This window comes from Gordonia sp. (in: high G+C Gram-positive bacteria) (assembly GCF_047602025.1).
Lineage (GTDB): Bacteria > Actinomycetota > Actinomycetes > Mycobacteriales > Mycobacteriaceae > Gordonia.
This window is the reverse complement of record NZ_JASGII010000001.1, coordinates 1,301,626-1,358,723: the sequence shown is the minus strand read 5'-3', so window position 1 is coordinate 1,358,723 and position 57,098 is coordinate 1,301,626. Positions and strand designations below refer to the sequence as shown.

Below are 57,098 nucleotides of genomic sequence, written 5' to 3'. Positions count from 1 at the left end.
GACCGTGACCGACGACTCGACGACGGTGCGCGAGAGCGACCGCGGATTCCTGCTGTCCGGCGTGAAGTACTACTGCACCGGCGCACTGCACGCCGACATCCTCGCGGTCCGCGCGGTCGTGGCCGGTCCCGGCGACCGCGGCCTGTCGCGCAAGGTCATCGCGTACGTGCCCGCCGACGCGCCCGGGATCACGATCGTCGACGACTGGGAGGGGTTCGGCCAGCGCACCACCGGCAGCGGCACGGTGAGCTTCGACCGGGTGGCCGTGCGCGCCGAACAGGTTCTCGACTTCACCGCGCTGCTGGCCGAACCGGGGACCTACGGCGCCCGGGCACAGTTGGTCCATGCCGCCATCGACACCGGGATCGCCCGCGGCGCGCTCGACGCCATCCGCACCGCGGTCGCCGGTGCGCGGCCGTGGTTCGAAGCCGACGTGGAGCAGGCCGCCGACGACCCTTACCTGATCGCGCAGGCCGGCGACCTTGAGCTCACCGTCCGAGCCGCCGAATCACTGTTGCTGACCGCCGCCGAGCGCATCACCGCGGCCGACGACGCGGATGACGACGGCCGTCGGGAGCGGATCGCCGAGGCCTCGCTGGCCACCGCGGCCGCCAAAGTTGCCGCCGGACGCGCCGCACGCCGGGCCGGGGCCGAACTCTTCGACTTCGGCGGCACCCGCTCGGCGTCGGAGAAGGCCAACCTGTCCCGCTATTGGCGGGACGCTCGCACGCACACGCTGCACGATCCCGAGCGGTGGAAGCTCCACCACCTCGGCCGCTGGGCCCTGCGCCGCGACATCCCACCGACGCACACCTCCCTCTGACCCGACCGCGCCCGACCACACGAAAGCACCCCGATGACCGTCAAACTGCACTGGTTCCTCCCGACCTACGGCGACTCCCGCTTCATCGTCGGGGGCGGGCACGGCGTCGCCGCCGGATCCGCCGGCGGCGACCGTGACGCCAGCATCGGCTACCTCGCGTCGATCGCGCGGGCCGCCGAGGACTTCGGGTTCACCGCCGCCCTCACCCCGGCCGGACCGTGGTGCGAGGATGCCTGGATCACGACGGCGATGGTCGCGCGCGAGACCCGCCGGCTGGGGTTCCTGCTGGCGCTGCAGCCCGGATTGATCAGTCCGACGCTCGCCGCCCAGATGGCCGGAACGTTCGCCAAGCACGCGCCGGAGCGACTGCTGATCAACATCGTCACCGGCGGCGAGACGGCGACGCAGCTCGCCTACGGCGACACCCTGGACAAGGCGGCCCGCTACGCGCGCACCAACGAGTTCCTCGACATCGTCACCGCGCTGTGGCGGGGCGAGACGGTGTCGTATGCCGGTCAGCACCTGTCCGTCGAGCGGGCGAAGCTGCCCACCCTCCCGCTGCCGTCCCCGCCGATCTACTTCGGCGGGTCGTCGGCGCCGGCCGGGCCGGTCGCCGCCAAACACAGCGACGTCTACCTGACCTGGGGCGAGCCCGTCGACGCGGTCGCGGCGAAGATCGAGTGGATCCGCGGCTTGGCGCGGGAACGGGGCCGCGAGGTGCGCTTCGGCATCCGACTGCATGTGATCGCGCGCGATACCGCCGAACAGGCATGGGCCGAAGCGGGCCGGCTGCTCGACGGCCTCGACGACGATGTGGTCGCCGAGGCGCAGGCCGGTTTGGCGCGCAGCGAATCGACCGGCCAGGCGCGGATGCGCGAGTTGCACGCCGCACACCGCGCCGACGGGTCCTGGCGCGATCCCCATTCCCTCGAGGTCGCCCCCAACCTGTGGGCCGGGGTGGGCCTGGTGCGCGGCGGTGCGGGCACCGCTCTCGTCGGCAGCCACCGCGAGGTCGCCGAGGCCATCGGCGCGTACGCCGCGCTGGGCATTGACGAATTCGTCCTCTCCGGATACCCGCACCTCGAGGAGCTCTACTGGTTCGGCGAGGGCGTCATTCCGCAGCTCGCCCGCAACGGGCTCTTCGACGGCGGGCCGCTCGCCGCCGACGCACCGCGCTTCGCCGGCTCGGGCTTCGGATCCCCGTTCCTGCCGGCCACGCCCAACAACTGACCATCATCGACGAAAGGACCGCTCCGGTGTCCCTGACCACCATCGCCCCGACCGACCCCGCCGAGCTCCGGCGGGCGTTCGCCCACTTTCCCTCCGGCCTCGTCGCGGTCGCCGCGCTGACGCCCGACGGCCCGGTGGGCCTGTTGGTCTCGTCGTTCACCTCCGTGTCCCTGTCCCCGGCGCTGGTGTCGGTGAACCTCGCGCACTCGTCGACCACCCTGCCCAGGCTGCGGAACCAGTCGCACTGGGGAATCAGCATCCTGGGCGACGATCAGCATCACGTCGCCGACGCCTTCCGCCGCCCCGGCACCGAGCGCTTCGCCGATCTCGGCTGGAGTTCTACCCTCGACGGCGCGGTCCACCTCCATGGGGCCACGGCCGGCTTCACCACGCGCGTCGACCGCTTGATCCCCGCCGGCGACCACGACATCGCCCTGCTCGCGGTCGAGGACCACTTCGCCTCGCCGGAGACCGAGCCGCTGGTGTTCCACCGCAGCCGGCTGCGCCGGATCGACCGGGAGGACGAGCGATGACCACGCACCTGGGGCTGGCCGTCGAGACGGCCGACTCGTGGGTGCCGCTCACCCCGGCGACCGAGACCGAGGTCGAGCGACTGCGGGCGCCCACGTTGCGCGACGCGGCGCACCACACCGCGCGCAGCGACCGCCAGGTCTACATCGACGTCGATGTCTTCCTGTCGGACAGCGTCGGTGCCGCATTCTGCGGCCTTGCCCGCGTCCGACCGGGCTGGGCGCCGGGCCGCGCCGACGAGTCGCTGGTGCACGCGGGGACTCCGGCGACGCTCGCCGGCCTGCTGTGGGACATCGGCGCGGCGCGCGTCGCAGACGGCGTCACCCTTCGGTCGGCGGCGCCGGGAGTCGCCGTGGAGCGGATCCTGGCCGAGGTACTGCCACTCCTCGCGTCCCGCGGTATCGCGGTGGGCGTCACCGCCGTCGCCTGAGCGGCACCGGCCGCGTCCCGCTCCGCACTACTGTGGGTGGCAACCGCCCCCGTAGGAGTGTGCTCATGGTCGAGTTGGTCGTCTCCCCCGCGCATCAGCGCGTGCGGGACCGGGTTCGTCGGCTCACCCGCTTCGACCTGTTGCCCACACCGCAGATCCAGCGCACTTTCATTGACAACCACACCACCGGCGACCCGGTCGCCGAACGGTTCGTCGCCGAGACCTATCACGGCGAGTTAGGTCCGGAGCGCTCCCGCGAGCTGCTCGACGAGGCGCTGCGCGTGGGGATCGACAACCTGCCCGACGCGCCCGAGTCGATGCGCGCGCTGTTCGCCGAATTCGAGACCGTGCCCGACTGGGTCGATCCGGACCTGGTCGAACAGGGCGCCGCGGTCTGGCGACGGTGGGGTTACAGCCTGGGCGCCGTCGGCAACGCGGGCACGATGGACACCTACACGGAGGGATCACTGGCCGTCCCGTTGTCGCTCTCGGGCGGCTACGCGGGGGCGAGTGCGCTGCACCGCTACCTGGAGACCAGCCGCTGGTGGCTCGAGGTCTGCCGGCCCGGTGCCGCGCTGACCCCGGGGTCGACGGCGCGCGAGCTCTCCCTCAAGGTGCGCGTGATGCACGTGTCGGTCCGCGCGCGGGTGGCCGAGCACCCCGAGTGGAACGCGGTCGAGCACGGACTGCCGATCAGCCAGAGCGAGATGATGCTCACGCTCCTGGGTGGCAGCGTCGGCCCAGCCATGGGCCTGTTCGCCCTAGGGTTTCTCACGTCGCCGGCCGAGATCCGCGCGGTGTTGCACTTCAACCGCTATCTCGGGCACCTGGTCGGCTGCCAGGTGGACCAGATGTACCCCGAGACCGTCGCCGACGGCGTCCGCCTGCTCTACTACTTCGACGCGACGCGCAAGTACGACTCGGGGGCGCTCGGGCCCGAGCTCGTCGAAGGTTTTGTTCCGTCCTTCGAACCGGAACCCGACGTCCGCGGCCTGTCGCGGCTGCGGGCGCTGCTGCACCTCCAACTACAGGCCGGCTACACGCGCCTGTTCATGCTGCCGTGGAATCGCCGCAAGTACCGTCTGCCGTCGGGCGTGCCGGGTTTGGCGCTCTTGGTCGGGCGCGCACCGCTGGTCGCCCTCGTGGAGGTCGGCCGCCGGCTGTCGCCGGCCGTCGATCGGCGGTGGCAGGCGGGTCAGATGCGGCGATGGCGGCGATGGCACGCCTGGCACCTCGGGCAGCGCGAAGAGCGCTTCGATGCGGGACGGCAGCTGCGGCGCTAGCCGCTGGTGTTGGCCTGCCAGGCGCGCCGGACGAGCTCGCCCAGCACGTCGCGATCGACGTCGCCGAGACTCTTGATGTACACGCACCCCTTGCCGGTGGTGTGCGGGCCGAGACGCTCGAGCAGGTCCGCGTTGGACCCGTAGAAGGTGAGGCCGTAGAGCGTGAGCGCCTGCTTGCGCGGGGCCAGCCCGACGGCGAAGGTCTCGTGCGACTTGCCGTCGGAGTTGGTGTACGCCTGCGTGCCAAAGCCGATCATCGAACCCCACATCACCGGCGGCGCACCCGTGATCTCACCGATGAGAGCGACCGTGTCGCGGGTGTCGGCCTGCCGCCGCGCGTCGGCGATTCCGTCGAGGAAGGTGTCCACGCTGTCGGCAGTCGGCTTCATCGCACTCAGGCCTTGGTGTCGGTGGCCGGCGGATGGGCCTTGGCCGTGCGCTTCTTGGCCCCGGCCTTTTTCGCGGCCCGCTTCGTGCCGGCGGGCGCCTTGTGCGCCGCCCGCTTGCGGGTCGTCGTGTGGGACGCCTTCTGAGCGGTCGTCGGCGACGGGGCGCGACGGGCCTGGCGTCGCTCGCGCTCCTTGGTCACATTGCGGCCAAGGACCGATGCTCCCGACTCGGTGAGCGCCCGCTTCCACGGCAACGTCCCGTCGATCTCGATCTGGATCGACATGCTCAGGATGGTCCGCAGCAACACGATGATGGCGAGGACGGTGACGTTCTCCACCGACGGCTCCGACGTGACCGTGCGGATCAGGTCGGCGGCGACCAGGATTTCCAGCCCCAGCAGGATGGCGCCGCCGAGGGAGTTGCGGAGCAGGCCGAAGGAGCCGCCCTCCCCGTCGACAAACCGCTGGGCGGCCAGGTAGAACGCGATCAGGAAGCCGATGATCATCGCGAGGACCCCGAGCGCCTCGAAACCCGTGGCGACGTTGTCGAACACCTCGTGGATCTTCATGCTGCGATCCTATGGGCTAATCGAGCGTGACGACGACTTTGCCGGTCAGGTCCGGCGCGTCCAGCCGGTCCTGGATGCGGTCGGGGTCGGACCAGGGCGCGGTGCAGTCGATCACGGGGCGAACCTCGCCCCGTTCCGCGGCGGGCAGGGCCGCGGGCAGCAGGCCCGCGATCACCCCGGCCATGTGGTCGGGTCGGCTGAAGCCGAACGAGACGCCGTGGACCGTCAGGTTCCGATAGGACAGCGCGTACAGGTCCACGGTCGAGGGCGCGCCCGCGAGCCGGCCGATGTTGACGACGTGGCCGAACTGCTTGGTGGCCGGAAGGCAGGCGGCGAAGGTACTGCCGCCGAGGTGGTCCAGGACGACGTCGACGCCGTCTCCCCCGGTGGCGTCGAGCACCGCCCGCGTGAGATCGGTCTCGGGCACCAGCACCACCGTGTCGACGCCCGCCGCGCGCAGTGTCGCCGCCTTCGCTGGTGTGCGGGTGGTGCCGATGACCGCCGCGCCGCCCAGCGCCTTGACCAGTTGGCAGCCGATCAGCCCGATCCCCGTCGACGCACCGGTGATCAGCACGGTCTGCCCGGCGGTAAATCCGGCGGCGGCCAGGGCACCGTGCTCGGTGAGCAGGCCGGTGGGCAGCGCGCACGCCACCTCGGGAGCCAGGCCGTTGCGCGGCAGGACGAACCGGTGATCGGCCACGACGAACTCGGCGAACGATTCCGGCGTCGTGCCCATCACGGGATCGCCCACCTGCCACGAGTCCACGCCCGCTCCGACGGCGGCGACCTCGCCCGCGTACTCGTAGCCGGCGACGTAGCGCTCACCGGTGCCGCCGCTGGCGGGATCGGCGGCGCGCAGCACTCCCAGGTCGGCGTTGTTGGTGGCGGCGGCCCGGTTGCGAATCACCACCTGGCCGGGTCCCGGAGTCGGACGCGGCACCTCGCCGAGCACCCACGACGGTCCCACCCCACCGACTAGGGCGCGCATGGTGTCAGCCGGCATAGCGGCCGGCCGCGATCGCCCGCGCCCGTTTCTTCTCTGCCTCCGCCTCGCGGTTCTTCGGCGGAGCGGTGGTCACCAGGGCGTCCAGGAGGTGCTGGGTGCTGTGTGCGACTTCGGCAACCGCGCGATCAAACGCCTCTTGATTGGCCTTGGACGGCTTGGTCGTTCCGGCGATCTTCCGGACGTACTGGAGGGCCGCGGCGGTGACCTCGTCACTCGTCGCCGGCGGATCGAAGTTGTGGAGCGTGTGGATGTTCCGGCACATGCCGGCAACGCTACGCCCGACCACCGCCCGGGACAGCGGATCGGGTCGGGGTGCAGAATCGACTGCGTGCTGATTTCTCGCCCCATCGCCGACGGTATTCGTGCGGGCACCGTCGCCGCGCAGTACCGGAAGTGGGACTCACCGCGGGTCACCGTCGGCGGAACGCAGGTGACGTCGGCGGGGGTCGTCCGATTCGCCGGAGTGACGCGCGTCGACGACGTCGACGGGATCAGCGACGAGCAGGCGCGCGCTGCGGGAATGGCCGACGCCGACACGCTGCGCGCCGCGCTGGCGAAGAGCCGCCGGGGCGCCCACGTCTACCGCGTGGACCTCGTGTGGGTCAGCGAGGACCCGCGCGTCGAACTGCGCAACACCCTGCCGGACGACGCGGAGTGCGCGCAGATCGCCACCCGGCTCGGGCGGTTGGATCGCCGCGCGACCGGTCCGTGGACGCGCGACATCCTGGAGTGGATCCGGGACAACCCACGGGTGGTGTCCACCCGCCTGGCCGAACAGCGCGGCGTCGACCGAGCCGCCATGAAGGTCGACATCCGCAAGCTCAAGGCCCTCGGACTGACCATCAGCCACGACGTCGGCTACCAGGTCTCACCGCGCGGCGAGGCCTACTTGAGGTGGCTCGCCGCCCGGTGACGGCGCGTCGGCGCGCTACTTGCCGCAGCCGCAGCTGGCGCCCGAACCGCACTTGCAGTTCGGACCGCAGGTGCAGTTGCTACAGGTGCACTTCGGGTTGCCGCAGGCGTTCTTCTCGTTGCTCATGCCCTCATCATATGCCTCCGGGCGCATATATCCACCCGGTTCGGCGTTTTGCGGCCGAAGGTCCCGCACCGCGCTCGACCAAGACCGGCTCGAACAGCGCGCGCAACGGTTCGGCGGCCGGCCCGACGATCGTGGCGCGCTCGATCGACTCGCGCGATGCGCCGACCCACTCGTCGCGACTGATTCCGGACAGGTCCAACCACAGCCCGGCCCGCATGGCGATCAGCTGCAGTACGAGGGTCCCGGTGCGCCCGTTACCCTCCCGGAACGGGTGCACGTGGTTGTAGTCGGCGTAGATCTGCGCGAGGCGGTGCGCCATCGCCGTGCGGTCGTAGCCGGCCGCACACACCCAGGCCTCGGCGACGTCGCGGTGGACTCGGGCCAGGCCCGCGTCGAGTTCGTCCACGGCCCGGAATCGGACCCCGGGCTTGGCGATCTCGATGGTGCGCGGTTCCCCGGCCCATGGATAGACGTCGGCGAACAACGACCGGTGGACGTCGGTGACGTCGACCGTGCCCGGCGGAGCGGCCAGCAGTCGCACGGCGCGTCCGGCGCTGATGGCGTGTTCGGCGCTGGTGAGCACCCGTTGCGTGTGCAGACCGAGGTTGTTCTGCAGGACGTCGGTGCCGCGGATGAGGTAGGGCCGGCGGCGCGCGAGGACCGGTGACCGCGGCGGCTCGGCCTCGACGTAGCGGTGCCGGCACTGCGCGAGGTAGTCCTGGACGGTGATGTCCTCGGCCGCCAGGTCGACCAGCGCCGTCGTCTCATCCGGTGTCGGCGCCCACCCTTCCAGTCGCTGTGCCGCGGCGACCCAAGACGCGATCGCCCGCGCCGCGCCGGCGCTCATCGGATCTCCGTCGGCCCGACGTAGCGGAGCACGCGCTGGGCGCCGAGAACCTCGCGACCGGCACTGCGCAACAGGGCCCGGTCATGGGGGGCGAATTCGCGCAGCGGGATCACCTCGACCGAGCGGCTGCCGTCGGGCCACCCGCTGCGCCGCAATGCCCATCGGAGACCGGTGGCGGCCGCATAGGCCCGCCCCAGGGCGGCCCAGTCGATCTCGGGCAGCACGTCGTCGTCGACCGCGAGTCGCCCGAGGGTCGACCGCTCGGCGGAGCCGCCCAACACCGCCTTCAGGCGGGCCATCCGTGCGATGGGGTCCAAGATCGACCGTTTGACGTCGACGACGTCGCCGCGCCGGGTGAGCACGGCGAGGCGGGCCGGCACCGCCTCGCGGACGGCGGCGGCGTCCTGGGCCATCGCGCGGCGCAACTCCACGTGCCGCCCCGCGGCCGCGAGCATCTGCGCCGCGATGTCGAAGTCGCCGGCCGAGCCCGATTCCACTGGGCGCGAGTCGAGCGTGAGCCCGGCCATCACCACCCCGCGATCGACGGCGGGGTCGGCCGCCCATCCCTCGACCGCCGTCGTCCAGCCCGCCGCCGTCCGACAGCAGCGGGCGCGACTGGCTATGGCCCCGTTCCCGTCGGGCGGCAGACCGGCCCGTTCAAGCAGCTCGTGCACCCGGGCGGCGGCGCCCTGCACGTCGCGGCCCCGCGCCCCGCCGCCGCTGTACTCGATGAGGGTCTCGACGTCGGCGCCCGGCAGTCCCTCGCCGCGACCGCAGCTGCCGGTGATGTGCCACTGCCAGGTGGTGCCCGCCGGCGGCCCGATGAGCCGCACGGCCGCCGCGACTGTTTCGATCACCAGCGCGGACCACCAGCACGCCGCCTCCGCGGCCTCGGTGCGCTCGGCGGGCAGCGCCGCCAGGGCGGTTTGAACCGTGCCGACCAGGTCGTCCGGTCCCGCCGCTTCGCGGATCGCCGCAAGCGCGTCGTCGGGCACGGCACTGTTCATGGAGATGATTCTGTCCGTGCGGCGCGCACCGCGGCAAACCAGATCGGGTGGTTACACAGCTTCGTAATCACCAGTTTTCCTGGCCGAAACGCCGAGCCCGAACCGGGTGTTCGAGCAGCGTCGGACTACTCGGAACCCGTCGCGATGGCCAGGGCGCGACCAGTCAGCGAATCCCCGCGGGCGACCAGCTCGTCGGGCCGTCCCGCGAACAACAGGCGGCCGCCGTCCGTGCCCGCGCCGGGGCCGATGTCGATGACGTGATCGGCCCGCGCCACGACGCGCAGGTTGTGCTCGACGACGACCAGCGTCGCCCCGCCGTCGACGAGATCGTCGAACAGTGCGTTGATCCGGTCCACGTCGCCCGGGTGCAGGCCCGTCGTCGGCTCGTCCAGCACGATCCGCTCGTCGGCCAGCTCGGGCGAGCCGCTCAGGTGCCGGGCCAGCAGGAGTCGCTGCTTCTCCCCGCCGGAGAGCGTGTCGAGCGACTGCCCGACCGCGGTGTAGCCGAGGCCCACCCGCTCCAGCCACACCATCGCGGCGGCGATATCGGGTTGATCGGCGAACAGCTCGCCCACCTCCGGCGCCGCCATGTGCAGCACATCCGCGATCGAGCGCCCGTCGAGCTGCACGCCGAGGGCCGTCTCGTTGAACCGCGCGCCCCCACAGACGTCGCACGGCGTCGACACGTCGTCGAGGAAGGCGAGCTCGGTGGTGATGAAGCCCTTGCCCTTGCACGCCGGGCAGCCGCCCTTCGAGTTGAAGCTGAACCATGACGGCTCCAGCCCTGACGCCGACGCGAACACCGACCGCACCCGGTCGGCGACGCCGAGGATGCTGAGCGAGGTCGAGCGCACCCCGCCGTGCAGCGGGTCCTGCCCGACAACGGTGAACTCGGGGTGCTGGTGCGGCAGCTCCTCGGTGGCCAGCGACGACTTGCCCGAGCCGGCCACACCGGTGACGGCGGTCAGCACGCCGAGCGGCACGTCGACGTCGAACCCGGTCAGGTTGTTCGCCGAGGCGGCGCGGATCGTGACGCTGCCCGTCGGGGCGCGCACGTCGGACTTGAGGACCAACGGGCGCGACAGCAGTCGGCCGGTGAGCGTCGAGCTCGCCATCAGTTGTTTCGGGGTGCCCTCGAACTGGACCTCGCCGCCCGCCGCGCCGGCGCCGGGACCCATGTCGATGACGTGGTCGGCGGCGGCGATGACCTGGGGGTGGTGTTCGACGACGAGCACGGTGTTGCCCGCGTCGCGCAGGCGGGCGAGCAGCGCGTTGAGCCGCTGGACGTCGGCGGGGTGCAGGCCGGTGGACGGCTCGTCGAAGACGTAGGTGACGTCGGTGAGGGCACTGCCGAGGTGTCGGACAATCTTCACGCGCTGCGCCTCGCCGCCGGACAGAGTGCCTGACTGGCGGTCGAGGGAGAGGTAGCCCAGGCCCACCGACAGCAGCGCGTCGAGCGTCCGGCGGATGTTCTCCACGGCCGGCGCGACGCGCGGGTCGTCGAGCTCGCCCACCAGCTTGCGCAGCCCGGCCACCGACATCGCCGACCAGTCGACGATCGATCGCCCGTCGATCAGACTCGCCCGGGCCGCGGCGTTCACCCGTGCCCCGCCGCAGGCCGTGCACGGCCGACGGGTCATCAGCGGGTCGAGTTCCTCGCGCACGGCGGCCGAGGTCTTCGGATGGTTCTTCACGTACACGTCGCGCATGCGGGTGACCACGCCGTCGAAGCGGGCGGTCGCCGGGAACTCCGGGTCCGGGTTCGGCAGCTTGAGTTGATCGGCGTAGAGGAACAGGTCCATTTCCTCGTCGGTGTAGTCCTTGAGCGGTTTGCTGCGGTCGAACAGGCCGCAGTAGGCGAACCGCTTCCACCGGTAGACCCCGGGGCGGAACTGGCTGAAGCGCACCGGACCCTCGTCGATGTTCTTCTCCGGGTCGATCAGCTCGTCGACGTCGATGTCGACCACCGTGCCTAGGCCTTCACATTCGGGGCACATCCCGGCGGGGTCGTTGAACGAGTACGCCGGCGAATAGCCGGCCGACGGCTCCCCGATCCGCGAAAACACCAGGCGCAGGAGCGGGGCCACGTCGGCAGCGGTTGCGACGGTGGACCGCGCGTTTCCGGTGAAGCGCCGCTGGTCGATCAGCGCGGTGAAGGTGAGCCCCGACATGGACTGCACCTCCGGGGCCGGCATCTGTGGCAGTCGATTGCGGACGAAGACCGAATAGGAGTCGTTGACCAGCCGCTGCGCCTCCGCCGCGATCGTGTCCAGGACCAGCGACGACTTCCCCGATCCGGACAGGCCGGTGACCACCGTGAAGGCCTGTTTGGGTACGTCGACGCTGATGTTGCGGAGGTTGTTCGTCGTCGCGCCGACGACGGAGATGACCGGCTGATGCGCCATGGGCTATACGGTAACGCGGCTACGCGGGCTCGATCTCCAGCTCGGCGGCGATTCTGGAGATCGTCTCCGCGAGTGCGATGTCCGCATCGCTAAGGCCGTCGATCGCGTGGGTGATGAGGCTCAGCCCGACAGTGCCATAGCGGAAGTCAATGTCCGGGTGGTGGTCGGCAGCTTCGGCCTCGCCGACGATCCGGTTCACGAACTCGAGCCCGCGGACCATCGACGCGGTCCGGAACGATGCCGACAGACGCCCGTCGACGACACGCCACGGTTCCGGCGCCGAGGCTTCCGCCTCCGCCGCCGACATCGCGGAGTACCTCCGACCAGCCATACACCGGTTCTACCAGGGCCGTAGTCGAGACACACCCCCATCGATTAGCTCATTTGTTCTAATTGAGTGGGTAGTGTGCGGTACATGACCTCCGGGTTCCAGGACACGCTGTTCAGCACGGCCGATGCCGAGCCGAGCATCGTCGGCTTCGGCGGCGTCGCGCGGACCGCACTCGACGACGCCGCCTGGGTCGACGTCGTGCCGGGGTGGCTCACCGGCTCGGCCGGGCTGTACGACCACCTCCGCGCCGCCGTGCCCTGGCGCCACGAGCAGCGGAAGATGTACGACCGCGTGCTCGACGTTCCACGCCTGGTCTGCCACTACTACGAACGCGACGCGCTCCCCGATCCCCTGCTCGACGCGATGCGCGAGGAGCTGAGCGGGCACTACCGCGACGAGCTGCCCGCCGGTTTCGCCACCGCCGGACTGTGTTGCTACCGCGACGGGAACGACAGCGTCGCATGGCACGGCGACCGGATCGGCCGCGGGCGACATTCGGACACCCTGGTCGCGATCGTGTCCCTCGGCGCCCCTCGCTCGCTGTTGCTGCGCCCGCGCGACGGCGGCTCCTCCCGTCGGTTCCCACTCGGCTCCGGCGACCTGCTCGTGATGGGCGGCTCCTGCCAGCGGACCTGGGACCATGCCGTGCCGAAGGAACGGTGCGCCGGTGCGCGCATCAGCATCCAGTTCCGCCCCAGCGGCGTGTGGTGATGGTCAGTCGCGCTGTCCGGTGAGGAACCAGGTGCGCTGCTCGCCCTTCCCCTTCACCGCCACCGACCCGCGCTCGGCGAAGGTGAACCCGTCGGCCAGCCGTTCGCGCACGTCTTCGGTGACCTGGATGCGGCCCGGAACACCCGTCGACTCCATGCGCGAGGCGAGGTTCACCGCGTCGCCCCACACGTCGTAGAAGAACTTCTTCGCCCCGACGACCCCGGCGACGACGGGGCCACAGGCGAGGCCGACCCGCATCGGCAACACCTCATCGCCCGCCACCGCCACGTCGGTGACCACCCGCCGCATGTCGAGCGCGAACCGGGCCAGTGCGCCCAGGTGATCGACCCGGGGCTCTGGCACCCCGCTCACGACCATGTACGAGTCGCCGGTGGTCTTGATCTTCTCCAGGCCGTGGCTCTCGACCAGGTTGTCGAGCTCGGTGTAGAGCCGGTTGAGGAAGCGCACGACATCCGTCGGCGATGTTCGGCTCGACATCGCCGTGAACCCGGCGATATCGGCGAACAGGATGGACACGTCGTCGTAGGCGTCGGCGACGTCGTCGTGGGCCGGGTCCTTGAGCCGCTCGGCAATCGGGCGCGGCAAGATGTTGTCCAGGAGCGCCTCGGACCGGTCGTACTCCGCTTCCAGCGCGTCTTCGGCGCGCTGGATCTGCAGCAGTCCATAGCTGGCGATTCCGACGGCCAGCAGGCAGGCGGCCGCCGCGTTGACGGCGAACCCCGTGCGCATGAACCACTCGGGCACCCGATGCGTGTCGGCGGGAACAGTCAGGTGGAGCACGATGATGGCACCGATGGCCACCGCGAGTGCGGCAGCGGTGAAGGGCCATCGTCGGATGCCGACGACCATGGGCGCGGCGCCCGCCATGATCACGAAGTAGAGGAACATCCCCGCCCCGGTGCCGAGCAACACCGTGATGACCACCAGCACGACCGTGGCCACGACGATGAACCCGACGGCGGGCGCCAGCGGCGATACGTGGTTGAGCAGCGGGACCAGGGCGAAGCCCGCGGCGATGGCCAGGTTGACCAGGCCGATCCGCGCCTGCGATCCGCCGGCGACCAGCGAGGATGTCGCAAACCCGAGACTGATCAACGCAGCTGCGTACGACGCGAGGGCGATGAGGCGTTGGCCGCGTTGTTCGGCGGCAGTGGGCGGCCGGACCGGTGATCCGGCAACGCACCGGTCCCGGAACTCGTCCTCGGCCGTCATGCCGGAAGCCTAACGCGGCGCGACCCGCCGTCTCGGCGTAACGCGTCGGGGCACCGAGTCCCCCGGCGGTGCCTCGACTCGACCGTGGACTTAGGGCGCGGCCACCGCCACCGGCTGGTCTCCGGCTGACCCCACTCGGTAGCGCGTATACGCGCTGAGATGGATCGCGTGCTTGCCACGAACTACCGCTATTGGGATCACGTAGTAGTTCAACGCACCATCAACGACAAAGAAGTCGTCGACTTCTGAAGGTTCGTATAACCGCCGCTGGCGCCGCGTCACGGATAAGTACGCCTTCCAACTGTCCCCCGCACGAACCGTGGTTGTCTTCACCTGGACGCGGCGAGTGTCCCCGCCAAAGTGCACGACTAGGTCGTATCGACTCGGTTCCAGCGGCCATGCCACCTCTGCTCCGCAGAGGGTGTACCACGCAGCGGCCAGCAGCGATCCTCCTCGCGACAAGTGCGCGAGGCAGGGCTCGAACCGGCGAGGCGGCATCACCTGCGGTACCGGCGGAGTACTCGGCACCGACCGAAAGTGGTTGTACGGCAAGCCGATGGCGTCGGCTCGCGCACGGACCGAGGTGATCGCGCTGCCCGAGTGGGCCTTCAACCCAATGCTGCGGAGGACGCCCCGCCAACTAGTTGACGCGGCCACCGCAGCGGCGAGCTCGCGATCGGAATACGTCGCTGGCCTGGACATACTCCAGACCCTATGTTCGCCGTCTGACACAAAGAGGCCGCTCCCGAATCCGGGAACGACCTCTGACCTGTGTCGGGCTGACAGGATTTGAACCTGCGACCACCTGACCCCCAGTCAGGTGCGCTACCAAACTGCGCCACAGCCCGTTGCTCGTGAGAGCGAGGATCACTTTATCGCACGGGCGCCGCGCCGAACGAATCGCCTCGCGGCGGTGTCAATCGCGGTCGCGCCGCGGCAGCACGACGTGCTGTCCATCGATGTCGTGGGTGCGCATCGGCAGGCCGTAAACCTCGGTGACGCGCTCTGCGGTCAGCGTCTCCCGCGGTACGCCGACGGCGACGAGACGACCGGTGCCGTGGTCGTCGGGGGCCAGTACCGCGACGCGATCGCTGTACGCGGCGGCGAGATTGAGGTCGTGCACGACGACCAGGGCGGCGGCGCCCTCGTCGACCTGCCCGCGCACGATCGCCATGACCTGTTCCTGGTAGTGCGGGTCCATCGCGGCAGTCGGCTCGTCGAGGATGAGGATCGGCGTCCCCTGGGCGAGCACGCGGGCCAGCGCCACCCGGCCCCGCTCGCCGCCGGACAGGCTGGCGAAGCTGCGCCGGCGGAAGTCGGTGACGTCGCAGGCCGTCATCGCCGCTGCCACCGCCTCCTCGTCCTCGTGGCGCTTGTCCGTACGCGCCCACGCGTGGCGGGCCATCTCGACGACCTCGCCGCAGGTGAAGGTGAACCCGATCGTGTGCTCCTGCGGCAGGACGGCGCGCCGCTGCGCCTGCTGGATCGTGGACAGGCCCGCTATCGACTCGCCCGCCAATTCCACGCGGCCCGAGGCGACGGGCAGCGTGCCGGCGACCGCCGATACCAACGTCGACTTCCCCGCCCCGTTGGGTCCGACGAGGCAGACCAGTTCGCCCGCTTCCAGATCCAGCGAGACGTCGGCCACGACGGTGCGCTCACCGCGCGCGACCGTCAACCCCTCGATCCGCAGCGCGGTCACGACCAGCCCCCGCGCTTCATCTCGCGGCGCAGCAAGAGCAGGAAGACCGGTCCGCCGACGAGGCTGGTGATCATGCCCAGCGGGAGCTCCCCGTAGGGCACCAGCGTCCGCGATGCGAGATCGGCGGCGGTCAAGAAACCGGCGCCGGCGATGGCACTCGCCGGGATGAGCACCGCGTGCCGCGGCCCGACGATCAACCGCATGAAGTGCGGGACGACCAGCCCGACGAACAGGATGATCCCGCAGAAACTCACGGCGGCGGCGGTGAGCAGCGCGACGATCACGATCGATATCCGGCGCAGCTTCTCGACGTCGACGCCCAGGTGCCCGGCGGTGTACTCCCCCAGCGACAACAGGTCGATCCGGCGGGCCAGCAGCATCGACGCGGCTAGGCCGACGAGCACGAGGGCGGCCACGAGGAGGACCTGGTCCATCGTCGCGCGGTTGAGGCTGCCCATCTGCCAGAAGACGATCTGGTCGCGCGCCGCCGGTGTCGCCCGATAGGTGAAGAAGGCGATGAGCCCGCCGGCGAAGGCGTTCACCGCGATTCCGGTGAGGATCAGGCTGACGACCTGCGTGCGCCCGGCCGTCCGCGCCGCCAGGTACACCAGCAGGGTCGTCACCAGGCCCGCGGCAAACGCGCCGCCGGCCACGTAGTACCCGGCGGCGCCCAGCCCGCCGACGGCGATGACGGCTGCGGCGCCGGCCGCGGCACCCGAGGAGACGCCGATGACGCCCGGCTCGGCCAGCGGATTGGCGAACACGCCCTGCAGCACGGCCCCCGCGCAGCCCAGCGCCGCCCCGACGGCGAGCGCCAGGTAGACGCGCGGCACGCGCACCTGCCACAGCGTGTCCTCGTTCCCCTGTGACGGCAGCGGCCCCCACGGGAGCGACACGTGGTGCAGGAGCGAGCCGACGACCTCGCCCACCGGGATCGGGTTCTGGCCGATTGCCAGCGCGTAGACGGTGATGAGCAGCGTGAGGGCGATCAGCACGGCGAACGCCGCCCCGGCGCGCACGCGTCGGATCTCCCCCGTCGACTTCCCGGTTGCCACGGCTCTCACCCCCGATAGATCGCGGTCGCCAGGGCGAGTGCGACGTCGCCGGTCCGAGAGCCGAAGGTCAGCACCTGTCCGTCGGCCATGTCGATCACGGTGCGCGAGCTCCCGGCGGGGGTCTGTGCGACGCCCGGCACGCGGAGCAGACCGTCGACGCCGCCGACGGATTTGAGTCCCTCGGTCATCATCAGGATTACGTCGGGCGCGGCCTTGATCAGCCCTTCGGCGGTGAGCGAGGTGTACGGCTCCTTCAGCCCGGCCGCGGTCCCGGCGTCGACGCCGCCGAGGAACTCGATCATCTCCGACGCCCCGGAACCCGGGCCGCCGAGGATCATCAACCCCGTGCCCCGGGCGTAGAGGAAGGCGATCTTCGGCTTCGACCGCAGCGGCGGGACCATGTTCTTCGCCGCGGTGATCTGCTGCTCGGTGCGGCGGACGAGCGCCTCGCCGTCCGCGCGCAGCCCCACCGCGGCGGCGGTGGACCGCAATTGCGCCGCGGTGCCGTCGAGCGTGCGCGTGGACTCGCCCAGCACGACGGGGATCCGGGCGGCGCGCAGCCGGGCCGTCAGCATCGACACCGACGGCAGCGAGGCGTCGGCGAGGACGAGCGTCGGGCGCAACGCGAGCAGCGCCTCCAGGTTGGCGTTGCTGCCGTCGGGCGTCAGCACGGGGATTCCCATCGCCGCCGGAAACTTGGTCGCGATGTCCCGCCCGACAAGGTTCGGACCCAGGCCCAGCGCGAAGACCGTCGTGCCGTAGGTGCCGAAGCGGTCCAGCGCGACGATGCGGCTGACGTCGGTGACGGTCACGGCGGGGCCGTCGACCGACGGCACGGTGACCGGCAGTTTCGGCACCGGGTTCGTCGTGATCGGTACCGGGTCCTGCGCGACGGCCGCGGTACGCGGACCGGGCGGTACCACCACCATCGGCGCCGACGGCCCGCCGACGTCGAGCGGTGCCACCGTGCAGCCGACGAGCACCGCGCAGCACGCCACGAGAAGACCTAGCGCGGCAGGCGCGCCGCGCCCGGTCCGAATCCTCATGTGTGCGAGTGCGCCGCGATCAGTGCGCGTGCGCGGAACCCATGCCGACGAGCGCCTCGGCGGACTCCGGTGCCAGCTTCCAGTCCTCGCCGACCTTGGTGAAGGTGTACGGCACGGTCACCGGGGCGGGTGCGTGCGGGCTGGCGACCTCGACCTGTGCGACGGCCTTGTTGTCACCCTCGGCCTTCACCGACTTCACGGTGAACTTGTCCGGGGTGTACCCGCCGTGGGCCGCGCCCTGGGCGAATCCCTGCAGCTTCGGGCCCCACGCCGGGTCCGGCGAGTCGACCAGCTTGGCCGCGGCCTCGGGGGTGGTCGCCGGGTCGACGACGGTCCGCAGGATCTCCTGCGCCTTGGCGTCCGACAGCGTGTCGGACGACGTGCAACCGGTGGCGCCGAACAGGCCGACGACGGCGAAGAGGGCGATGAGCACACCCGCGATGCGACGGTTCATTAAGCTTTTCCTTTCATCGGTCCGGCGCCGTACGGCGTCGGCTAAGGCCATCCTAACCACCGCGTCGGCGGTCAGCGCTTGCGCCGCTGCTCCCGTTTGTCGCGGACGCGGACGTTGACCCGGATCGGCGAGCCGTGGAAGCCGAACTCCTCGCGCAGCCGGCGCTCCAGGAAGCGTCGGTAGCCCGCCTCCAGGAACCCGGTGGTGAACAGCACGAACGTCGGCGGACGCGTGGCCGCCTGGGTGGCGAACATGATCCGCGGCTGACGACCGCCGCGCACCGGCGGCGGATTGGCCGCGACGACCTCTTTGATCCAGTTGTTGAGCCGGCCGGTGCCGATGCGTTCATCCCACGACGCCAACGACTCCTCGAGCGCCGGAACGAGCTTCTGCACCGCGCGACCGGTCATCGCCGAGATGTTGATCCGCGACGCCCACTGCGCGCGGCTCAACTCGCGGTCGATCTCCTTGTCCAGCGCGTAGCGCCGGTCCTCGTCGACGAGGTCCCACTTGTTGAAGGCGATGACCAGCGCCCGGCCGGTCTCGACGACCATGCTCAGGATCCGCAGGTCCTGCTCGGACAGCGGCTCCGACGCGTCGATCAGCAGGATCGCCACCTCGGCGGCCTCCAGCGCAGACCGCGTGCGCAGCGACGCGTAGTACTCGTGGCCCGACGCGGTGCGCACCTTGCGACGCAACCCGGCGGTGTCGACGAACTGCCACACCTTGCCGTCGAGCTCGATGAGCTCGTCGACCGGGTCGACGGTCGTGCCGGCGACGTTGTCGACGACCGAGCGCTCCTGGCCGGCGAGCTTGTTGAGCAGCGAACTCTTGCCGACGTTGGGCTTGCCGACGAGGGCGACGCGGCGAGGTCCGCCGGTGGGCGCCGACACGCGGGTCCGCTCGGGCAGCACCTTGAGGACCTCGTCGAGCAGGTCGCCGGCACCGCGACCGTGGGCCGCCGACACCGGGAGCGGCTCCCCCAACCCCAACGACCACAGCGCGGCCGCCTCGGCCTCGACCCGGTCGCTGTCGACCTTATTGGCAGCGAGCAGCACGGGCACCTTGGCCCGGCGCAGCACGCGCGCCACGGCCTCGTCGGTGGCCGTCGCTCCGACCGTCGCGTCGACGACGAGGATGATGGCGTCCACCGCGGTCATCGCCCGCTCGGCCTGATCGGCGACGGCCTGCTGCAAGCCCTTGGCGTCGGGTTCCCAGCCGCCGGTGTCCACGACCATGAAGTTCCGGCCGTTCCAACTCGCCGGGTAGGACACCCGGTCGCGGGTCACGCCGGGCAGGTCCTCGACGACGGCCTCACGACGACCGAGGAATCGATTGACGAGCGTCGACTTGCCGACGTTGGGCCGGCCGACGATCGCCACCGACGGGAGCGCCGCATCGCCCTCGGCCGCGGCGTCATCGCCGACCGCGTCGACGACGTCCCAGTCGGACTCGTCGGTCCACACCCCGTCGCCGGGAAGGGAGTCGGCTCCCACTGCCTCGTCGGTCACCGGTCCACTCCGATCCTCGTCTCGACCATCCCGGTCAGGGCGGCCAGCACCTCGTTCAACGTGAGCGCACTGGTGTCCAGCTCGATCGCGTCGTCGGCTTTGCGCAGCGGCGACGCCGCCCGCGTCGAATCGAGGTGATCGCGGCGGTTCACGCTGGCCAACACCTCGTCGAGGTCGCTGTCGCGCCCGGCCGCCAGGTTCTGCCGGTGCCGGCGCTGCGCGCGGGCCTCGGGCGTCGCGGTCAGGAAGACCTTCAACGCGGCGTCGGGGAACACGACGGTTCCGATGTCGCGCCCCTCGACGACGACTAACCGATCGGCGGCCACCCGGCGCTGCAAGTCGACCATCTGGCCGCGCACCCGCGGGTTCGCCGACACCGCGGACACCGCATCGGTGACATCGCCGCCGCGGATCGCCTGCGACACGTCCTCGTCGTCCAACAGCACGACGGTGTCGCCGTCGCGGTCGCGCAGATCGATCTCCAGTCCCGACACCAGCTCGGCGACCGCGTCGGCGTCGTTGGGCGCGATCCCGGCGCGCAGCACCGCGAGGGTCGCCGCGCGGTACATCGCCCCGGTGTCGAGGTACTGCGCCCCCACCTCATCGGCCAGCAGGCGCGACACCGAGGACTTGCCGGTCCCGGCGGGTCCGTCGATCGCGACCACCCGGGTCTGGTCGCCGGTCGGCTCCTCCACGGTGCTCACAGGCCCACCGCCTGGTAGAGCGCGCCGATCTCGTCTTTGCCGAGAACCCGGATCGAGCCGGGCCGCTGATCGCCGAGCGGCACCGGGCCGACGTCGGTGCGGACCAGGCGCGTCACCGGGAAGCCCAGGTGCGCCATCAACCGGCGGACGATGCGGTTGCGGCCCTCGTGCAGCGTGATCCGCACGAGCGACGAACCGTCGAACACCTGCAGTGGCACGAACTCGTCGACCCGCACCGGGCCGTCGTCGAGTTCGATGCCGTCGCGCAGTTGGCGCGCGAGCCCGCGCGGCACCTCGCCGCGCACGGTGGCCAGGTAGGTCTTGGGCACCTCGAAGGACGGGTGCATCAACCGGTGCGCGAGTTCGCCGTCGTTGGTGAGCAGCAGCAGGCCCTCGGTCTCCGCGTCGAGTCGGCCGACGTGGAACAGGCGCTGCCCGGCCATCACCCGCTCGGCCACCAGGTCGCCGACGCACGGCCGACCCTGGTCGTCGGCCATCGTCGAGTGGTAGCCGGCGGGCTTGTTGAGCGCGAGATAGGTCATGTCCTCGTCGACCAGCACGCGGATGCCGTCGACGCGGACGATCACCCGGTGCGGGTCGACGCGCATGCCCTGCTCGGTGACGACGACGCCGTCGACGCTGACGCGACCGGCGGCGATCATCTCCTCGGCACCGCGGCGCGATGCGACGCCCGCCGACGCCAGGATCTTCTGCAACCGGGTGCCGCGCGGATCGTACGGATCGTCGCCGGCGCCGGCGGCACCGATGAACTCGCCCTCGTCGGGCACCGGGTCGGGCCGCTTGGGCCGGGCGGGTTTGGCGTTGTTGAGGCGCACCTTGCCGGACTCGACGTCGACGCGCGAGCGGCCGCGCGGCTTGCCGCCCTTGCGGTGAGCCTTTGCGCCGCCCTTGGCGCCTGTTCGTCGTGATCCCGGTGTGCCGTCTCGGCTAGCGGATGCCATGTCTTAGTCCTGCTCGTCTGAATCGGCGGGAGCGGCGGGTTCGCCGTCGTCCTGCGCGGTGCTGCCGTCCGATTCTGCCCGCCCGGCGGAGAGTTTGGCGAATCGCGGATCGGAGGTCAGCTCGTCGGAGAGGTCCTCGATGAGGTCGACGTCGGGCAGCAGCGGTCCGAGGTCGGGCAGCTCGCCCAACGACGCGAGACCGAGGCGCTCCAGGAACAGCTCGGTGGTGCCGTAGGTGGTGGCGGAGGTCTGCGGGTCGGTGCCGACCTCGTTGATCAGGCCGCGGGCGACGAGCGTGCGGATGACGCCGTCGACGTTGACGCCGCGGATGGCCGAGACGCGGGCGCGGCTGACCGGCTGACGGTAGGCGATGACCGCCAGCGTCTCAAGGGCCGCGCGGGTCAGTTTGGTGCGGGCACCGTCGAGAAGAAGGCGCTCGACGTAGGGCGCGAATTCGGCGCGCGTGTAGAAGCGCCAGCCGTCGGCCGTGTTGCGCAGGTCGATGCCGCTGCCCGCGGTCGTGAGCTCCTCGGCCATCGCGACCAGCATCTCCTTGACGCGCAGCCGGTCCTGCTCGGTGGCGGTGGCGAGTTCCTCGACGGACACCGGGGTGTCGACGACGAGCAGCACCGCCTCGAGCGCCGAGCGCAGCTCGTGGTCGTCGAGGATGATCGCACCCTCGGAGTCGAGGGTGGTCTGGGCCGCCTCGTCGCTCATCCGTAGTCCTCCACTCGGTCCATGCTCAGTTCCTCGGGGTCGCGGTCCCCGGTCCAGTTGACGGTCAACTCCCCCAGCGCCTCCTCCTGCACGAAGCCGACCGCGCGCTCGCGGTAGAGCTCCAACAGGCCCAGGAAGCGGGCAACGACCTCCAGCCCGTTCGTGCACTCGGCGACGAGCTGGGCGAAGGTCAGCGTGCCGCCGGGCGCGTCGCGCAGCAGGACGGAGATCCGCTTGGCCTGCTCGGGCACCGAGACCTTGGGGATGTGCAGGTGGTCGAGGCCGACGGTCGGCACCGGCTTCGGCGTGAGCGCGGTGGCCGCCACTTCGGCGAATCCCCTCGGGTCGACGCCGAGGGTCACCTCGGGCAGCAGCTCGGCGAAGTGGTCCTCGAGCGCGACGGCGCGCGGGTAGCGCTGCAGGGCCGACGCCTCCAGCTCGGCGAAGAGTTCGGCGACCTGCTTGTAGGCGCGGTACTGCAGCAGCCGGGCGAACAGCAGGTCGCGCGCCTCGAGCAGCGCGAGGTCCTCGGGGTCGTCCACCTCGCCCGACGGCAGCAACCGAGCCGCCTTGAGGTCGAGCAGGGTGGCGGCGACGACGAGGAACTCCGTCGTCTGCTCGAGGTCCATGTGCTCGCCCATCTCGCGGGTATAGGCGATGAAGTCGTCAGTGACCTCGTGCAGCGCGACCTGGGTGACGTCAAGGCGGTGCTGGCTGATCAGGTTCAGCAGCAGGTCGAACGGACCGTCGAAATTGTCCAGGTGGACGCGGAAGCCCTGTTCGGCGTCGTCACCAGTCGTGGTGACCGTCATCGCCGCTCGGCGTCGCGCTCGATGACCTCGGCGGCAACGCTGCGGTAAGCCTTGGCGCCGGTCGACTTCGGCGCCCAGGAGATGATCGGCTCGCCGGCGACACTGGTCTCCGGGAAGCGGACGGTGCGGTTGATCGAGGTGTCGAAGACGACGTCGCCGAAGACCTCGACGACGCGGGCCATGACGTCGCGGGAGTGCACGGTGCGCGGATCGAACATCGTCGCCAGGATGCCACCGATCTCGAGGTCCGGGTTCAGCCGCTCGCGCACCTTGTCGATGGTGTCGGTGAGCAGGGCCAGGCCGCGGAGGCTGAAGTACTCGCACTCCATCGGGATGAGCACACTGTCCGCGCAGGCCAGGGCGTTGACGGTCAGCAGGCCCAGCGACGGCTGGCAGTCGATCAGGATGTAGTCGTAGCGGTCGACGACCGGGTGCAACGCGCGACCCAGGGTCTGCTCGCGGCCGACCTCGTTGACCAATTGGATCTCGGCGGCCGAGAGGTCGATGTTGCTGGGCAGCAGGTCCATGCCCTCGACGCGGGTGCGCTGCAGGACGTCGTCGATCGATGCGAGCGGCGGCACCAGCAGGTTGTGCACGGTCTCGTCGAGCTCGTGGTGCGCGACGCCCAGTCCGGCCGACAGCGCGCCCTGCGGGTCGAGGTCGACGAGCAGCACCCGGCGGCCGTATTCGGCGAGTGCGGCGCCGATGTTGATCGTCGACGTCGTCTTGCCGACGCCGCCCTTCTGGTTGCAGACCGCGATGATGGTGGCCGGGCCGTGCGACTTGAGCGGCTTCGGCTGCGGGATCTTGCGCAGGGGGCGGCCGGTCGGGCCCAGTTTGCCCTCGTCGGCGGGGGCGGCGTCGGCTTCGTCGTCGGCGCCGGGACTGGCGACCGACAGTCGGTATTTGTCGACTTCCGGCGTGCTCACAGACCGCTCCCCCTTCTTCCGCTCGATGGTGGTGTCCACCCTAGCGGGCACGCGGGTGGGCCGTGGCGTAGACCTCGCGCATTGTGGTCACGGTGACCAGCGTGTAGACCTGCGTCGTGGTCACCGAGGCGTGACCGAGAAGTTCCTGGACGACGCGCACGTCGGCGCCGCCGTCGAGCAGGTGGGTGGCGAAGCTGTGCCGCAGCGTGTGCGGGGAGACGGCCGACGTGACACCGGCCCGCTGTGCCGCGTCGGCCAGGATCTGCCACGCGCTTTGCCGCGACAGCCGGCCGCCGCGCACGTTGAGGAAGACCGCGGGACCGCTGCGCGCGGTGGCCAGACCCGGGCGAGCGCGGACGAGATACGCCTGCACGGCGTCGATTGCGGGACCGCCGACGGGCACCAGGCGCTGCTTGCCGCCCTTGCCGCGCAGCAGCACGGTGCGGTGCTCGAGGTCGAGGTCGTCGATGTCGAGCGAGGTGACCTCGGAGATGCGGGCGCCGCAGCTGTAGAGCAGTTCGAGCAGGGCCCGATCGCGCAGGCCGCGCGGGTCGTCGCCGCCCGCGTTGGCGAGGATGGCGTCGACCTCGTCGATGGACAGCGCCTTGGGCAGTCGTTGCGCCGGCTTGGGGGGACGGACCGCGTGGGCGGCGTCGGTGGCGGCGATGCCCTCGGCGACGGCGAACTTGTGCAGGCCGCGGGTGGCGACCAGCGTGCGCGCGATTGAGCTCTCGGCGAGCGGGGTCGCGCCCTTCCCCTCCGCGTTCCCCTCCCCGGAGCGCAGCGCCACCAGGAAGTCGCGCACGTGGGCCTCCTCGACGTCGCCCAGATCGGTGATGCCCCGCGTCGCCAGGTATTCGCGGTAGCGGCGCAGGTCGCGACGGTAGGAGGCCGCGGTGTTGTCGGCCACGCCGCGCTCGACCACCAGGTGGTCGAGGTAGCGGCTCACCTGCTCGTCGAGGCGGGTCCCGGTCAGGACTCGCCTCGCGCTTTGCGGTCGTCGAAGGCCGTGGGCCGGTCGGTCCAGGGAGCATCCACCGCACGCGGCGCGACGCCCTGCTCGACGACGCGGGCCGCCGCCAGCAGCCCGGCCACCGCGGTCGCGTTGACGATCTCGCCGGACAGCGCCATGGCGACGGCCTCGGCGAGCGGCTTCCAGACGAGCGCGAGGTCGGCTTCTTCGTCGTGGCGCTCGGCGGCGGGGAGTTCACTCAGCCCGCGGGCGAGGTAGACGCGCAGGGCCTCGTCGGTGAAGCCCGGGGACAGCACGAGGTCGACCAGCACGTCCCAGTCCTGCGCGGCGAGGTCGACCTCCTCGGCCAGTTCGCGCTTGGCGGCGTCGACCGGCTGCTCCCCCGGCTCGTCCAGGAGGCCGGCGGGCAACTCCCACAGCCGACGGCCGACGGGGTGGCGGTACTGCTCGATCAGTGCGACGCGGCCGGCGTCGTCGAGGGCGACGACGGCGACTGCCCCGGGGTGCTCGACGACTTCGCGCCGCGCCACCCGTCCGCCGGGCATCGCCACGTCGTCGACGCGCAGCACGACGATGGCGCCGTCATAGCGGACGTCGGAATCGACGACGGCGAAGTCGTGCGGGGTTCCCGACACCGGACTAGTCCGACTGGTCCGCGGCGACCGCGACGGTCTCCTCGGTGCGGCCGGGGATCTCGACCGGGAGCCGCTCGGCGGCCTTGTACTCCAGTGCCGCGGCGATCAGGCTGGCAAACAGCGGGTGCGGCCGCGTCGGGCGGGACTTGAGCTCGGGGTGCGCCTGGGTGGCGACCAGGAACGGGTGCGCGTCCTTCGGGTATTCGACGAACTCGACGAGGTGCCCGTCGGGCGAGGTGCCGGAGAACACGAGGCCGGACTCGGCGATCTTCTCGCGATAGGCGTTGTTGACCTCGTAGCGGTGCCGGTGGCGCTCGGTGACCTCGGTCTCGCCGTAGGCCTCCGCCACCTGCGTACCCTCGCCCAGCACGGCCGGGTAGGACCCGAGGCGCATCGTGCCGCCGAGGTCGGCATCACCGGACACGGCTTCTTCCTGGTCGGCCATGACCGAGATGACCGGGTGGGTGGAGTTGGCGTCGAACTCGGCCGAATTGGCGTCGTCGAAGCCGACCGAGCGGGCCGCCTCGATGACGACGCACTGCAGGCCGAGGCAGATGCCCAGCAGCGGGATCCCGCGACGGCGGGCGTAACGGATGGCACCGACCTTGCCTTCGATGCCGCGGATGCCGAAGCCGCCGGGCACCAGGATCGCGTCGACGTCGCCGAGCTCCGCCTGCGCCCCGGCGTCGGTGGCGCAGAGGTCGGACTGGACCCACACGATCTCGGTGCGCGCACGGTGGGCGAAACCGCCGGCCCGGATCGCCTCGGTCACCGACAGGTAGGCGTCGGGAAGGTCGACGTACTTGCCGACGAGGGCGACGCGGACCGTCTCCTGCGGCTCGTGCACGCGGTGCAACAGCTCGCCCCACACCGACCAGTCGACGTCGCGGAACGGCAAGCCGAGCTTGCGCACCACGTAGGCGTCGAGGCTCTCGGCGTGCAGCACCTTGGGGATGTCGTAGATGCTCGGGGCGTCGGGAGTGGAGATGACGCCCTCGATGTCGACGTCGCACATGAGCGCGATCTTCTGCTTGAGCGCCTCGGGGACGTCGCGGTCGCAGCGCAGGATGAGGGCGTCGGGCTGGATGCCGATGTTGCGCAGCGCGGCCACCGAGTGCTGGGTGGGCTTGGTCTTCAGCTCGCCGGACGGCGCCAGGAAGGGCACCAGGGAGACGTGCAGGAAGAAGACGTTGTCGCGGCCGACGTCGTGGCGGATCTGGCGGGCCGCCTCGAGGAACGGCTGCGATTCGATGTCGCCGACGGTGCCGCCGATCTCGGTGATGACGACGTCGGGGCGCACGCCGTCGTCGCCGGGCTCGCGCATGTCCAGGACGCGGCGCTTGATCTCGTCGGTGATGTGCGGGATGACCTGCACGGTCTGGCCCAGGTACTCGCCGCGACGCTCCTTGGCGATGACGGTCGAGTACACCTGGCCGGTGGTGACGTTCGCGGCCTGCGACAGGTTCACGTCGAGGAAGCGCTCGTAGTGGCCGACGTCGAGGTCGGTCTCGGCGCCGTCCTCGGTGACGAAGACCTCGCCGTGCTGGAACGGGTCCATCGTGCCGGGGTCGACGTTCAGGTAGGGGTCGAGCTTCTGCATCGTGACGTGCAAGCCGCGTGCGGTGAGGAGTTGTCCGAGACTGGAGGCCGTCAGGCCCTTGCCCAGCGATGACGCGACGCCGCCGGTGACGAAGATGTGTTTGGTGCCAGCACTTCCGTGGCGCAAAGGTCGCAAGCGGACTCTCCCGATCGGTATCGATCCGGGGCCGAAAAACCCCGATTACCTACGGGACTTCACGGTAACACCTCGCGGCGCGAATCGTGCATCTGGCGCTCCGTGCGGAGTGTCACCGCAATTGGGTCGCCGCACCGCTCAGGCCGGCGGGGTGATCGCCGTCGCACCCGAGCCGACGCCGTACGCGGCGGGCTTGCCCTGGTTGGCCGCGCGCAGCGCCAGGACGGTGGTGATCCGCCCGATCGGCTGGTTCACGTTGTCGACGGTGGCCACCGAGTTGCCCAACGACGGGTCCGCGCGCACGACGGCGATGGGCGAGCCGCCCTTGGCCGATCCGACGCGGCCGGTGAGGACGCCGCCGAGTCCGCGAGCGGCAAAGGAGCCGGCGAAGCGGCCGACGAGCTGCCCCTGGGCGCCGGAGTCCGTGGGGAATGCATCGCCGGTGACGATGACGGCGAGCTGCCCGGGGTTGAGCGCCCGGTCGGTGAACGTGATGAATCCGCCGTCGCGCACCGATTGCAGGCCCGCATCGTATTCGGGGCCGGGGATGTTGCCCCGGCCGACGCCCTCCTGCAGGAGCAGGCCCAGCAGGTCGCCCAGGCGGCCGCCGGAGTCGGTGAGCTCGGGGCGCAGCGCCTTGCCCTGCGGGATCGAGTTGTCGACGATCGAGCGCAACTTGTCGCCCTCGCGGTCGGCCAGCAGCTTGGTGGTCAGCCCCAGCTGGCCGGAGAACTTCGCACCGGCCGCCGACAGGGCCTCCTTCACCGCGGTGACGTCGTCCTCGGCGGCGTTCGGCGCGGTCACGACGACGACGCTGCGGTCCTTCAACTGGTCCTTGAGCAATCGCGGGGCCACCGCGTGGGCGAAGCCGTCGGCCGCATTGCGGGCCGAATTGGCCTCGTCGAGCTGGTCGTTGAGCTCGCCGAGCCGGTCACGACTGGTACCGGTCAGCGAGTTGACCTTGTCGCCGATGAAGCCGGTGCCCAGGAACAGTCCGACGACGAGGGCGGCGAAGACCGCCACCAGCGAGATGGCGTGTTGGCGCAGGGAGATCAACGGTCAGCTGCCCAACCCGGAGATCCACGCGGTGAGGTGGTGCCACTGCGCGACCAGGAAGTCGACGATTCCCTCTCCGCTACCGGAGAGCATCAGCGTCGCGATGACCGCGACGAGGGCGGCGAGTACCAGCAGCGCGATGCCGACGCCGGTGCCGTGCGAGCGGTACAGCGACGACATGGCGCGCGCGTCGACCAGTTTCGGCCCGACCTTGAGACGAGTCAGGAACGTCGATGGGTTGCTCTCGCCGCGGGTGCGGTCGAAGAAGTCGTCGAGGCCGCCGCCGAAGCCGACGGTGACGATCAGGTCGGCGCCGTGGTGGTCGACGAGCAGCAGCGCCAGGTCGGCGGCCGAACCGGCGGCCGGGAAGGTGATGGCGCCGACGCCGAGGTCCTGGATGCGGGTCAGGCCGGCGGCGTGGCCGTCGGTGTCCGCCGGCAGGACGAGCTGGGCGCCGCAGCGCAGCGTGTCGCGGGAGATCTCGTCGGGGTCGCCGACGATGAGGGCGGGCTGGTGGCCGGCCTTGAGCAGCACGTCGGCACCCGGTCCGACGCCCACCATGATCGGCGAGTACTCGCGGATGAACTGCTTGAGGGCGCGCAGCTGGGCTTCACTCTCGGGCGATTCGGCCACGACTACGACCGCCATGCCGTCGAGGTCCACCTCGACGTCGGGGACGCCGACGCCGTCGATGAGCAGCGGCGACTCGCTGCGCAGGAACTCGATGGTGTTGCCGGAGAAGGCCTCGAGGTGGTCCACGACGCCGGACTTGGCGTCGAGCATCAGGTCGGCGACGTCGGTCTCGATCAGCTCGGAGCCCAGGGCCACACGGCGATCACCGATGTAGAGGCGCTCGTCGTTGATGCGGACCTTCGAGCCGTCGCGCACCTTCTTGAACACCTCGGCGCCGACGTTGTCGAGCAGGGTGATGCCAGCGGCGACGAGCACCTCGGGGCCCAGGTTCGGGTAGCGGCCGGAGATCGACGGCGACGCGTTGACGACGGCCTCGACCTTGGCCTTGACCAGGGCGTCGGCGGTGAGCCGGTCGAGGTCGACCTCGTCGAGGATCACGATGTCCCCGGGGCCCACCCGTTCGAGCAGGCGCTTGGTGTCCTTGTCGATCCTGGCGATTCCGGTAATGCCAGGCAGATTGGCGTGGGAACGGCTGAGTACGGCAGGCATCTTCATAGCGCCCATCATGGGTTGTTTGGCCCGGCAAGGCACGAAGGCGCGCCGTAACACCAATCACTTTTGTCACAATTTTCTCACGCGTATCGAGCCTGAACTCGGGTTGTCTCCGCACTTTTCGAGCACAAACGACAGCGGCCCGAACCTTTCGGTCCGGGCCGCTGCGTGAGATTTACTGCGGTACTACTCGTACTTCTTGAAGCCGGCCGCCTCGGCGTCGGCCTCGGTGGCGAACCAGATCTCCGGAATCGTCGCGGCGTAGGCGCGCGACTTCGGCGTGTGGAACAGTCCGGAGTCCGCGTTGCCCTTGATCGGGTAGCCCTCGGGCTGCGCCTTGTTCGCCAGCGGGAGGTGTGCACCGACGGGCACCGGCACGGTCTGGCCGTTGAAGACCCAGGTGGCAGCTGCGCCGCCGTAGGGCTGCTCGTCGAACTCGAGTTCCTCGCGGCGGGTCTGACCCGTCACACGCTGGGTGCGCGCCTGGCGCTCCTTGCCGAACTCGACCTGGCCGATGCGGCGGACGCGCTTGCCGACCTCGACCTCTTCACCGCGCAGTTCGATCTCGAACACACCCTCCTCGAAGGAGTAGTTCGGGTCGACCACGTCGTCATTCAACTCGGTACGGTTCACGGTCAACTTCTCCTCAAAGACGTCCACATCGAGCGATGCGTTGTCGACGACGACCTTCTTGTGCACCTTGACGATGCCGGTCGGCACCTCCCGCTTTGCCGCGACGAGGTCCTCGGCGTGCAATTCGACGGTTCGTGCGGGCTCGCTGGTAACCGGTGCGGGGGCCGCAGCGGCGGGAGCCGGGGCCGGCGTCGGTGCGGGGGCCGGCGGCGGAGTCGGTGCGGGCGCCGGCGGCGGAGTCGGCGCAGGGGCGGGGGCCGGGGTCGGTACGGGTTCGGGCACCGGGGCCGGGGCGGGCTCGGGAGCCGCGGCCGGTGAGCCGTCGGCGGTCAGCCACTCGCCCGCCGCCACTTTCGCCGCCGTCAGGTCGAGGCGGATGAAGTCCGGCTCGAACGCAGCCACACCGCTCTCCGCGAGCAGCATGCTGGCTGCGTTGTTGTGGACGTCAACCACCAGATCCGCGCCCTGGGTGTCCGCCACGGTGCCGACCTCGGCGCCGTCGCGAGAGACCACCGGGGTGCCGACCTTGATGTCGTACCCGGCGAAAGTGACAATCATTTCGCATTCCCTCCGTTAAGAGCAGTTCACCACTATCGTCGCGAATTCGACTGGCGGCGTGTATATCCCGAATCCAACCCTAGCTGTTACGGGTTCGGCTCCGATTTCCGGTATTCGTCTGCGTTTGCGGGTCAATCGGAATCTCCGCGCGCACCCGGTGGTGGGGATCGACCTGGACGACGTCGACGCGCTGCCGGCGAACCTCGCCGTCGACGTGGACGTTCTTGGTCTTGCGCTGGCGGGTGATGCGCACTTCCTCGCGCACAACCAGCTTCTTGACGACGACGATCTCTTCCTCGACGACCGGGACTACGAGCGTGTCGCCATCCCAGTACGGGGTCGGCATCTCATCTACCTCGCGGTCGTCGACGGCGACGCGGTCGACCTCGACCACCTCGCGGCTGACCGGCACGGTGAGCTCTTCGCTCTCGGTGACCACCGACGTCCGGACCTGGGCGATCCCGGTGACCACTTCGCGCGTCTTAGCGGTCAGATACTCCTGGTGCAGGCCGACGGTCATCTTGTCCGGCTGCGCAGGACCCAGGTTCTCTGCAGCACCTTGCGTCACATCCATGCACAACAGACTAACGCCGCACGGTCCGATTTGTGGAGTCGGAACAGCATTCACCCATTGAGGGTTACCAATTCGGAACCCAGCCGTTTTATCCGCGCTTCTCCGATTGCGCAGTCTGCAACAGCTCTTCGGCATGTGCTCGGCCGGTGTCGGTGTCGCCCAGGCCGGCGAGCATGCGCGCCAATTCAGCGACCCGCTCATCCCCGTCAAGGGTGCGCACCGAGCTGGTCCGGCCGCTCGTCTCCTTGCCGATGACGACGTGGTGATCGGCGAACGCGGCGACCTGCGGCAGATGGGTGACGACGATGACCTGGTGCCCCTGCGCCAGCCGCGCCAACCGACGGCCGATCTCCACCGCAGCGCGCCCGCCGACGCCGGCGTCGACCTCGTCGAAGACCATGACCGACCCGCCGTCGGGTGCGGCGAGCACGACCTCGAGCGCGAGCATCACGCGCGACAGCTCGCCGCCGGAGGCCGACTTGGCGATCGGCAACGGCGCGGAGTCGGGGTGCGGGACGAGGGCGAACTCGACGACGTCGGCTCCGTCGGCCGCCACCTGGCAGGTTTCGCCGTCCACGGGGAGCACGCGGCGACCGGCGGCCTCCTCCGCGCGGTCCGGGCTCACGGTGACCCGGAGCGCGGCACCGCCCATGGCTAGGCCGTCGAGCTCCTCGGTCACCCGGAGGGCGAGCTTCTCGGCCGCCGCGGCGCGCAACTCCCGCACGGCCTTCGCCGCGCGCGACACCTCGGCGGCGGCGGCGTCGACCGAAGCGGCCAGCTCGTCGATGGACTCGGCCGGGTCGTCGATCTCGGCGAGTCGGGCGCGGGCCCGCTCCCACCACTGCCGGACACCGTCCACGTCGGGCGCGTACTTGCGCGTCAGCGCCTTGAGTTCGCCCTGGCGGACCAGCAGTTGGTCCAGTTCGGCGGCGTCGGCGGGCAGGCCCGCGATGATGCCGGACAGCTCGGCAGCGAGGTCGGTGACCACGGCCAGCGCCTCACGCACCCGCGGCAGCAGGGCTTCGAGTGCGTCGTCGCCGGAGGACTCCAACAGTGAGCGCACCTGGCCGAGTTCGGCGATGACGCCGTCGGCATCACCCCCCTCGCCCGCGGTCAGCGCGTGGGCGCGGGCCCCGGCGGTGCGCACCGTCTCCAGGTCGGTCAATCGCTTGATCGTCGCGGTCAGCGCGACGTCCTCCCCCGGCTGGGGGTCGACGGCCGCGAGCTCCTGCACGGCGAAGCGCAGGCGGTCGGCCTCCTGGGCGAGTTCATAGGAGCTCGCGCGACGCTCGGCGAGTTCGTCGGCCAGGGTGATCCACGCCTGCCGCGCGCGCCGATAGTCGTCGAGCGCCGTCGCGACGGGCGGTCCGGCAAACCGGTCGAGCGCCGCCCGCTGCTGGTCGGCGCGCAACAGGCGCAGTTGGTCGTTCTGGCCGTGGATGGTCAGCATCCCGCTGACGGCCTGGCCCAGCACGCCGACCGGCACGGAGCGGCCGCCCAGGTGTGCCCGGGAGCGGCCGTCGGCGCCCACCGCGCGCACCGCGATCAGCGAACCCTCGTCGGCCTCGGCGCCGGCCGAGTCGAGGATCTGCGCGATCTCGCCGTCCCCTTCGGGCAGCCGGAAGCGGCCCTCGACGACGGCCTTGTCGTGCCCGGCGCGGACCCGACTCGCATCTGAGCGCGCACCCGACAGCAGGTGCAGGCTGGTCACGACCATGGTCTTGCCGGCGCCGGTCTCACCGGTCAGCACGGTGAAGCCGGGGGCGAACTCGGCGGAGGCGTTCTCCAGCACCCCCAGCCCGGTGATCGTCAACTCCTCCAGCATCAGGCGCGCCTCCCCTTGCCCGGTCCCGCGGGGCGGCCCGAGCGTCCGCGCCACCCGGTGACCGGCAGGTTGAACTTGGTCACGAGGCGGTCGGTGAACGGCTCGGCGTCGATGCGGACCCAGCGGACCGATCGCTCACTGCGCACGACCTCGACCCGGGCGCCCGGCGGAACCGCGCCCGAACGCCGGCCGTCGCAGACGGCGACCGCGGCCTGTCCCCCGGCCTCGACCTCCACAGCGACTCGGGAGTGCGGCGAGGTGACCATCGGGCGGGCGAACAGGGCGTGTGCGTTGTTGGGCACGACGAGGATGGCCTCGAGGTCCGGCCACATCACCGGTCCGCCGGCCGAGAACGCGTAGGCGGTCGAGCCCGTCGGCGTCGCGACGAGCACACCGTCGGCGCCGAAGGCCGAGACCGGGCGGCCGTCGACCTCGGTGACGACTTCCAGCACGCCCCGGTGCGAATCGTTCTGCACGACGACCTCGTTGAGCGCCCAAGTGTGCAGGATGGTGGTGCCGTCGGCGCCGACCAGGGTGACGTCGAGCGTCATGCGCGGTTCGACCGTGTAGTCGCCGTCGACGAGCCGCGTCATCACGTCGTCGATGGAGCCGGCCTCCGCCTCGGCGAGGAAGCCGATGTGGCCGAGGTTGATGCCGATGACGGGCACCTCGGCCGGCTGGGCGAACTCGGCGGCGCGCAGGAAGGTGCCGTCACCGCCGAGGGCGATCACCACCTCGCACCCGAGGGCCGCGCCGTCGCCGTGCTCGACGCGGGTGACCGTCGCGCCCAATTCGCGCAGCCGATCGACGTCGACGTCGGCCCGCGCGTCCTCGCGAGTGTCCGAATCCACCAGGCGCAGTTCGATGCCGTTCGCCCCGCACTGTCGAGCGATGGCCTCCAGGGTGGGTGCCACCTGGTCCCGGCCCGTGTGGGCGACGACCAGGAAGACCCGGTCGCCCTGACCCTCGCGTTGCTGCACTCGCTCGCTCCCCTGCGTCATTGCGGCCCCCGCGCCACGACCGTGTCGATCAGGTCGCGCACGCCGCTGTCGTCGAAGCCGTCTTCGCTGCCCACCAGCGTATCTGTGGGGGCCGACAGATCGATGGGCAACCGCTCCCTGCGCGCCGCCAGTTCGTCGTCGTCGCACCGGCGGGTGAGCCACAGGAAGTATTCGACGTTCCCGGACGGCCCGGGCAGCGGCGAGAAGCCTGCGTCGCGCACCTGCAAGCCCAATGCGGCGGCCCAGCGGGCCACACCGAGGACAGCGTCGGCGCGCAGGGCCGGATCGCGCACGACACCGCCGGCGCCGACACGGTCCTTGCCCACCTCGAACTGCGGCTTGACCATCGGCACGAGGTCGCCGCCCGGTCGGGTGCAGGCGGCCATGGCGGGCAGGACGAGCTTGAGCGAGATGAATGACAGGTCGGAGACGGTGAGGTCGACCGGGCCGCCGATGTCGCCGGGTGTGAGCGACCGGGCGTTCGTGCGGTCGTGGACGTGCACGCGGTCGTCGGCCTGCAGTCGCCAGACGAGTTGGCCGTAGCCGACGTCGACGGCCACGACCTCCCGCGCCCCGCGGCGCAACAGCACATCGGTGAATCCGCCGGTGGAGGCACCGGCGTCCAGGCAGCGTCGGCCGTCGACCGTCAGGCCCTGCGGCTCGAACGCGTCGAGCGCTCCGATGAGCTTGTGGGCCCCGCGCGACGCCCACTGTTCGGCCTGGGGTTTGACGACGATGGGCGTGTCCCTGCCGACGTTCGTCGCCGGTTTCGTCGCCGGGGTGCCGTTGACGCTGACCTCACCGGCGGCGATCAGGGCGCTGGCGTGCTCGCGCGAGCGGGCCAGCCCCCGCCGCACCAGCTCGGCATCCAGTCGGGCCCGCGGTGCCATGGGTCAGGAGTGGTCGATCGCTGCCAGGGCGTCGGCGAGCACGCGGTGCGCCCGCTCGAGCAGATCTGCCTGGCGGTCCAGCGCGGCGAGCTGCTCGGCCGACATCGGCTCGCCCGCGGCCGGGTGCGCGGCGTGCCGGCCGACCTCGTCGAGCTTCTCGAGCATCTCGTTGATCGCGTCGACGACGTCCTCCGGCGACACCGACGTCGGGCCGCCGGTACCGGGAAGGTGATCGCCGGGCTTCGGCGCGCCCGCGGTGGGCTCAGGGTTCGTCATAGTGCCCTCCACGCTAGCCGACGCCGAGGCCGCGCAGCAGTCCGGTCACCGCCGGATCGTCCGAGGTCACCGCGATTTCGGCGACCTGCGCCGGCGTGAGGCCGACGGACCACACCGCGGCCACGAGCGCCGGTACCGCCGTCACGGGCGGAGCGCCCTCCGCGGAGCGCTTGATGCTGATCCGGCTGTCGTTCACCGCCACGGTCCACGGATGGTCGCCGGCGATCGCGCTGGCCGATTCCGGTGCGAGCAGGGCGCGCAGCCCGGTGCCGATGTGGGTGGGTCGACGCTCGGCGGGTGCCGCCAGGACGTCGCTCAGCGAGCTGACCCCGGTCAACACCATCAGGCTGTCGGCGTTGACGGCGTTCGCGCCCTCGATGTCGGTGTCGAGGCGGTCGCCGACGACGAGGGGCTTGCGCGCACCGACGCTGTCGACCGCGTCGTTCAGCAGCGGCGGCGCGGGCTTGCCCGCGACGATCGGCGTCGCCTTGGTGGCGGAGGCGACCGCGGCCACCATCGATCCGTTGCCGACCAACAGCCCCCGCTCGTTGGGCAGCGTCGTGTCGACGTTGGTGGCCACCCAGGTCGCTCCGGCGGCGACCGCGAGCGCGGCCTCCGACAGCGCCGCCCAACCGGTGTCCGGCGAGTGACCCTGGATGACGGCACTCGGCTTGTCGTCGGCCGTGCGCGTCGGCACGAGGCCAACTTCCGCCACCTCGGCGGCCAAGCCGTCGGTGCCGACGACGAGGACCGTCGAACCGGCTGGCACCTGTCGCGCTGCTAGTCGGGCACCGGCCTGGGCGCTGGTCACCACCTGCTCCGCGGTGGCGTCGAAACCGAGGTCGCGCAGGTGGGCGGCGACTTCGGCCGGCCGTCGACTCGCGTTGTTGGTCACGTAGCGCACCTGGTCCGAACGCAGCGCGGCAATCGCCTCGACGGCCCCCGGCAGCGGTTCGTGGCCGGCGAACACCGTGCCGTCCAGATCGAGCAACAAGCCGTCGTAGCCGTCGGCGAGTGCGGGCACGCTCGGCGAATTCTCGGGCACGCTCGGCGAATCTTCGGGCACGCTCGGCGAGGTTTCGGGCACGGTCGACGAATCGGGATCGCCGCCGTCGGTGAGGTCGACCAAGCGCAGCTCGGCGTCGGTCAGGTCGTCGACATCGGCGGCAGCGGCGTTCATGAACCAGGTGATGGCGTCGTCGTGACGACCGGCCGCCAGGAGGGCCTCGGCGTAGGCGTAGTAGAGACGGGTGGCCTCCTGGCCGGTCTGACCGGGCGTGAGATCGGCGGCCTGCAGGGTCACCACCGCCTTGTCGGCCTCGCCCAGGTCGATCCGGGCGCCGGCCTCGACGATCAGCATCTCGATCCGCTCTTCGGCGGGCAGCGAGCGAGCATCGTCCCCGCGGGCGATCTCGAGGGCTCGCTCTGGGCGGCCCAGGCCGCGCTCACAGTCGGCAATCAACGGCAGCAGCACGGTCCCGCCCAGGATACGCCGCGCCGCGCGGAGCTCACTGAGGGCCTCGTGCCACTCACCGGCGTGGTAGGCCGCGATGCCCGCGGTTTCCCGGACGACGCCGATACGGCTCGCCCGACCGCGCGCGGCGCGGGCGTGTGCCAGCGCCTGTTCCGGGTCGTCGGCGGCCAGTCGGCCGACCATCACCAGATGGCGGGCGACGGTGTCGGCGGTGGCCTTGTCGAGGGTGCGCAAGTCGCGGCGCACCTCGGGGTCGAGGTCGCCGGCGGTGAGGTCGTCGGGCAGGGGCGGCTCGGCCGCCCTGTTGTCCCGTCGCTGGTTGTCGCGTGCGGTCATCGACTATCCCCTCCGTGCGCCGAAGCGGGCACCGGCGAAGGTCTTCTTGCCCCGCCGCAGCACCAGCCAGCGGTCGTGGAGGAGGTCGCCCGGCGCGGGCGTCCAGGTGTCGTCGGAGATCTTGGCGTTGTTGACGTACGCGCCGCCCTCCCCGATCGTCCGGCGCGCGGCCTTGTTCGATTCGGCAAGGCCGCTGTCCACCAACAGCTCGACGATCGTCGGAGCGGCGCCGGCGTCGTACTCCGCCAACGTCGTCTCGCCGAGTGCGGCGGCGACCGTCGGCTCGTCGAGGCCGTCGAGTTCGCCGCGTCCGAAGAGCGCGGCACTGGCCTGCTCGACCGCGGCCGTCTGGTCGGCGCCGTGGATCATCGTCGTCATCTCGGCCGCGAGGCGCTTCTGCGCCAGACGCAGGTGGGGCTTCTCCGTCGTGGCGGCCGCCAGCTCGGCGATCTCGTCGCGGCCCAGGAAGGTGAACCACTTGAGGTAGCGGACGACGTCGGCGTCGGCCGTGTTCACAAAGTACTGGTACCAGGCGTACGGCGGCGTGAGCTCCGGATCGAGCCACAGGCTGCCACCACCGGTCGACTTGCCGAACTTCTTGCCGTCGGAAGATGTCACCAGCGGCACGGTCATGGCGTGCAGCGACGTGCCGTCGAGCCGGCGGGCCAGATCGACGCCGCCGATGATGTTGCCCCACTGGTCCGAGCCACCGATCTGCAGCGTGCAGCCGTACCGCCGGTTCAGCTCGACGAAGTCGTTCGACTGCAGCAGCAGGTAGCTGAACTCGGTGTAGCTGATGCCGTCGCTCTCCAACCGCCGCTTGACGGTCTCGCGCGCGAGCATCACGTTCACCGAGAAGTGCTTGCCGATGTCGCGCAGGAAGTCCAGCGCGCTCAGCTCGCCGGTCCACTCCATGTTGTTGACGACGACCGCGGCGTTGTCGACGCCCTCGAGTCGGACGAACCGTCGCAGCTGCCCGCCGATCCGGTCGGCCCATTCAGCGACGGTGTCGGTCGTGTTCATCGTCCGCTCGCCGACGTCGCGGGGGTCGCCGATGAGGCCGGTCGCCCCGCCCGCCAGCACGATCGGGCGGTGGCCCGCCTCCTGGAAGCGGCGCAGGGTCAGCAGCGGTACGAGGTGCCCGGCGTGCAGGCTGGCGGCCGTCGGGTCAAACCCGGCGTACAGCGTGACCGATCCGTCGGCGAGGTGCTCGCGCAGCGCGTCGAGGTCGGTGGAGGCGGCGATCAGGTCCCGCCACTGCAGCTCCTCGACGATGTCGGTGGCGCTCACCGCGCCGAACCGCCGGTGATCGCGGCGTGCTCGTCGTCGTCGACCTTGCGCGCCTCGTCGGCGAGCATCACCGGGATGCCGTCCTCGTCGATGCGGTAGGCGATGCGCAGGCGCGGGTTGTACAGCTCGTCGCCGGCGTCGAGCAGCGGTCCGTGATCGGTCGGGCAGACGAGCCGCTCGCGGACGACCGGGTCGATATCAGCAGCGCGAGACATGGGGACCACTCTAGCGGCCCGCTAGACCCACCCTCGTTCGGCCGCGACGGCCTTGGTGAATCGACGGTAGCGGCCTTCCTCGTCGCGGTACCAGACCCGCGTGCCCGGCTTCGGCACGCCCTCGGCGGCCAACGCCCCGGTGAGTGGTCGATAGGACTCGCTGACCGGGATCTCGTCGACGACGCGGATCAGGTGTGGGCGCTCCTCGGCGGGCAGTCCGCCCAGTGCGGTCCGCAACGACGTCACCGTGAGGGACGCCTCCTGACCCTCGCGCAACGAGATCGCGGCCACGGCCAGATCGTCGCCGCCCTCCTCGACGCCGCCGCCGACCGTCGCGCGGTACACGGCCGCCAAGTCGACACCCTTCATCATCGACAGCGCCTGCTCGATCGGCGGCCGGTACACCGGGCCATCCTTCGACGTGACGACGGACGGGATGGCACCCATGTACCAGAGGTCGCGGTCGGCGTCGGTGCGGAACAGGTGGTTCGACACCTCCCAGCGGTCGTGTGCGCTGAAGACGTCGAGGAGCACGGCGCTGTTCGCACCGAACCGCTGACGTGCGCCCGAGAGCAGCACGCCGACCTCGCCGGGAGCCGTCTCCTCGATGTAGCCGCCCGCGCCGACGCGCAGCGTCTCGCTCTCCGCGTCGATCGCCGCGATGCGAACGGGCGAGGTCTCCGGCAGCGGACGACCCATGGCGCCCAGCTTCTCGCCGGAGACGTTGCCCAGGATCGCCGATCCGTCGGCGGTGGCGAAGAACTCCAGGACGTGTGCCTTCGGGAAGGAGTCGACGACCTCCGACCACAGTCCGGCGGGCATGCCCGATCCCATGAAGAGGCGGATCGGGTTGTGCGGATTGATCTCGAACTTCGGATCGCGCACGACGTTGCGCATCATCGTCCAGGTGTAGGAGACGACGGTGATTCCGTAGCGCGCCACCTCGGTGCTGAACGTCTCGGCGTCGACGCCGTTGGAAAGCGCGATCCGCGAGCGGCCGACGAGGGTCGCGCCCAGGGTCGTCAGCAGACCCGACGGGTGGCTCAGCGGCGGCAGGCAGTAGACCGTGTCGTTGTTGGTCAAGCCCGCCGCCGATGCCGCGCCGAAAGCGGAGATGGCGAAGCGGTGGTTGGTCACCGGCCAGGGCGTGAGGTCGAACATCGCACCGCGCGTGAACAGGATGAACGCGAGGTCGCCCGCCAGCCCCGGATCGGGCCGGTACCAGGACGGGATCTCGACGGCCGCGGGGTCGATCTGCTCCATGTCGACGACCCGGTCGCCGTCGGCCGCCTCGAGGGTGCGGGTGTCGCCGCTGCCGCCACCGAGGACCAACACCTTGCCGCAGTGCTCGCGGGCGATCTCCAGGTGGTTGGGGTCGGTGATCACCACCCGCGTCTCGGTGGACGCGATCGCCTCGGCGACGCCCAGGTCGGTGGTGAGCAGGACCCCGACGGCACCGAGCCGCGACAGCGCTGCGACGACGACCAGCGCACTGGGGCGAGTGTCCATCAGCACGCCGACCCGCTGTCCGGGCCGGATGCCGCAGGAGATCAGTCCGGCGACGACGTTGTCGATGCGAGTGTTGACCTGTTCGTGGGTGAGGACGCGGTTCTCGAAGAGGAACAGCTCCTTGTCCCGGGCGCGCCGATTGTTCTCCGACATCAGTTTGCCGAGGGAGATCCGCGTGTTGGGGCCGATCTGGCCGAGCCGGAACAGGCGCGGCACGGTGCGCACCGACTCGGCCGCGATGGCGCGCGTGGTCCGCTGCACCGACGACGCCGAGTCGATCACCTCCTTGCCGACCGCTGCGCCCGCGTCGGCGACCGCGCCCAGGCCGTGGGTCACGCGCGACGACAGCGTGACGCCGGTGCCCGGCCCGGTGGCGTTCTCATCCATCGGCTCGACGGCCGCGGGCTTCTCCCCCGAACCGTCCTGCCAGCGGATCCACTCCGATGTCGTCGGCCAGGTCTGCGTGCCGGCGACCGAGCCGACGACGAGGCCGAAGTGGCCGACCGGCAGCCGCGACTCGTAGACGTCGGCCTTCGGGGCGGCGCGCTTGATGCCGCGGACGGCGGCGGGCTGGCCGATGTCGTCCGCCTCGCCGACGAACGCCAGCACCGGGCAGGTGATCTCGGCGAGGGTCACCAGGTCGCCGTCGATGACGAAGCCGCCGGACACCATGCGGTTGTGCGAGACGAATTGGCGCAGCAGCTCGGCGATGGCCGGACCCGACCACGCGACCCAGCCCTCGGCCTCGAGGAACCGGCGCTGGTCCTCCCGCGGGAGCAGCGCGTCGCGGTCGTGCAGCTGGCGCAGGAAGTCCAGGCGGCTGCGCGCGGTTTTGACCGGGTCAAGCATCTGGAAGCCGGTGCGGGCCAACCAGCCGGGGATGGAGATGTGCGGGAACACCTTGTCGGCGAGCAGCTCGGCACCGGGTGCGACGATTCCGGCGGGCAGGCCGAGCGGCAGCGCCGCGAGGACGTCGACCGGCGACCCGAAGGTGATGACGCTGGCGATGCCCTTCGACTGCCGATAGGCCGCGCACTGGTAGACGAACATGCCGCCCTGCGAGTAGCCGGCGAGGTGGACGTCGCGACCGGTGGCCTCCCGCACGACGTCGACGACGCGGGACAGCGCGACGATGTGGTCGGCGAGGGTGCGCTCCATGCCGCCCTCTTGTTGGTCGGGCGAGCCGAAGTCGACGACCCACGGCGTGATGCCGTGCCGGTGCAACACCGAAACGGCGCCCTTCTCCTGCGTGACGTCGTAGACGTTCGCCGACACCATCATCGGGTGGACGAGGATCACGTGCGGCCCCTCGCCCGTGTCGTCCGGGAAGTAGCGGCGCAGGCGGAACATCTTCTCGGTCTCGACGACCTGGTACGGGGCCGGTTCGGTCCCGGTCTCCAGGCCGCCGAAACGCAGGACTTCCAGACCGTTCTGCGCGGTCGCCAACACGCGGTTGACCGCTCCGCCGATCCTCTTGGGCATCTCGACCATCACTCTCCTGTGGTGTCGATGGGCGCGACTCCCCTTGCGCGCCCCAGTGACTCAGGTCACTCTACCGCCGCCCGGTGCGCGTCCTACGACCAGTGCTGCCGGTGCTTCGCCAAGCCGCTCCGCGCACCGTCGAGCTGTACCGCGACGGCCGACGGCGCGGTGCCGCCGTGGGCGCTCCGCGACTCGATGGAACCGCGGACGGTGAGCACGTCGCGCACCGCCGGCGTCAGCGCCGGGTTGATCGACGCGAAGGTCGCGTCGTCGAGGCCGGCCAGATCCGTCCCGGCCTGCTCGGCGGCCCGGACGCAGGCCCCGGCCGCCTCGTGGGCGTCGCGGAACGGCACGCCCTGGCGCACCAGCCACTCGGCGATGTCGGTGGCGAGGGTGAACCCGGCGGGCGCCAGTTCGGCCATTCGCTCGGCGTGGAAGGTCAGGGTGCCGACCATGCCGGCGATCGCGGGCAGCAGCATCTCGAGTTGGGCCACCGAGTCGAAGACCGGCTCCTTGTCTTCCTGCAGATCGCGGTTGTACGCGAGCGGCTGCGCCTTGAGGGTGGCCAACAGGCCGGTGAGGTTGCCGATCAGCCGACCGCTCTTCCCGCGGGTCAATTCGGCGACGTCCGGGTTCTTCTTCTGCGGCATGATCGAGCTGCCCGTGGACCAGGCGTCGGCGAGCGTCACGTAGCCGAACTCGGGCGTGCTCCACGCGATGACCTCTTCGGCCAGGCGCGACAGGTCGACGGCGATCATCGCGAACACCCAGGCCGCCTCCGCGGCGAAGTCCCGTGACGCGGTGGCGTCGATCGAGTTGGCCATCGGACCGTCGAAGCCGAGGTCGGCCGCGATCGCGTCCGGGTCGAGCCCCAACGACGATCCCGCCAGGGCGCCGGAACCGTAGGGCGACACCGCGGTCCGCCGGTCGGCGTCGGCGAGGCGCTCCAGGTCCCGCAGCAGCGGGTGCACGTGCGCGAGCAACTGGTGGCTGAGCAGGACCGGCTGGGCCGCCTGCAGGTGGGTCTTGCCCGCCATGACGACGTCGGGGTGGGCCTGCGCCTGGTCGATCAGCGCCTGCGCGACGTCTGCGACGCCGACGGCGACCCGGCGGAAGGCCTCGCGCAGCCACATCCGGAACAGCGTGGCCACCTGGTCGTTGCGGGAGCGCCCGGCGCGCAGGCGTCCGCCCAGCTCGGGTCCGACGCGATCGATGAGTCCGCGCTCTAGCGCGCCGTGCACGTCCTCGTCGGACTCCGCGGGGCCGAAGGTGCCGTCGGCGACGTCGGCGGCCAGCCGGTCCAGGCCGGCCAGCATCGCCGTCAGGTCGTCATCGGTGAGCAGCCCCGCCTTGTTCAGGACACGGGCGTGCGCCTTCGAGGCCTCGATGTCGAAGGGCGCGAGCACCCAGTCGAACTGCGTCGACTTGGATAGCGCCGCCATCGCCGCGGCCGGGCCGTCGGCGAACCGCCCGCCCCAGAGCGAGCCCTCGTTCGTCGTCGGCTTCTTCTTGCTCATAGCCCCAGATCACGCTTCGCCGAGATCTTCGACGACAGCCCGTGCAGCTGGACGAAGCCCTTGGCGTTCGACTGGTCGAAGGTGTCGCCCTCGTCGTAGGTGGCGAGGTTGAAGTCGTAGAGCGACTCGCTGGACCGGCGGCCGTTGACGATGATCGCACCGGCGTGCAGCACCAGCCGGATGTCGCCGGAGACGTGTTCCTGGGTGTGGTCGATGAAGGTGTCCAGCGCGCCCTTGAGCGGCGAGTACCAGAGGCCGTCGTAGACCAGCTCCGACCACTTCTGGTCGACGTGGCGCTTGTAGCGGCCGAGCTCGCGCTCGAGCGTCACGTGCTCGAGTTCCTCGTGCGCGGTGATGAGGACCATCGCCCCGGGGGCCTCGTAGATCTCGCGGCTCTTGATGCCGACGAGGCGGTCCTCGACGACGTCGAGCCGGCCGACGCCCTGCGCACCGGCGCGCTTGTTGAGCTGTTCGATGGCCTCGAGCACCGACACCGGCTTGCCGTCGATCGCGACGGGGCGGCCCTTGTCGAAGCTCAGGATAAGTTCGTCGGGCGCGTTGAAGTTGACCGTCGGGTCCTCGGTGTAGTCGTAGACGTCCTTGGTCGGGGCGTTCCACAGGTCCTCGAGGAACCCGGTCTCGACGGCCCGGCCCCACACGTTCTGGTCGATCGAGAACGGCGAGCGCTTGGTCACGTTGATCGGGATGGCGTTCTCCTCGGCGAAGGCGATCGCCTTCTCCCGGGTCCAGGCGTAGTCGCGGACCGGGGCGAGGACCTCGAGCTCGGGCGCGAGGGTGTTGAAGCCGACCTCGAAGCGCACCTGGTCGTTGCCCTTGCCGGTGCAGCCGTGGGCCACGACGGTGCCGCCGTGGTCGCGGGCCGCCTGCACGAGGTGCTTGACGATCAGCGGCCGGCTGATCGCCGAGACCAGCGGGTAGCGGTCCATGTAGAGCGCGTTGGCGGTGATCGTCGGCAGGCAGTACTCGTCGGCGAACTCGTCGCGGGCGTCGACGACGACCGCCTCGACGGCGCCGCAGTCGATCGCGCGCTGGCGTACGACCTCCATGTCCTCGCCGCCCTGACCGAGGTCGATGGCGACGGCGACGACTTCCTTGCCGGTCTCCTTGCCGATCCAGCTGATCGCGACGGAGGTGTCGAGACCTCCGGAATATGCCAGGATGACGCGTTCCGTCATGGGTGTGGTGCTCCTCGGTCTGCTCGTGTGTCGGTTTCTATTGTGCTGGCTCGCCGAACGCGTCGGCGAGGCGGGTCGTCAGACCAGTTTCTCCAGGTGTGCGACCAGGTCGGCGCCGGTCATCGGCTCGCGCGCGGCGACGAAAATGGTGTCATCGCCGGCAATCGTGCCGACGACTTCCGGCAGGCTCGCGCGGTCGAGGACGCTGGCCAGATAGTTGGCGGCGCCCGGTGGGGTGCGCAGGACCGCGAGCTGGCCCGACGAGTCGGTTCCGACCAGCATCTCCCCCAGCAGCCGGGCGAGACGGTCGGTGCCGCCGACGACGCCGCGCACCGGTGAGCCGTCCTCGGGGACGACATAGGCCCACGGCCCCCCGTCGGCGCCGCGCAGCTTCACCGCGCCGAGCTCGTCGAGGTCGCGCGACAGCGTCGCCTGGGTGACGTCGACGCCCTGGTCGGCGAGGATCGCCGCCAGCTCGGTCTGTGATCCGACGGCCCGGCTGGACAGGATCTCGACGATCCGGGCGTGGCGTGCCGCGCGGGTCGTACTGCGGACCTCGGCGGTGCTCACGACTGCTCCTGGTGGGCCAACAGCCAGACGAGCAGCGCCTTCTGCGCGTGCAGGCGGTTCTCCGCCTCGTCGAATACGACGCTCGCCGGGCCGTCCATCACCGCGTCGGTGATCTCGTCGCCGCGGTGCGCGGGCAGACAGTGCAGCACGATCGCGCCGTCGGCGGCGTGCCCGAGCAGCTCGTCGTTGATCTGGTAGGGCCGGAACGGGGCGGCCCGGTCCTTGCCGTCGTCCTCTTGGCCCATCGACACCCAGGTGTCGGTGACCAGGACGTCGGCACCGGTCACCGCCGCTACGGGGTCGGTGATCACGGTCGCCGACCCGCCGGTGAGCTTCGCCCGCTCGACCGAGGCCGCGAGGATCGCGGCGTCGGGCGTGAAGCCCGCGGGTCCGCTGACGCGCACGTGCATGCCGGCGGTGACGCCGCCGAGCATGAGCGAGTGGGCCATGTTGTTGGCGCCGTCGCCCAGGTATGTCATGGTCAGACCGGCGGCCTTGCCCTTGTGCTCGATGATCGTCTGCAGGTCCGCGAGCACCTGGCACGGATGGAAGCTGTCCGACAGCGCGTTGACCACGGGGGCCGACGAGAACTCGGCGAGCTCCTCGAGCCGTTCTTGGCCGAAGGTCCGCCAGACGATGGCGTCGACGAAGCGCGACAGCACCCGTCCGGTGTCGGCCAGGGTCTCGTCGCGGCCCATCTGCGTCGAACTCGTGTCGACGACGACGGCGTGCCCGCCGAGTTGGGCGATGCCCACGTCGAAGGAGAACCGGGTGCGCGTCGAGTTCTTGTCGAACAGCACCGCGACGCCGCGGGGGCCGGCCAACGGCTGCTGCGCGAACGGGTTCACCTTGAGCTCGGCGGCCAGCGCCAACACCTCGGCCTGCTCCTGCGGGGTCAGGTCGTCGTCGCGCAGGAAGTGGCGGGTCATGCGTTGTCTCCTTGGGCTTGGTCGAGGATGACGGGCAGCGCATCGATGAACGTCCGCGCCTGCTCCTCGCTGAGGATGAGCGGCGGCGCGAGCCGCAGCACGTTCGCGTCGGGCGCGTTGATGAGGAACCCGGCGCCACGGGCGGCGGCCTCGGCCTCCTTGGCGATGTCTTCCCGCAGCACGACGCCGAGCAACAGCCCGGAACCGCGCACGTGGTCGACGGCGGGGTGGCCGAGTTCTTCGATGCCGGTGGCGAGCGTCTTGCCGACGGCGGCGACGTGCTCGACGAGGCCGTCGCGCTCGATCGTGTCAAGTACCGCGAGGGCCGCGGCGACGCTCATCGGGTTGCCCCCGAACGTCGTGCCGTGCAGGCCGGGGGTGAACAGGTCGGCGGCCCGCGGCCCGGCGATCACCGCGCCGATCGGGAAGCCCCCGCCCAGTCCCTTGGCCAAGGTCATGACGTCGGGCACGACGCCGGCGCCCTGGTGGGCGAAGAAGGCGCCGGTCCGGGCGATGCCGGTCTGCACCTCGTCGAAGATCAGCAGGGCGCCGCGCTCGGCGGTGATCCGGCGGGCGTGCGCGAGGTAGTCGGCCGGCGGCACGACCACGCCGCTCTCCCCCATGATCGGCTCCAGGATGACGGCGGCGGTGTCGTCGCCGACGGTGGCGTCCAGTGCCGCAGCGTCGCCGTAGGGCACGAAGTCCACGCCGGGCGGCATGGGTTCGAACGGTGCCCGCTTCGCCGGTTGCCCGGTCATCGCGAGCGCGCCCATGGTCCGGCCGTGGAACGCCTTCTCGGCCGCGACGATGCCCGACCGCCCGGTCAGTCGGGCGAGTTTGAACGCCGCCTCGTTCGCCTCGGTGCCCGAGTTGCAGAAGAAGACGCGCGATCCGTCGACGCCGAACTTGTCGAGCAGCTTCTCGGCCAGGTCGACGACCGGCGGCGCGATGTAGAGGTTGGACACGTGGCCCAGGGTCGCCATCTGCTCGGTCACCGCCGCGGCGATGGCCGGGTGGCCGTGGCCGAGCGCGTTGACCGCGATGCCGCCGAGCAGGTCGAGGTACTCGTTGCCGTCGGCGTCGGTGACGGTGGCGCCCGAGCCGCTCGTCAAGGCGATGGCCGGCGTCCCGTAGTTGTTCATCATCGACGCGGCCCACCGGGCCCGGTAGTCGGCGGTACTCATGACCGTCCTCCCGCGTCGACGGTCGTCCCGAGCTCCTCGTCGCCGGCGGCCAAGAGCCGCGCGAGGACGGCATGCGGCTGCCGCCCGTCGATGACGTGGGCGGCCGAGACCCCGCCGCGCACCGCCCGCAGGCAGGCTTCCATCTTCGGGATCATCCCCGAGTCCAACGACGGCAACAGCTGCTCCAGCGCGCCGGCGTCGATGTGGCTGGTGAGCGACGACGTGTCGGGCCAATTCGTGTAGAGGCCGGGCACGTCGGTCAGCATGACCAGCCGCTCGGCACCGAGGGCCTCGGCGAGTGCGCCCGCCGCGGTGTCGGCGTTGATGTTGTGCGCCACGCCGTCGGCGTCGGGCGCGATGGTGGAGACGACCGGGATGCGGCCGGCGGCGATCAGGTCGTCGACGGCCGACGTATTCACGGCCGTGATGTCGCCGACGAGGCCGATGTCGGTCTGCTCGCCGTCGACGAGGACGGTCCGCCGGGTGGCGGTGAACAGGTGGGCGTCCTCGCCGGTGATGCCGACCGCGTACGGGCCGCGGGCGTTGATCAATCCGACGAGTTCGCGGCCGACCTGGCCGAACAGGACCATCCGCACGACGTCCATGACCTCGGGGGTGGTGACCCGGAAGCCGCCGCGGAACTCGCCCGACAGGCCGAGCCGGTCGAGCATCGCCGATATCTGCGGGCCGCCGCCGTGCACCACGACGGGGTGGATGCCGCAGGCGCGCAGCAGCACCATGTCGTCGGCGAACGCCGCCTTCAGCTTGTCGTCGACCATCGCGTTGCCGCCGTACTTCACGACGACGGTCGCGCCGTGCAACTCCTGCAGCGCGGGCAGGGACTGGGCGAGCAGGTCGGCCCGCTGGAATGCTTTGCTCATGACGAATAGGCCGAGTTCTCTTCGACGTAGTCGTGCGAGAGGTCGGTGGTGCGGATCGCGGCGAAACCCGACCCCAGGCCGAGGTCGACGAGGAGGTGGATGTCCTCGCCGGACAGATCCACCTCGCGCGCACCGGGCACGCCGACGCCGTTCCGGCAGACCTCGGCGCCGTTGAACGAGACCGCGATCTTGTCCGGGTCCAGATCGATGGGCGCCATGCCGACGGCGGCCATGATGCGGCCCCAGTTGGGGTCGGAGCCGAAGAGCGCGGTCTTGACCAGTGAGTCGCGGGCAATCGTCCGCGCACCGATCAGCGCCTGCTCCTCGTCGGTGGCGCCGACCACCTCGACGACGACCCGCTTCGTCACGCCCTCGGCGTCGGCCATGAGCTGGGCGGCGAGGTCGTCGCACGCGGCGAAGACGGCCGCGTCCAGGTCCTCCTGTGCGACCTTGATCTGGCTGGCCCCCGACGACAACAGCAGGACCGTGTCGTTAGTGGAGCAGGAACCGTCGACGTCGAGCCGGTCGAAGGTGCGCGCCGTGGCCCGCCGCAGCGCGATGTCGAGCTGGTCGGCGTCGACGAGGGCGTCGGTGGTCAACACGACGAGCATCGTGGCCAACGACGGCGCGAGCATGCCGGCGCCCTTGGCCATTCCGCCGACGTTCCAGCCGTCGTGGTGGTGCACGGCGGCCTGCTTGGGCACGGTGTCGGTGGTCATGATCGCGTAGGCAGCGTCGGTACCGCCGGACAGCCCGCCGGCCATCTCGTGGACGATCTCGGTGACGCCGGGCAGCACCTTGTCCATCGGCAACCGGTCGCCGATGAGGCCCGTCGAGCAGACGGCGACCTCGATGGCACCGGTCTCGGTACCCCAGTTGGACAGCGCTTCGGCCACCGCCTCGGCGGTCTTGTGGGTGTCGGCGAAACCCTCCGGGCCGGTGCACGCGTTGGCGCCGCCGGAGTTGAGGATGACCGCCCGCAACCGCTTCGACTCGAGCACCTGCTGGCTCCACAGCACCGGCGCCGCTTTCACCTTGTTGGAGGTGAACACGCCGGCCGCCGCGTACTCGGGGCCCTCGTTGAACACCAGGGCCAGGTCGAAGTTGCCGTTGGCCTTGATGCCGGCGGGCATGCCGGCGGCGCGGAAGCCCAACGGAGCGGTCACGCCCTGCGTCCGCCACAGCCGGTGGGCCGCGGTGGTGTGCGGGGGATGTTTTCCGGTCATGGCGCCACTCCCACGGTGGTCAGGCCCTCGGTCTCACCGAAGCCGAGCGCGAGGTTCATGGATTGGACGGCGGCACCGCCGGTGCCCTTGGTCAGGTTGTCGACGGCGCCGACGGCGACCATCGTGCCCGCCTTCTCGTCGACCGAGACCGCGAGTTGCACGGCGTTGGAGCCGATCACCGACGACGTCGCGGGCAGCCGCCCCTCGGGCAGCAGGTGGACGAACGGCTCGTCGGCGTAGGCCTTCTCGTAGGCGGCCCGGATCTCGGCCGCGTCGGCACTCGTCCGCGCGGTGCAGGTCGCGAGGATGCCCCGCGCCATCGGCGCGAGCACCGGGGTGAAGGAGACCGCGACCGGCGCCTGCGCCGCCTCGGACAGCGCCTGGGAGATCTCCGGGGTGTGCCGGTGGGTGCCGCCGACGCCGTAGGCGCGCGCGGAGCCGATGACCTCCGAGGCCAGCAGGTCGACTTTGAGCGACCGGCCGGCGCCCGACGTGCCGCTGACGGCCACGACGGTGACGTGCGGGTCGACGAGGCCCGTCGCGAGGGCGGGCAACAGCGACAGGATCGACACCGTCGGATAGCAGCCGGGTACGGCGATCCGGGTGGCCGCCGACAGCTTGTCCCGGTTGCCGGGCAGCTCGGGCAGGCCGTACGGCCACGTACCGGCGTGCTCCCCGCCGTAGTAGGTCTCCCAGTCGCCGGCGTCGGTGAGCCGGAAGTCGGCGCCGCAGTCGATGATCAGCGTCGTCGGGGGCAGCGCATCGGCGATCACGGCCGACGTGCCGTGCGGCAGGCCCAGGAAGACGACGTCGTGTCCGGCGAGGATCTCCGGGGTGGTCTCCTGGAGGACACGATCGGCCAGCGGGAGCAGATTGGGGTGGTGCTCCCCCAGCGGTGAACCGGCGTTGCCGCCGGCGGTGAGCGCCCCGATCGTCACCTCGCCGGACTGCACCCGCGGGTGCCCCAGCAACAGGCGCAGGATCTCGCCGCCGGCGTACCCGGAGGCACCGGCGACCGCTACGGAAATCGTCATGGAATCATTATGCACTACAGTGCAAATGTATTCACGTGTGGGTGGGCCAGACCTATTCGACCGCGGACCGCCGCAGCGTGATCATCGCGATCTGCGGCGGCGCACCGACGCGGACCGGCGGACCCCAGGCCCCGGTGCCGCGGGAGACGAAGACCGGCACGTCGCCCACCTTGCCGAAGCCGGAGACGATCGGCTGCTGCAGTCGGACCGCGTAGCGGAACGGCCAGATCTGTCCGCCGTGCGTGTGGCCGGAGAACTGCAGGCCGACGCCCCTCCCCTGGACGCCCTCGGCCTGTTTCGGCTCGTGCGCGAGGAAGATGAGCGCCCGACTGGGGTCTCGCCCGTCTAGCGCTTTCCGGTAGTCGGGGTGGTACGGGGCGGGCGCGGTGCGGTCGTAGACGCCGGCGAGATCGATCACGGCACCACCGCGGCGCAGTTCGACGCGCTCGTTGCGCAGCGGTCGAAGCCCGAGGATCTGCCAGACGTCGAGCCATGCCCCGCCGTCGTCGGAGTAGTACTCGTGGTTGCCGCTCACCGAGTACACGCCCAGCGGCGCGCGCAGGTAGCGGAGCGGTTCGACGCCCTTCTTCACCAGCCGGACGGTGCCGTCCGCGAGGTCGCCGCCCACCAGGACGAGGTCGGGTTTGGCCGCGTTGACCTGTTCGACCACCCGAGTGGTGAATGTTGGGCTGATCGCGGGCCCCACGTGCAGGTCGGTGATGAAGGCGACGCGCAGCCCGTCGAACTCGGGCGGGAGCTTGTCGACGGTAGCGGTGTCCTCGGTGACGGTCGGTCGTGCGGCCTCACGTAATCCGTAGGCGGTGGTCGCCGCCGCGGCGACGACCATCACCCCGGTGAGGACCGCGACCCAGCGGCGGGGGCCGTCGGACTTGCCGCGCACCAGGCGCACCAGCAGCGCGAGGAGACCGATGACGGCGGCGCCGAGCGACAGGTAGTAGACGAAGGCCCACCAGGTGTAGCCCGCGTAGCCGAGCGGTCGCGACCACGACGGATCCAGCGTCCGGCCCACCAACAGGGCGGTGATGCCGAGCAGCGAGCCGACGACCAGCACGGCGTCGGCGGCCTTGGCCCACCATCCGCTCAGCCCGGTGGCGACGACCAGCCGCCGGTGTAGCCAGTAGGCCGTGAGAGCGACGAAAAGGATGCCGATGACGACGGCGCCGAGGACGACCACGGGAGCTACCGCATCCGCGCGCCGACCACGCCGGCGGCGCGGGTGACGGCGGCCATCTTGGCGGCGCTGGCCTCGTCCTCGGTCAGCGTGCGATCCGGTGCGCGGAAGCGCAGCGCGAACGCCAACGACTTCTTGCCCGCGCCCACCTGCTCACCGGTGAAGACGTCGAAGAGCTCGAGCGACTCGAGCAGTTCGCCGGCGCCCTCGCGCAGGGCGGCGGCGACGTCGGCGGCCGAGACCTGGTCGTCGACGACGACGGCGACGTCCTGCAGGACCGCGGGGAACACCGACAGGCTCGGCGCCGGCAGCTTGGTGCTGGTGGGAAGCGCATCGATCGACAGTTCCACCGCGCACGTCCGCTTGGGTAGATTCGCGCGATCGCACACGGCCGGGTGCAGTTCGCCGGCCCAGCCTACGGTCGCGGCCCGGCCGTCGGCGTCGGTCACGACGACCTTGGCGCACCGCCCGGGGTGCCAAGGCAGGTGGTCGTCGGCGACCAGGTCGACGTCGACGCCGGCGGCCCGGGCGATGGAGCGCGCTGCCTCGAAGGCGTCGGTCGCGTCGGCGGGGCGACCGGCGCCCCACGGTCCGGCGGGCTCGGCGAGCCCGGTCAGCACGGCGGCCACGTGCAGGGGCTGGTCGGGCAGGCTCGCGTTGAGCTTCTTCAGGTCCGCGTCGGCGGGACGCGCGGTGACGTCGAAGGCGCCGATAGTCGTGCCGCTGCCGGTGCCGCCGAGCACGACCTGGCCGATGGTGAACAGCGCCAGGTCGCGCTGGCCGCGGGCCAGGTTGCGCCCGACCATCTCCAGCAGGCCGGGCAGCAGCGTCGTGTTGAGCTGCGGGCGCTCGGATTCGAGCGGGTTGAGCACGTCGACGGTGCTGCGCCGCGGGTCGTCGTCGGGCAGGCCCCACACGTCGAAGACGCCGGCCGGCATGAACGGATACGGCAGCACCTCGACGAAGCCGTCGAGGGCCAGCGTGCGCCCGATGGAGCGGCGGCGCTGCTGCGTCGGCGTGAGGCCGCGGCCGCCGGGTGCGCGCGGCACGACCGCGGGAATGTCTTCCAGTCCCTCCAGGCGCAACACCTCTTCGACCAGGTCGGCGGACTGGCGCAGGTCGGGCCGCCACGACGGCGGGGTGACGGCCAGCAGGCCGTCGTGCTCCTCGACGGTGCAGCCGACCTCGCGCAGGCGCTTCGCCGAGGTGCCCGCGGGGTAGTCGATGCCGGCGGTGCGATCGGGGGCGTCGGCCGCGAAAGGGATGACCGGCGCGGGTTCCACGGGAAGGCGGACGTCGGTCCACGCGCCCGTCTCGGCGCCGCCGGCGATCTCCTGGATGAGCAGCGCCGCGCGCGCCGAGGCGATGGCGGTGATCTCCGGGTCGACGGTGCGCTCGAACCGCTTGGCGGCCTCCGAGCTGAGCTTGTGGCGCTTGCCCGTGCGGAAGACGCGGACCGGGTCGAAGGTGGCCGATTCGAGCAGCACGTTCACGGTCTCGTCGCCGACCTCGGTGGTGGCGCCGCCCATGACGCCGGCGAGGGCGATGGCGCCCGAGTCGTCGGCGATGACAACGTCCTCGGCGTCGAGCGTGCGGTCGGTGCCGTCGAGGGTGGTGAGCTTCTCCCCCGCCTTCGCGTTGCGCACGCTGATGCCGCCGCGCACGCGGTCGGCGTCGAAGGCGTGCAACGGCTGGCCGAGCTCGAGCATCACGTAGTTGGTCACGTCGACGACGGCCGAGATCGGGCGGATGCCGGCGATCAGGAGTCGTTTGCGCATCCACCACGGCGAGGCCGCGGTGGGGTCGACGCCGGTGATCACGCGGGCGGTGTAGCGGGTGGCGCCGGTGGCCGGGTCGATGGTGACCGGCGTGCCGCCGTCGCCGGGGGTCCCCGGCTTCGCGTCGGCACCGGGCTCGCGGAAGCCGGCGCCGAGGCTGCCGGCCAGTTCGCGGCCGAGGCCGCGGACCGAGAAGGCGTAGCCGCGGTCGGGGGTCACGTTGACCTCGATGGCGGTGTCCGGCAGGCCGAGGAACGCGCGCGCGTCGTCGCCGGGCCGCGCCGAACCGGCGGGCAGGACGAGGATGCCGGTGTGATCGTCGCCGACGCCCAGTTCGGTCACCGAGCAGATCATGCCGTCGGAGGTCTTGCCGTAGGTCTTGCGCGTGGCGATCTCGAATCCGCCGGGCAGCGTCGTGCCGGGCAGCGCGACGACGACGAGGTCGCCCTCGGTGAAGTTCCGGGCGCCGCACACGATCTCGCGCGGGGCATCCTCGCCGACGGCGACGTGGCAATAGCGGATCGGCTTCTTGAACTCGGTCAGCTCTTCGATGGTCTCGACGCGGCCGATGACCAGCGGACCGGCGATGTCGCCGAACGGCTCGACCTCACCCTCGATCTCGAACCCGACGCGGACAAAGGCGGCGTCGATCTCCTCGGCCGTCGGCGGGGGGCCGCTGAGCTCGAGGACGTCGGTCAACCAGGACTGTGGGAGTCGCACGGAGTTGCTTTCGGTTCGAAGTGATGGTCAGGCGGCGGGGCCGAACGGGGCGGTGAAGCGGATGTCGCCCTCGACCATGTCGCGCATGTCGGTGATGTCGTTGCGGAACTGCAGGGTGCGCTCCAGGCCCATGCCGAAGGCGAAGCCGCTGTACTCGTCGGGGTCGATGCCGCTCGCACGCAGCACGTTCGGGTTGACCATGCCGCAGCCGCCCCACTCGACCCAGCCGGCGCCGCCCTTTTTCGCCGGGAACCAGACGTCGACCTCGGCCGAAGGCTCGGTGAACGGGAAGTAGGACGGCCGCATGCGCGTCGTCGTGTCCGGGCCGAAGAGTGCGTGCGCGAGGGTCTCCAGCGCGCCGCGCAGGTGGGCCATGGTGAGCCCGCGGTCGATGGCCAGGCCCTCGATCTGGTGGAACACCGGGGTGTGGGTGGCGTCGAGCTCGTCGGTGCGGAAGGTGCGGCCGGGGCAGGCGACGTAGATCGGCAGGTCGCGGTCGAGCATGGCGCGCACCTGGACCGGCGAGGTGTGGGTGCGCAACACCTGCCGCGACCCCTCGGGCGCGATGTAGAACGTGTCCTGCATCGACCGCGCGGGGTGGTCGGGCAGGAAGTTGAGCGCGTCGAAGTTGTAGTGCTCGGCCTCAACCTCGGGGCCCTCGGCGATCTCCCAGCCCATGCCGACGAAGACGTCGGCGATCTGCTCGGCGATGACGGTGATCGGGTGGCGCGCGCCGACGCGACGCCGGCCGCTGGGCAGCGTGACGTCGATCGTCTCCGACTCGAGGACGGCCGCGTCACGCTCGGCCTCCAGCTCGGCGGTGCGCGCGGACAGCGCGTCGGTGACGCGGGTGCGCACCTCGTTCACGGCCTTGCCGGCGGCGGCGCGCTGATCGCCGGGCAGGGTGCCCAGCGCGCGGCGGGCCAGCGATACGGGGGCCTTCTCGCCGAGGTGCTCGGTCTTGGCCACGGCCAGCGCGTCGAGGTCGGCGGCGGCCGCGAACGCCGCGACGGCGGCATCGGCCGCGGCGTCGAGCTTGGCGGGATCGAGGGCTGTCGGGTCGGCAGCGGTGTTGTCGTCGTTCTGCTTGGCCACGAACGACAGCCTAGTCGATCGGCTACCGCTGCTGACCTGCGGGTTGAGCCGCCGGAAGCGTGATCAGGCGGGCGGCGACGGCGGCTGCGGCGGTGACCGCCAGCATCGGTGCGCCGACCAGTATTCCGTCGCGGGCGAACATCAGCAGCGCGGCTCCGGTGACGACCATGAGCGCCAGCACGATGCCATCGCGCCGCCGGTTTGCCGCGGTGTGGGCGAGCGAGGTCGCCCGGGCGTCGTCCCACCACGGCAGCGGTCGGTTCTCCAGCGGCGACAGCATGGCGACGACGGGGACCAGCAGCACCAGCAGGATGACGGTCTGCACGGCGACCAGGACCAGGTGCTGGTTCGACGCCGGGTCGTCGCGGGTGAAGCCGACGAGCGAGCTCGCGCCGATGATCAGGCCCAGCAGCGGCAGGTGCCACAGGTACAGCGTCATCGCGCTGCGGTTGCCGAGTGCGACCCACCACCAGACGCGCGGTCGACGGGCCCAGCGCCCGAGTGCCCCGGCTGCGGCGATCGCGAGCAGGCACAGGACGATCGCGTGGCCGGCGAGCAGCACACTCGGCGGGCTCATGTTGGACAGCTTCTGCCCCGGCACGGTCACCATCGAGACGTCGTAGGGACCGAAGACCACCAGCGCGGCGTCGACGGCGAGCATCAGCGCGGCGCCGATGGCGGCGGCCTTCGGGGTGATGAGCTTCTTGGCATAGGCGATGCCCAGGAGCGCCGGGATGGTCCAGGCGGTCGCGAAGGTGATGTTCGTCCAGGCGGGCGTGCCGTCGCCGCTCAGCCGCGCGTAATCGGCGAGGCCGGTGAGCGCGTAGCAAACGGCGACCGCGCCGATGATCTGCGCCAGGGTGGACATCCACTGCAGCAGGGCGACGACGGCGAGGATCACCAGGTAGGCGCCGAGGAACCAGAGCAGCTGGACGCCGAGCCGGGCGATGACGTCGACGGCGGGCGCGCTGCCCGTCCACGCGGCGATGCCGAGCGCCCCGCCGATGGCGAGCAAGTACCAGAACACCGGGCGCAGCAGCCGTTGCGAGCGCCGGAACAACCAGTGCCCGGGCGAGGTCCCGGGTCGCCAGCCGTAGACGGCGGCCGCGGCGCCGGCGAAGAAGAACACCGGCAGCACCTGCAGCAACCAGGTCGCGACCTGTAGGAAGGCGTGGTCGCCGAGCAGGTTGCCGAGTTCGAGCCGGGCGCCGCCGGGGGCCGGCGGGGAGACGGTGAGCATGATCGAGTGGCCGATGACGACGACGAGCAGGCTCGCCAGGCGCAACACGTCGACCGCCCGGTCCCGGGTGTCCCCGGTCAGGCGGTCCAGTTCCGCGGCGTCGATCCGGCCGCACGAGGGCTTCTCAGTGGTGGTCATGCCTACCGATGATTGTCGCGCGCGGGCGCGGGGTCGTCCGGGGAAATACTCAATCGCGGATCCTCCCGCCGCGCCCTACCATCGCGGGATGCGACTCATCACCGACCAGACGGAGATCGACCGGCGCGGCGCGGCCCTGCTGGGCCGAGCCGGCGAATTCGCGTCGGTCGGCGGCGTCGTTGGGACCGGTTTCGACGCCTACGCGCGGATCCTGCACCCGGTGAGCCGACACGACAGCGGGGACGACGAGGTCAGTTGGGCCGACGTCGCGGCGGTGACCGGCGCGACGATGCACCCGCAGGTCCAGTGGTGGGCGGTGCTCGGCCGCCGTCTTGACGCCGACCATGGCGACTCGTACACCGTCGAGCTCCCGAACGGCTGGCACCTGAACGTCGAGTACGAGGGCGAGATGCCGCCGGCGCTGCTGACCGCCCTGACGGGTGTGCTGCGCCCGTTCACGACTCCCGACGACGTCACCGTGGCCATCTGGGGCGGGTGGGGCGAGCTCCACGTCGACGGGAACGTGGATCTGTCCATCGGACAAACCCGGCCGGCCATCCACCGGGACATCGATCCCGCGATCGGGCATGCGGTCCGCCACGGCCCGCATTTCGCGTGGCCCGCGCGCGACATGATCCTGTTCGACGCCACCCTCGGTGAGCTCGCCGACCCCGACTACGGCTACCGGGCGAGGATCTGGCCGCGTGATTGGCGGCGCGGACCCGGCCCGAACATGATCTGGCCGATCGACCTCTCATGGGCGGTCGCGACGGAGATCGACTTCAACTGGACCCTCGTCGGCGGCACGCGCGAGCTGATCGACACCATCCTCGCCGACGACCGGTTCGAGGCCTTCGAGGTGAGCGAGACCGACGAGATGACCTGGGCGTCGGACACGGTCAATTAGCCCGCGCGCTCTCATACAGGCAGATGGCGGCGGCGGTGGCCAGATTCAGGCTCTCGGCGCGGCCCTTGATGGGGATCGACACCCGGTGATCGGCGGCCGCCGCAACGGCGGGCGGCAG

At 71.0% G+C, this 57,098-nt stretch carries 56 protein-coding genes and 1 tRNA gene (2 of these 57 only partly in view); 8 read left to right on the top strand and 49 right to left on the bottom strand.

All coding sequences use genetic code 11. From position 1 onward, the window contains the following. From QM728_RS06755 to QM728_RS06735, 5 genes are all read left to right on the top strand, one after another. Positions 1-823, top strand: the 3' portion of a protein-coding gene (locus QM728_RS06755) for an SfnB family sulfur acquisition oxidoreductase (RefSeq protein WP_415031269.1). 419 nt of this gene lie to the left of the window's left edge; only the last 823 of its 1,242 coding nucleotides appear in the window; its start codon lies off the left edge, out of view; the stop codon is at positions 821-823. Between the two features lie 33 nt (positions 824-856). Beyond that, positions 857-2,053 carry an LLM class flavin-dependent oxidoreductase gene (locus tag QM728_RS06750; protein ID WP_415031268.1) on the top strand — a complete coding sequence of 399 codons (1,197 nt, stop codon included), beginning with the start codon at positions 857-859 and terminating at the stop codon, positions 2,051-2,053. Positions 2,054-2,079: 26 nt separating this feature from the next. Beyond that, positions 2,080-2,586 (top strand): flavin reductase family protein, encoded by a 507-nt coding sequence (locus QM728_RS06745; protein WP_415031267.1) that lies wholly within the window; start codon positions 2,080-2,082, stop codon positions 2,584-2,586. Next, on the top strand, positions 2,583-3,014 hold the full coding sequence (locus QM728_RS06740; protein WP_415031266.1) for a hypothetical protein: 432 nt from the start codon (positions 2,583-2,585) through the stop codon (positions 3,012-3,014). Before QM728_RS06745 ends, QM728_RS06740 begins: the two co-directional genes overlap by 4 nt. A gap of 65 nt (positions 3,015-3,079) precedes the next feature. Next, positions 3,080-4,297, top strand: coding sequence for an oxygenase MpaB family protein (locus QM728_RS06735; RefSeq protein WP_415031265.1), 1,218 nt, complete (start codon positions 3,080-3,082; stop codon positions 4,295-4,297). Here QM728_RS06735 and QM728_RS06730 read toward each other — a convergent pair. Genes QM728_RS06730 through QM728_RS06715 form a run of 4 tightly spaced genes read right to left on the bottom strand, consistent with a single transcriptional unit; the run spans position 4,294 to position 6,523 of the window. After that, positions 4,294-4,686 carry a DUF1801 domain-containing protein gene (locus tag QM728_RS06730; RefSeq protein WP_415031264.1) on the bottom strand — a complete coding sequence of 131 codons (393 nt, stop codon included), beginning with the start codon at positions 4,684-4,686 and terminating at the stop codon, positions 4,294-4,296. The two genes, QM728_RS06735 and QM728_RS06730, sit on opposite strands and share 4 nt — an antisense overlap. Positions 4,687-4,691: 5 nt before the next feature. Continuing rightward, the gene (locus QM728_RS06725) at positions 4,692-5,255 is read right to left on the bottom strand and encodes a DUF1622 domain-containing protein (protein ID WP_415031263.1); all 564 of its coding nucleotides are present in this window, start codon (positions 5,253-5,255) and stop codon (positions 4,692-4,694) included. 16 nt (positions 5,256-5,271) lie between these two features. After that, positions 5,272-6,243 carry a quinone oxidoreductase family protein gene (locus QM728_RS06720; RefSeq protein ID WP_415031262.1) on the bottom strand — a complete coding sequence of 324 codons (972 nt, stop codon included), beginning with the start codon at positions 6,241-6,243 and terminating at the stop codon, positions 5,272-5,274. Between the two features lie 4 nt (positions 6,244-6,247). Beyond that, positions 6,248-6,523 (bottom strand): DUF2277 domain-containing protein, encoded by a 276-nt coding sequence (locus QM728_RS06715; RefSeq protein ID WP_415031261.1) that lies wholly within the window; start codon positions 6,521-6,523, stop codon positions 6,248-6,250. A gap of 66 nt (positions 6,524-6,589) precedes the next feature. Between QM728_RS06715 and QM728_RS06710 the strand changes: the two genes are divergently transcribed. After that, a complete protein-coding gene (locus QM728_RS06710) occupies positions 6,590-7,174 on the top strand; it encodes an ASCH domain-containing protein (RefSeq protein WP_415031260.1) in 585 nt (194 codons plus the stop codon). 133 nt (positions 7,175-7,307) lie between these two features. Here QM728_RS06710 and QM728_RS06705 read toward each other — a convergent pair whose 3' ends face one another. The 4 genes from QM728_RS06705 to QM728_RS06690 form a co-directional block, all read right to left on the bottom strand. Next, entirely contained in the window at positions 7,308-8,147 is an 840-nt protein-coding gene (locus tag QM728_RS06705; protein ID WP_415031259.1) for a Fic/DOC family protein, read from the bottom strand. After that, positions 8,144-9,154: a putative nucleotidyltransferase substrate binding domain-containing protein gene (locus QM728_RS06700; protein ID WP_415031258.1), complete on the bottom strand. Its 1,011-nt coding sequence runs from the start codon at positions 9,152-9,154 to the stop codon at positions 8,144-8,146. The genes QM728_RS06705 and QM728_RS06700 overlap by 4 nt, the downstream gene beginning before the upstream one ends. Positions 9,155-9,279: 125 nt before the next feature. Further along, on the bottom strand, positions 9,280-11,559 hold the full coding sequence (locus QM728_RS06695) for an ATP-binding cassette domain-containing protein (protein ID WP_415031257.1): 2,280 nt from the start codon (positions 11,557-11,559) through the stop codon (positions 9,280-9,282). A 19-nt stretch (positions 11,560-11,578) separates the two neighbouring features. Next, complete coding sequence (locus QM728_RS06690; protein ID WP_415031256.1) at positions 11,579-11,866, bottom strand: 4a-hydroxytetrahydrobiopterin dehydratase; 288 nt, start codon at positions 11,864-11,866, stop codon at positions 11,579-11,581. A 108-nt stretch (positions 11,867-11,974) separates the two neighbouring features. Here QM728_RS06690 and QM728_RS06685 point away from each other — a divergent pair, with 108 nt between their 5' ends. Beyond that, positions 11,975-12,601, top strand: a complete 627-nt coding sequence (locus QM728_RS06685) for an alpha-ketoglutarate-dependent dioxygenase AlkB (RefSeq protein ID WP_415031255.1) — start codon at positions 11,975-11,977, stop codon at positions 12,599-12,601. A 3-nt stretch (positions 12,602-12,604) separates the two neighbouring features. Here the strand turns inward: QM728_RS06685 and QM728_RS06680 are convergent, their stop codons facing one another. From QM728_RS06680 to QM728_RS06485, 40 genes are all read right to left on the bottom strand, one after another. After that, entirely contained in the window at positions 12,605-13,834 is a 1,230-nt protein-coding gene (locus QM728_RS06680) for an adenylate/guanylate cyclase domain-containing protein (protein ID WP_415031254.1), read from the bottom strand. Between the two features lie 90 nt (positions 13,835-13,924). Further along, a complete protein-coding gene (locus QM728_RS06675) occupies positions 13,925-14,332 on the bottom strand; it encodes a group I intron-associated PD-(D/E)XK endonuclease (RefSeq protein WP_415032846.1) in 408 nt (135 codons plus the stop codon). Between the two features lie 276 nt (positions 14,333-14,608). Further along, positions 14,609-14,682 (bottom strand) — tRNA-Pro (locus QM728_RS06670). Positions 14,683-14,750: 68 nt separating this feature from the next. After that, positions 14,751-15,536: a heme ABC transporter ATP-binding protein gene (locus QM728_RS06665; protein WP_415031253.1), complete on the bottom strand. Its 786-nt coding sequence runs from the start codon at positions 15,534-15,536 to the stop codon at positions 14,751-14,753. Then, the gene (locus QM728_RS06660) at positions 15,533-16,591 is read right to left on the bottom strand and encodes a FecCD family ABC transporter permease (protein WP_415031252.1); all 1,059 of its coding nucleotides are present in this window, start codon (positions 16,589-16,591) and stop codon (positions 15,533-15,535) included. Before QM728_RS06660 ends, QM728_RS06665 begins: the two co-directional genes overlap by 4 nt. A 5-nt stretch (positions 16,592-16,596) precedes the next feature. Continuing rightward, positions 16,597-17,637, bottom strand: coding sequence for a heme/hemin ABC transporter substrate-binding protein (locus tag QM728_RS06655; RefSeq protein WP_415031251.1), 1,041 nt, complete (start codon positions 17,635-17,637; stop codon positions 16,597-16,599). Between the two features lie 19 nt (positions 17,638-17,656). Then, complete coding sequence (locus QM728_RS06650; protein ID WP_415031250.1) at positions 17,657-18,091, bottom strand: hypothetical protein; 435 nt, start codon at positions 18,089-18,091, stop codon at positions 17,657-17,659. A 71-nt stretch (positions 18,092-18,162) separates the two neighbouring features. After that, on the bottom strand, positions 18,163-19,602 hold the full coding sequence (gene der, locus QM728_RS06645) for a ribosome biogenesis GTPase Der (RefSeq protein ID WP_415031249.1): 1,440 nt from the start codon (positions 19,600-19,602) through the stop codon (positions 18,163-18,165). Then, entirely contained in the window at positions 19,599-20,306 is a 708-nt protein-coding gene (gene cmk / locus QM728_RS06640; protein WP_415031248.1) for a (d)CMP kinase, read from the bottom strand. Before cmk ends, der begins: the two co-directional genes overlap by 4 nt. Continuing rightward, on the bottom strand, positions 20,303-21,268 hold the full coding sequence (locus tag QM728_RS06635; protein WP_415031247.1) for a pseudouridine synthase: 966 nt from the start codon (positions 21,266-21,268) through the stop codon (positions 20,303-20,305). The genes cmk and QM728_RS06635 overlap by 4 nt, the downstream gene beginning before the upstream one ends. A 3-nt stretch (positions 21,269-21,271) precedes the next feature. Continuing rightward, entirely contained in the window at positions 21,272-21,985 is a 714-nt protein-coding gene (gene scpB / locus QM728_RS06630) for an SMC-Scp complex subunit ScpB (RefSeq protein WP_415031246.1), read from the bottom strand. Then, positions 21,982-22,797, bottom strand: a complete 816-nt coding sequence (locus QM728_RS06625; RefSeq protein ID WP_415031245.1) for a segregation and condensation protein A — start codon at positions 22,795-22,797, stop codon at positions 21,982-21,984. The genes scpB and QM728_RS06625 overlap by 4 nt, the downstream gene beginning before the upstream one ends. Beyond that, on the bottom strand, positions 22,794-23,726 hold the full coding sequence (locus QM728_RS06620; protein WP_415031244.1) for a ParA family protein: 933 nt from the start codon (positions 23,724-23,726) through the stop codon (positions 22,794-22,796). Before QM728_RS06620 ends, QM728_RS06625 begins: the two co-directional genes overlap by 4 nt. 40 nt (positions 23,727-23,766) lie before the next feature. Continuing rightward, the gene (gene xerD, locus QM728_RS06615; RefSeq protein ID WP_415032845.1) at positions 23,767-24,702 is read right to left on the bottom strand and encodes a site-specific tyrosine recombinase XerD; all 936 of its coding nucleotides are present in this window, start codon (positions 24,700-24,702) and stop codon (positions 23,767-23,769) included. Continuing rightward, the gene (locus tag QM728_RS06610; RefSeq protein ID WP_415031243.1) at positions 24,699-25,334 is read right to left on the bottom strand and encodes an NUDIX domain-containing protein; all 636 of its coding nucleotides are present in this window, start codon (positions 25,332-25,334) and stop codon (positions 24,699-24,701) included. The genes xerD and QM728_RS06610 overlap by 4 nt, the downstream gene beginning before the upstream one ends. Before the next feature lie 4 nt (positions 25,335-25,338). Further along, the gene (locus tag QM728_RS06605) at positions 25,339-27,069 is read right to left on the bottom strand and encodes a CTP synthase (RefSeq protein WP_415031242.1); all 1,731 of its coding nucleotides are present in this window, start codon (positions 27,067-27,069) and stop codon (positions 25,339-25,341) included. Positions 27,070-27,207: 138 nt separating this feature from the next. Next, a complete protein-coding gene (locus QM728_RS06600; RefSeq protein ID WP_415031241.1) occupies positions 27,208-28,125 on the bottom strand; it encodes a copper transporter in 918 nt (305 codons plus the stop codon). Positions 28,126-28,128: 3 nt separating this feature from the next. Further along, positions 28,129-29,313 (bottom strand): putative cytokinetic ring protein SteA, encoded by a 1,185-nt coding sequence (steA, locus tag QM728_RS06595; protein ID WP_415031240.1) that lies wholly within the window; start codon positions 29,311-29,313, stop codon positions 28,129-28,131. A 183-nt stretch (positions 29,314-29,496) separates the two neighbouring features. Then, a complete protein-coding gene (locus QM728_RS06590; RefSeq protein WP_415031239.1) occupies positions 29,497-30,501 on the bottom strand; it encodes a YsnF/AvaK domain-containing protein in 1,005 nt (334 codons plus the stop codon). A gap of 79 nt (positions 30,502-30,580) precedes the next feature. Then, complete coding sequence (locus QM728_RS06585) at positions 30,581-31,075, bottom strand: YsnF/AvaK domain-containing protein (protein ID WP_415031238.1); 495 nt, start codon at positions 31,073-31,075, stop codon at positions 30,581-30,583. A gap of 88 nt (positions 31,076-31,163) precedes the next feature. Then, positions 31,164-32,900, bottom strand: a complete 1,737-nt coding sequence (recN, locus tag QM728_RS06580) for a DNA repair protein RecN (protein ID WP_415031237.1) — start codon at positions 32,898-32,900, stop codon at positions 31,164-31,166. Further along, the gene (locus QM728_RS06575; RefSeq protein WP_415031236.1) at positions 32,900-33,901 is read right to left on the bottom strand and encodes an NAD kinase; all 1,002 of its coding nucleotides are present in this window, start codon (positions 33,899-33,901) and stop codon (positions 32,900-32,902) included. The genes recN and QM728_RS06575 overlap by 1 nt, the downstream gene beginning before the upstream one ends. Next, a complete protein-coding gene (locus QM728_RS06570; protein ID WP_415031235.1) occupies positions 33,898-34,791 on the bottom strand; it encodes a TlyA family RNA methyltransferase in 894 nt (297 codons plus the stop codon). Before QM728_RS06570 ends, QM728_RS06575 begins: the two co-directional genes overlap by 4 nt. Before the next feature lie 3 nt (positions 34,792-34,794). After that, positions 34,795-35,067 carry a hypothetical protein gene (locus QM728_RS06565; protein ID WP_415031234.1) on the bottom strand — a complete coding sequence of 91 codons (273 nt, stop codon included), beginning with the start codon at positions 35,065-35,067 and terminating at the stop codon, positions 34,795-34,797. Between the two features lie 13 nt (positions 35,068-35,080). Next, positions 35,081-36,877, bottom strand: coding sequence for an HAD-IIA family hydrolase (locus QM728_RS06560; protein WP_415031233.1), 1,797 nt, complete (start codon positions 36,875-36,877; stop codon positions 35,081-35,083). Between the two features lie 3 nt (positions 36,878-36,880). Further along, entirely contained in the window at positions 36,881-38,167 is a 1,287-nt protein-coding gene (gene tyrS / locus QM728_RS06555; RefSeq protein WP_415031232.1) for a tyrosine--tRNA ligase, read from the bottom strand. Then, positions 38,164-38,382, bottom strand: a complete 219-nt coding sequence (locus QM728_RS06550; RefSeq protein ID WP_415031231.1) for a Trm112 family protein — start codon at positions 38,380-38,382, stop codon at positions 38,164-38,166. The genes tyrS and QM728_RS06550 overlap by 4 nt, the downstream gene beginning before the upstream one ends. Before the next feature lie 21 nt (positions 38,383-38,403). Then, the gene (locus QM728_RS06545) at positions 38,404-41,373 is read right to left on the bottom strand and encodes an AMP-binding protein (RefSeq protein ID WP_415031230.1); all 2,970 of its coding nucleotides are present in this window, start codon (positions 41,371-41,373) and stop codon (positions 38,404-38,406) included. A gap of 92 nt (positions 41,374-41,465) precedes the next feature. Continuing rightward, entirely contained in the window at positions 41,466-42,890 is a 1,425-nt protein-coding gene (argH, locus tag QM728_RS06540) for an argininosuccinate lyase (RefSeq protein ID WP_415031229.1), read from the bottom strand. Next, entirely contained in the window at positions 42,887-44,086 is a 1,200-nt protein-coding gene (locus QM728_RS06535; protein WP_415031228.1) for an argininosuccinate synthase, read from the bottom strand. The genes argH and QM728_RS06535 overlap by 4 nt, the downstream gene beginning before the upstream one ends. Positions 44,087-44,164: 78 nt before the next feature. Further along, entirely contained in the window at positions 44,165-44,656 is a 492-nt protein-coding gene (locus tag QM728_RS06530; RefSeq protein ID WP_415031227.1) for an arginine repressor, read from the bottom strand. Further along, positions 44,653-45,585: an ornithine carbamoyltransferase gene (gene argF / locus QM728_RS06525; RefSeq protein ID WP_415031226.1), complete on the bottom strand. Its 933-nt coding sequence runs from the start codon at positions 45,583-45,585 to the stop codon at positions 44,653-44,655. The genes QM728_RS06530 and argF overlap by 4 nt, the downstream gene beginning before the upstream one ends. Further along, positions 45,582-46,769, bottom strand: a complete 1,188-nt coding sequence (locus tag QM728_RS06520; protein WP_415031225.1) for an acetylornithine transaminase — start codon at positions 46,767-46,769, stop codon at positions 45,582-45,584. Before QM728_RS06520 ends, argF begins: the two co-directional genes overlap by 4 nt. Next, positions 46,766-47,650, bottom strand: a complete 885-nt coding sequence (gene argB / locus QM728_RS06515) for an acetylglutamate kinase (protein ID WP_415031224.1) — start codon at positions 47,648-47,650, stop codon at positions 46,766-46,768. The genes QM728_RS06520 and argB overlap by 4 nt, the downstream gene beginning before the upstream one ends. Then, positions 47,647-48,876, bottom strand: a complete 1,230-nt coding sequence (gene argJ / locus QM728_RS06510) for a bifunctional glutamate N-acetyltransferase/amino-acid acetyltransferase ArgJ (protein WP_415031223.1) — start codon at positions 48,874-48,876, stop codon at positions 47,647-47,649. The genes argB and argJ overlap by 4 nt, the downstream gene beginning before the upstream one ends. Further along, complete coding sequence (gene argC, locus QM728_RS06505; RefSeq protein WP_415031222.1) at positions 48,873-49,910, bottom strand: N-acetyl-gamma-glutamyl-phosphate reductase; 1,038 nt, start codon at positions 49,908-49,910, stop codon at positions 48,873-48,875. Before argC ends, argJ begins: the two co-directional genes overlap by 4 nt. A 52-nt stretch (positions 49,911-49,962) precedes the next feature. Continuing rightward, on the bottom strand, positions 49,963-51,105 hold the full coding sequence (locus QM728_RS06500) for a metallophosphoesterase (RefSeq protein ID WP_415031221.1): 1,143 nt from the start codon (positions 51,103-51,105) through the stop codon (positions 49,963-49,965). A 5-nt stretch (positions 51,106-51,110) separates the two neighbouring features. Beyond that, on the bottom strand, positions 51,111-53,600 hold the full coding sequence (gene pheT, locus QM728_RS06495; protein WP_415031220.1) for a phenylalanine--tRNA ligase subunit beta: 2,490 nt from the start codon (positions 53,598-53,600) through the stop codon (positions 51,111-51,113). 27 nt (positions 53,601-53,627) lie between these two features. Next, positions 53,628-54,695, bottom strand: coding sequence for a phenylalanine--tRNA ligase subunit alpha (pheS, locus tag QM728_RS06490; protein ID WP_415031219.1), 1,068 nt, complete (start codon positions 54,693-54,695; stop codon positions 53,628-53,630). Between the two features lie 22 nt (positions 54,696-54,717). After that, on the bottom strand, positions 54,718-56,073 hold the full coding sequence (locus tag QM728_RS06485) for an acyltransferase family protein (RefSeq protein WP_415031218.1): 1,356 nt from the start codon (positions 56,071-56,073) through the stop codon (positions 54,718-54,720). An 88-nt stretch (positions 56,074-56,161) separates the two neighbouring features. Here QM728_RS06485 and QM728_RS06480 point away from each other — a divergent pair, with 88 nt between their 5' ends. Further along, entirely contained in the window at positions 56,162-56,980 is an 819-nt protein-coding gene (locus tag QM728_RS06480) for a hypothetical protein (protein ID WP_415031217.1), read from the top strand. Here the strand turns inward: QM728_RS06480 and QM728_RS06475 are convergent. Beyond that, a protein-coding gene (locus QM728_RS06475) for a TrmH family RNA methyltransferase (protein WP_415031216.1) crosses the window boundary here: on the bottom strand, positions 56,973-57,098 show its 3' end. Its footprint extends 663 nt past the window's final position; 126 of the gene's 789 nt are visible here — the last part of the coding sequence; its start codon lies off the right edge, out of view; it ends in the stop codon at positions 56,973-56,975. The two genes, QM728_RS06480 and QM728_RS06475, sit on opposite strands and share 8 nt — an antisense overlap.

Coding starts and splice junctions, on each gene's coding strand:
- QM728_RS06625 (WP_415031245.1), bottom strand. CDS start 22,797: ATGACGGTCACCACGACTGGTGACGACGCCGAACAGGGCTTCCGCGTC.
- steA (WP_415031240.1), bottom strand. CDS start 29,313: ATGAAGATGCCTGCCGTACTCAGCCGTTCCCACGCCAATCTGCCTGGC.
- QM728_RS06750 (WP_415031268.1), top strand. CDS start 857: ATGACCGTCAAACTGCACTGGTTCCTCCCGACCTACGGCGACTCCCGC.
- QM728_RS06535 (WP_415031228.1), bottom strand. CDS start 44,086: ATGACGGAACGCGTCATCCTGGCATATTCCGGAGGTCTCGACACCTCC.
- scpB (WP_415031246.1), bottom strand. CDS start 21,985: ATGAGCGACGAGGCGGCCCAGACCACCCTCGACTCCGAGGGTGCGATC.
- QM728_RS06635 (WP_415031247.1), bottom strand. CDS start 21,268: ATGGCATCCGCTAGCCGAGACGGCACACCGGGATCACGACGAACAGGC.
- QM728_RS06520 (WP_415031225.1), bottom strand. CDS start 46,769: ATGAGTACCGCCGACTACCGGGCCCGGTGGGCCGCGTCGATGATGAAC.
- QM728_RS06730 (WP_415031264.1), bottom strand. CDS start 4,686: ATGAAGCCGACTGCCGACAGCGTGGACACCTTCCTCGACGGAATCGCC.
- argH (WP_415031229.1), bottom strand. CDS start 42,890: ATGAGCAAGAAGAAGCCGACGACGAACGAGGGCTCGCTCTGGGGCGGG.
- recN (WP_415031237.1), bottom strand. CDS start 32,900: ATGCTGGAGGAGTTGACGATCACCGGGCTGGGGGTGCTGGAGAACGCC.
- QM728_RS06480 (WP_415031217.1), top strand. CDS start 56,162: ATGCGACTCATCACCGACCAGACGGAGATCGACCGGCGCGGCGCGGCC.
- QM728_RS06735 (WP_415031265.1), top strand. CDS start 3,080: ATGGTCGAGTTGGTCGTCTCCCCCGCGCATCAGCGCGTGCGGGACCGG.
- argB (WP_415031224.1), bottom strand. CDS start 47,650: ATGAGCAAAGCATTCCAGCGGGCCGACCTGCTCGCCCAGTCCCTGCCC.
- argJ (WP_415031223.1), bottom strand. CDS start 48,876: ATGACCGGAAAACATCCCCCGCACACCACCGCGGCCCACCGGCTGTGG.
- QM728_RS06715 (WP_415031261.1), bottom strand. CDS start 6,523: ATGTGCCGGAACATCCACACGCTCCACAACTTCGATCCGCCGGCGACG.
- QM728_RS06695 (WP_415031257.1), bottom strand. CDS start 11,559: ATGGCGCATCAGCCGGTCATCTCCGTCGTCGGCGCGACGACGAACAAC.
- QM728_RS06700 (WP_415031258.1), bottom strand. CDS start 9,154: ATGAACAGTGCCGTGCCCGACGACGCGCTTGCGGCGATCCGCGAAGCG.
- QM728_RS06570 (WP_415031235.1), bottom strand. CDS start 34,791: ATGGCACCGCGGGCCCGACTGGATGCCGAGCTGGTGCGGCGGGGGCTG.
- QM728_RS06685 (WP_415031255.1), top strand. CDS start 11,975: ATGACCTCCGGGTTCCAGGACACGCTGTTCAGCACGGCCGATGCCGAG.
- argC (WP_415031222.1), bottom strand. CDS start 49,910: ATGACGATTTCCGTAGCGGTCGCCGGTGCCTCCGGGTACGCCGGCGGC.
- QM728_RS06725 (WP_415031263.1), bottom strand. CDS start 5,255: ATGAAGATCCACGAGGTGTTCGACAACGTCGCCACGGGTTTCGAGGCG.
- QM728_RS06680 (WP_415031254.1), bottom strand. CDS start 13,834: ATGACGGCCGAGGACGAGTTCCGGGACCGGTGCGTTGCCGGATCACCG.
- QM728_RS06720 (WP_415031262.1), bottom strand. CDS start 6,243: ATGCGCGCCCTAGTCGGTGGGGTGGGACCGTCGTGGGTGCTCGGCGAG.
- QM728_RS06675 (WP_415032846.1), bottom strand. CDS start 14,332: ATGCCGCCTCGCCGGTTCGAGCCCTGCCTCGCGCACTTGTCGCGAGGA.
- QM728_RS06550 (WP_415031231.1), bottom strand. CDS start 38,382: ATGTCTCGCGCTGCTGATATCGACCCGGTCGTCCGCGAGCGGCTCGTC.
- QM728_RS06705 (WP_415031259.1), bottom strand. CDS start 8,147: ATGAGCGCCGGCGCGGCGCGGGCGATCGCGTCTTGGGTCGCCGCGGCA.
- QM728_RS06590 (WP_415031239.1), bottom strand. CDS start 30,501: ATGATTGTCACTTTCGCCGGGTACGACATCAAGGTCGGCACCCCGGTG.
- QM728_RS06545 (WP_415031230.1), bottom strand. CDS start 41,373: ATGCCCAAGAGGATCGGCGGAGCGGTCAACCGCGTGTTGGCGACCGCG.
- QM728_RS06485 (WP_415031218.1), bottom strand. CDS start 56,073: ATGACCACCACTGAGAAGCCCTCGTGCGGCCGGATCGACGCCGCGGAA.
- QM728_RS06575 (WP_415031236.1), bottom strand. CDS start 33,901: ATGACGCAGGGGAGCGAGCGAGTGCAGCAACGCGAGGGTCAGGGCGAC.
- QM728_RS06565 (WP_415031234.1), bottom strand. CDS start 35,067: ATGACGAACCCTGAGCCCACCGCGGGCGCGCCGAAGCCCGGCGATCAC.
- QM728_RS06690 (WP_415031256.1), bottom strand. CDS start 11,866: ATGTCGGCGGCGGAGGCGGAAGCCTCGGCGCCGGAACCGTGGCGTGTC.
- QM728_RS06655 (WP_415031251.1), bottom strand. CDS start 17,637: ATGAGGATTCGGACCGGGCGCGGCGCGCCTGCCGCGCTAGGTCTTCTC.
- QM728_RS06740 (WP_415031266.1), top strand. CDS start 2,583: ATGACCACGCACCTGGGGCTGGCCGTCGAGACGGCCGACTCGTGGGTG.
- QM728_RS06585 (WP_415031238.1), bottom strand. CDS start 31,075: ATGGATGTGACGCAAGGTGCTGCAGAGAACCTGGGTCCTGCGCAGCCG.
- argF (WP_415031226.1), bottom strand. CDS start 45,585: ATGACCCGCCACTTCCTGCGCGACGACGACCTGACCCCGCAGGAGCAG.
- QM728_RS06650 (WP_415031250.1), bottom strand. CDS start 18,091: ATGAACCGTCGCATCGCGGGTGTGCTCATCGCCCTCTTCGCCGTCGTC.
- QM728_RS06560 (WP_415031233.1), bottom strand. CDS start 36,877: ATGACCGCACGCGACAACCAGCGACGGGACAACAGGGCGGCCGAGCCG.